Source organism: Bradyrhizobium sp. CCBAU 53415, from assembly GCF_028128735.1.
In the GTDB taxonomy this organism is placed as follows: Bacteria; Pseudomonadota; Alphaproteobacteria; order Rhizobiales; family Xanthobacteraceae; genus Bradyrhizobium.
Genome location: NZ_LBJF01000026.1, coordinates 57,672 through 111,802 on the forward strand (window position 1 = coordinate 57,672; position 54,131 = coordinate 111,802).

Genomic DNA, 54,131 nt, shown 5'->3' on the forward strand with positions numbered 1-54,131 from the left:
CGTCTATGCGGCCGTGCTTGAACGTCTTGAAGGTGTAGTCGGTCATAGTACCTTCTGTGATTGGGGTAACATCGATCCGCACCAACCGACGGTTCAAATACTTTCGGCCATTCTCCTGAAAATGCTGATCCAACGGCACCGTCAAGCGCGACAGCGGTCCCCGAAGCCAATACTGAAATTCAACCGGAAGGACCGGATCGGTCCGCGGCGGCACAAGAGCAACCACGTTGAAGTGCAGTCCATCGTTTGCCGTCACGGACTGGCCAACCTTGTCCCGATTCCATTTGAAGACTGGGAGGTCGGGGCAACCGAAAAAGAGCGGCCGAAGATGCGCAAAGCGCTCCGCGTTTGGCCTTCGGACAATGTGGTGCATGAGGATTGAATGTACTCGCTCCACCTCCTGCTCCATGATCCGCGTCTGTGTCTCACGTGATCCCGGCAACTGGTTGAACATGAAATTCAGGTAGTAAGCTCGTCGCCCTTCATCCATCAGCTCAGTGATGTGGTGCGAATAGGCTTCAACAAGGTCTTCCCGGCGCTGAGATTCCGAGAGTTGGCGATAAGTGGTCATGTGTGATCCTGATCTAGCTGGTTTTTGAGTGAATTCAGAACCAAGCAAATCCATATGGAGAGGCTGAATTCTCCACTTTGCAGTACCGCGCATCGGGGCAACCACTGAGCGCGTCGGCTATGTGCTCTGAAACTAGTGTTTACAGGATCACAAATGGCCGGTCGGACCGGACGAAGAGCCCCTCGCACGGTCTCTTAAAGAGACGCAACACAATGAGAGCGCCCAAACGAATGCTCCCCGGGGCTCAAGCCCCGGGGAGCATTTTTCCTGACTGCTGAAGCAAGTATCGTTGCGTCAATCGACCCAATCGTCGCTCGACTCGGCGAGGCGCTCCGCGACCATGACGCGTTTTACCTTAAAGGCACCTTCATCGTCGCTTACCCGCGAGACCAATACGGTGAGCATGGCACCTAATTTCTGGTCGAAGAGTTGCTCGCGTTCGGAGGTCTTCATCCAAATAGGCAGAATGACTTCCTTGTCGTTGCGGGTCTTCTCACCTTTAGGGGTTTTCTGCGGGGGTTCGTGATGGCCGTTGCTGGCGTCAGCCAGCGCTTCTGCCTCCTTTTTCCTTTTACACCATGCGGAGTAAAGCTTCTCCAGTCCCTCTTTCTCGACGGTAGCGGCGGTCTCGTCTACAGCCACGCCAAGTTCACGAAGATATTCAAGGACTCCAGCCCGCTTCGACGCCAATTTCCTGGTCTTGCCCGATGAAGCCCCCGTAGCCATTGCCACAACTTCTAGATGCCAATTGAAGGTCGTTGGATTTTTACGCCCCTTCTTGGCCTTCTTCACTGCGTGGACGAATTGCGCCTGCAGCGTCTCATTGCTCGAGAGATCCACGATGATCCGTTGAGCTGTCTGCAGCGAGCTGCGGAGCAAAGCACGATGTCCCTTGCTAGATTTCTTGATGCTGAGTCCGCAGCGCTCAAGCTCCTTCAAAACGGCTTCGACTAGTTCGTTTTGTTCTGACTTCTTCATTCGTTGTTCCAAACTGATGGTAGGTCAATTTCTATGGTTACGTAGGATCGCGACAGTTGGCGGTTGACACCCACGTAGGTGAGGACACAAGGCGGCAGCTGAGCACGTCCACTTTCTCTCGGCTGCCAGAAGCACGACGACGATCGGATACGTGCTGTCTGACCGATTGCTCCTCGGCGAGGCCCATACTGGTTCAATGGGTGGCTCTCCAACTGTTGAACTTGGCGATCATTTCCCCGAGGACGCCGAGCCATCCTTACTTGGCAGACCATCAACGAAAGCGCGTAGAAGGTCCGCTCGGATTACGGTTCGACGCCCGATTTTAGCTACTTGTAACTCGCCGCTTTTTATCGCGTGGTACAGGGTTGTTCGCCCGACGCTGAGGAGTTGGCACGCTTCGGCGACGCTGTAAGTCATTTTCATAATAAGCCTCTCTAGTCCGGAGACGTTCCGGAGACCGCGTTGGCGACCGCCAACGCAATTCATCTAGATCGCGATGAAGCACGTCTCAATTTGAAGTACGGCTCAACTGGGCTCATCGCTTCCATGAAAGCTATCGCTGCAACCGCTCTCACGGCGGTTTGCGCTGCCAAATGCAGCGCTAGCCTTTGGCTTCCGAATCTCGTTCAGCGTCGACGCTAAGAATCGAACCGCACGACACCCGTGTTCGGGCATCAAGACGCGGCGACCATTCCCTGAAGAAATGTCGAGCCCCAAAGAGCCCGACTGTGGTCATCGGTGAGACTTCGGCTTTTGACGTTCGAGCCGCACGTCCCTCAATTCCCGTTTTATGGTTGCAATTGATGGAGTGACGTTGTGATTTTTCTGAACCCATTCCTGAATCACAAAATTGCGCGTTTTCGCAGCCATAGCGACGCCCGAAGGAACATCCCCGTTCCAAAGTGCATCGAGCGCCTGCCTAACTAAGGCCCCCTGAGGCGCGTCGTTGTGTGACCTGATAAGTCGCTTATTGATGAGTATTTTTATCTCTTGGCGGTAGACGAATGCGGAGGCGAGTTGCGCGTGAAATCGCGTGCCGTCCGCTCCGACTACTCCATAATTGCCGTCCAAGATAAAGTTGTCGCTGCCACCAACGGGTATGTATTCCTTTGGCGAGAAGCTCGTCCAATCTTCAGAACGCAAACGCGAAACATCTTTGGTGATGGGATCTCGGACATAGACTTGCAACCGCCCAATTTCGATCTCAAGTCTAAGGAAAAGGGTCGCCTTCTGCTGGACATGCCAGCCTTCGACGGTCTCTCTGTCCAGAGGTGCAGCAAGTAGCTTCTCGAGAGCGTCGTCCAGCGCGATTTTCCACTCGCGAGTCCACTTGGGCTCATGCTCCGTGATTAGCTCGCAAACCTCGTTAAATACCGCTCCGAGAGAAACCTCATTCTCGCCCAACGACGTGTCTTGGAAATCTAACCAGCTTCTCATTCGATCCATCACTTCCGTCGCATCTGCAGACCGCGCCATATCGGCCAGGCATTGGAGACGACAGCAGACACACCCAACCGCGCAAGCTTACGCGCTCAACCGGGATTGTCGGTCTCAGCGGCTCGGTCGTAGGCTATGGCTTGGAGATGAAGGAAAGCACCAGGCCTTCAACGACCGAACGTAGAACGTCGCGTTCTGTACCATTCGGTGGCTGAGAACAGGCGTAGCACTGACAAATCGCGTTGAAGAAAACTTGAAGAAGGCACGCTAGTGCACGCCAACAAACGTCGTAAGTCATTGATTTTGTTGGCGCTCCCTAGGGGAATCGAACCCCTGTTTCAGCCTTGAGAGGGCCGCGTCCTAACCGCTAGACGAAGGGAGCGTGAGGGCAAGCAAATAGCCTCGAAATTTGTCCGCCGCAAGGACCCCGACCGGCCTTTTACGGCTCATTGGCAAATTTCAGCTTTCCGGCCGGCCTCAACGTGTGCGCGTCGAAGGTGCGGATCTCGGTGACGCCGCCGACGTCCAGCGTGACCACGAGGCGGTCGCCGGCAACCCCGGTCGAGACGATCCTGGCGCCCTTCGGCAGGGTGGCGGTGACATCGCCCACCGCCTCGGGCGCCCTTCCCTCCGACTTGAAAAGGCGGTAGCCCACCGCGATCAGAACGGCGCAGATCGCCAGCGCCGTGGTCAACCCCGCGATCAGCATCATCCGCCGCACCCGCGCGAACAGCGCGGCCTGCTCGGGGGTCGGTTCGGGAACAGCGGTATCAGACGTCGTCATGGAAAGTCTTGGCCCTAAGAGTGTCGGCTCTGCGCAAAGGTTGGAGGTCGTGGTCGCCGGCGACGAGGGCTCGACCCGGCTCGACCGCGTGCTGGCGGCGCGCCTGCCGGAGCTATCGCGATCGAGGCTGAAAGCCCTGATCCTGGCGGGCGCGGTGCACCTGAAGGCCTCCGCGGTCCGCGACCCCGCTTATCACGTCGCATCCGGTGATACGATCATAATCGACGTGCCGGAGGCGGCTCCGCCGGAGCCCAAGGGGGAGGATATCGCCCTCGATATCGTGTTCGAGGACGACGACATCGTCGTCATCAACAAGCCCAAGGGCCTGGTCGTGCACCCCGCGGCCGGCCACGAGACCGGCACCCTGGTCAACGCGCTGATCGCCCATTGCGGCGCCTCGCTGTCGGGCATCGGCGGGGTGCGCCGGCCCGGCATCGTGCACCGGCTCGACAAGGACACGACGGGGCTGATGGTGGTCGCCAAGAACGACCTCGCCCATGCCTCGCTGACGGCGCAATTCGCCGACCACGGCCGCACCGGCGCGATGCGGCGCGGCTACATGGCTTTTGCCTGGGGCGTGCCCGGCCGGCACCGCGGCACCGTCGATGCGCCGATCGACCGCCACCCGCATGCGCGCGAGAAGATGGCGGTGCGCCAGGGCGGCCGCGCGGCGGTGACGCATTGGGAGATCCTGGAGAGCTTTGCCGGGCGCGACGGGAATCCGGTGGCCGCCCTGCTCGCCTGCGAGCTCGAGACCGGCCGCACCCATCAGATCCGCGTCCACCTCGCCCATATCGGCCACCCGCTGCTGGGCGACGCTGTCTATGGCCCGCATTTCAAGACCAAGGCGAACCAGCTCGGCCCCGAGGCGCAGGCCGCTTTGGCGGCGCTGGGGCGGCAGGCCTTGCATGCCTACCTGCTGGTATTGGAGCACCCGAGGACGGGAGAACTTCTGCACTGGGAGGCACCTCTGCCGAAGGATTTGCTTCTCCTGGAACGCGCGCTCAAAGCGGCGCTATGACGCAGGCCCCTTCAGAAATGCTTTACATTACAAAAAGTTATAGCTGCCACACGGGGACGTGACGTCAGCAATCCTTCCCTTTTCGACCCCCGATGGGGTATATTGCGTCTGCGTTGAAATGACCAACGCGGAACATCGCAGCTACGGCCGGCTTTAACACAGCGGTCGTCTGCCTGGCCCGCCGCTATCGGGGGCCTGAACCTTTTGGAGGGCGCACTATGGCCCGTACCGCTGCTTTGCCGGTCCTCAATGGAGAATCCGGCCTTTCTCGCTACCTCGCCGAGATCCGCAAATTCCCGATGCTGGAACCCCAGCAGGAATACATGCTCGCCAAGCGTTGGCGCGAGCATGACGATCGCGACGCGGCGCACCAACTCGTCACCAGCCACCTCCGCCTCGTGGCCAAGATCGCCATGGGCTATCGCGGCTACGGCCTGCCGATCTCCGAGGTCGTCTCGGAGGGCAATGTCGGCCTGATGCAGGCGGTGAAGCGTTTCGAACCCGAGAAGGGGTTCCGTCTCGCCACCTACGCCATGTGGTGGATCAAGGCGTCGATTCAAGAGTACATCCTGCGTTCCTGGTCGCTCGTGAAGATGGGCACCACCGCGAACCAGAAGAAGCTGTTCTTCAACCTGCGCAAGGCGAAGAGCAAGATCAACGCGCTGGACGAGGGCGATCTGCGCCCCGACCAGGTGAAGTTGATTGCCAAGCGCCTCGGCGTCACCGATCAGGACGTGATCGACATGAACCGCCGCCTCGGCGGCGATGCGTCGCTCAACGCGCCGATCCGCGACGACGGCGAAGCCGGCGAATGGCAGGACTGGCTGGTCGACAATACGCCCAACCAGGAGGCCATGCTGGCCGAGCACGAGGAATATGACGAACGCCGTGAAGCGCTGAACGGCGCGATGGGCGTGCTCAACCCGCGCGAACGCCGCATCTTCGAGGCCCGCCGCCTCGCTGATGAGCCGATGACGCTGGAAGACCTCGCTGCCGAGTTCGGCGTGTCGCGCGAGCGCGTCCGCCAGATCGAGGTCCGCGCCTTTGAGAAGGTGCAGTCCGCGGTCAAGGGCACGATCGCAAGGCAGGAACAGGCCGCGCTGGAAGCCGCGCACTAAGCGGGGCTTCGCCGCGGAGAGAAATTGGCGGATCGATCGAGACGAAAAGCCGGCGGCAACGCCGGCTTTTTTGTTGCATGCTTGAGGCCAGCTCGAGTGATGGACCTCAAAGCGCAACGCCAAGCTTCGGCGTCGTGCCCAAGCTTGACCGGAGCGGTGCCGCTGCTCCCGTCAATGACAACTGAGGCCTACTCCCCCCATTCCCTTGCCAGCGTCGCGAGCGTGCAGCCTTCGCAATAGCGCGCGTCCTTGTAGTCGATCCAGTTGTGCGCATAGACGCGCTCGAGCGGGATGTCGTAGCGCGCGCGCAGCACCTTCACGAGGATCTGCCACGCCGCGACCTGTGCATCGGTCGGGCCCGTCGTCACGTCGGGATAGTTGCCGGCGAACTCGACGCCGATCGAATTGTCGCGCACCACCTGGCGGTAGGTCGGCCTGTTGTCGATGTACTTGTTGTCGTTGCGGTTGGCGCCGTCGCCGTGGGTCGGCACCAGGTTCTCGGCCACCGCCCAATAGACCGTGCCGTCGGTCTCGACCCAGACCGTGACGCCGCGCCGCGTCGGGTTCTTCGCCTGCGCTTGCGCGCCGCCGCGCGCCGAGCCCGCAGGTCCCTCGGTCTGGTGCACGATGATGTTGCGCCAGGGTCTTGCGTTGCGGACGTCGCCCCATGGCGCCAGCCAGACGATCTTCAAGCCGGGGATGTCGGGCGTTCCGGAGGCGCGCGCGAGCTTTGCGAGCTCGGCGTCCTGGGCAGCGGCAGCAGCGGCGGTGGCAATCAGAAAAAGAGCGGCCAGAACGGCCGCGAGCAGGCGAGCAATCATCATGCGGGATCCATCACGGTCCCCGATGTAGCACGGCTTTACGCGAATGTGCGCCGGCTTTGGTCCGCGCCGATCGGTTCGGGCGAGAGCGGCGGAGCCGGATCGTAGACGGCAAAGTCGTTCTTGCCGTTCTTCTTGGCGGCATAGAGCGCGTGGTCGGCATTGGCCATCAGGCGGTCCGGGAATTGGCCGATGCCGCGATCCCACTCCGCGACGCCGATCGAGATCGCGATCGGGATCTCGCTGCCGGTACAGGCCTCGGCATCCCGACGGCAGACCTCGAGCACGCGGCGGGCGATCGCGGCGGCCTCGCGCAAGGACGAGGACGGCAGCACGACGCAGAACTCGTCGCCGCCGGTGCGGGCGAGCATGTCGCCGGGCCGGAGGCGCGTCTGCGCCATCAGGGTGAAGTGCTTCAGGCAGGCATCGCCGGCGGCATGGCCGTGGGTATCGTTGATGGTCTTGAAGCCGTCGAGATCGATCAGCATGAGCGCAAACGGCGCACCGGAGCGCTCCGAGCGGGCACATTCCTCGGTCAGGCGCTGCAGCAGGTGCCGCCGGTTGGCGACGCCGGTGAGATCGTCGAGCAGCGCGAGGTCTGCGACCTCGTTGCGCAAGCGATCGATCGCCATCAGCAGGAAACCGAAATTGAGCGTCATCGACAGGAACAGCAGCACCAGAACCAGGAAGCCATGGACCTGACCCTGGCCCTGCGCCGAGAAATCGTAGCCGAAGAGGTTGCCGGCCGTTCGCACCGCGAACATCCCGATGACGGCGATAATGACGATGGCGGACAGCCGCGCCCCGGGGCTGGCGCGATCTTGGGGCGGCGACAGCAGCAGAGGCAACGCCAGCATCAGCGGCACGGCCTGGCCGAACGTATAGCTCGCCATGCGCAGCAGCATGTGATCGACGACGAACAGGAACACAACGATGCCCCCGAGGCTCAGCATCGTCGTTGCCGCCATCAGACGCCACGACACCGGCCGGTCGTGGAAGCGCTGGATGCCCATGGCGGCGAGGCAGCAGGCCGCGATGATGCCGGCGGCGCCGACCACGGTTGGCACGGCAGAGTCGATGAACATGCGCAGCAGCGCGGTCATCGCGCCGGCCGAGCCGACGAAAGCGGATCCCATCCAGAACCGCGCCGCCACGAACTTCGGATAGGAACGCGCGACATAGGCCCAGATCAGCCCGAGCGCGAGAAAGTTCGCGATGAACACAGTCCAAAGTGTCGGCACGCTTAGCATGACGAGCGCAGGACGCGCAGCAGCCCGCCCTCTCCGTATGGCAAAACTCCGTCCATCACCGCCCCCGTATCCTTGCGGAGGACCATGCGCCCGGCGCGCTTAATGGAGTCTCACCGCAAACGCGCAAACTCGGGGGTTGGTTTTGGATTGATGAATCCCGCGAACGGTTTGCGCATCGTTAAGCAACACTTCGTGCGGGCGGGTTGGCTGCGCGTGGGGCGCCCGCGGAGCGGATTCGCGGCCAGAAATCACCCGAAAATGCATCTGAGCTGTGGATAACGCGATGACGGAGATATGACAGCGCGGGGCAGCCGGCTCCGAATCTGCTGAGTTTGTTGCTGAGGATGTTGCGAGGCTGGCCCTCCGCCGAGCATCCCTCGTGTCGCGTTCCACCATTAACCCCTAAGAGGATACTATGGCTAAGAAAGCGAAGAAGGCGACGAAGAAGAAGGCGAAAAAGGCCAAGAAGGCGAAGAAGAAGTAACGAGGCTTCTGTTTCTTTGCCCGGGTGGAGTCTCGCTCCGCCCGGGCGTCGGGTAACCTCGATCGGGGTTGAAGGTGGCGGGCAACAGGCCCGCTTTTTTATTTGTTGGCTTTTCGAACTCCGCTCTCTCACTCCCTGAAGAGGCACCTACCGCTCGGCGAACGCCAGCTTGGCACCGAGCGCGGCAAACCCTGCCGCAAAACTCCGCCGCAGCCAGGCCATGACGCGCGGACGGGAGATGACGCGCTCGCGCACCGAGGCGGCGCAGAGGCCGTAGAGGACGAACACCGCAAAGGTCATCGCCATGAAGGCGCCGCTCAATTCCAGCATGCGCGCCAGCACGTGAGCCTCGTCCGTTGCGATGAACTGCGGCAGGAAGGCGAGGAAGAAGATCGACAGTTTTGGATTGAGGATGTTGATCAGAAGGCCGGTGACGATGACGCGGCCGCTCGAACGCTGCTTGATCTCGCCGTCAACCGCCAGCGACCCCGTCTCGCGCAGCGCCTGCCAGGACATGTAGAGCAGATAGCCGACGCCGCACCATTTCAGCGCGGCGAAGGCGAGCGCGCTGGTGTGGAGCACGGCGGCAAGGCCGAGCATCGCCGCCACCATGTGCGGCACGATGCCGAGCGTGCAGCCGAAGGCGGCGGCCATGCTGGCCCGCGAGCCGCGGGTCAGCGCCGCGGCCAGGGTGTAGAGCACGCCGGTGCCCGGAGAAGCGACGACGATGAGCGAGGTGAGCAGGAAGGACAGGGTCATGGTCGGACCCTACCACCGCGGCTCGCGGCGAGAAAGCGAGCCCGCGGGGCAGCCATCAGGACCGCTGGGCGATCTCGGCCTCGCGCAGCACGTCGAGCGGCGCCCAGGGTTTGGCCCAGAACTTGGCGCCATCGGGCAAGGGCTGCTTCAAGGGACGGCCGGAGGTGACGACGACATCGAGCTTCGGATTGCGGTGCTTGGCGACGTGCGCGAGCTCGACGCCGCTCATGCGGCCGGCGAGCTGGACGTCGGTCAGCATCAGACAGAGCGTGCCGGCGCTCGTGTCGAGGACGCGCTCGGCCGCCTCGGCGCTTTCGCACTGGATCACCCGGTAGCCGCTCTGTTCCAGCAGAACGCAAAGCATCTCCCGCTGCATGACGTCGTCTTCAACGATGAGCACTGTCGCGCGAAATGGTTCTGCCTGTCCCATCGGCGGCTCCCAATGCATGCCTCTACAACAGATGTTAAAAGCCGAGGCCGGCAACGGTTCGGTCTGATTTCAAAAAAGTAATTCATGGTTCCACGATTGGGGACTCGACGGGGGGAATTCGCCGAAGGACGCCGCGCTGCGCATCATCCTGATCGGCAACGACGCCCGTTTCATGGACCTGTTGCAGCGCTTCGGCCTTTGGGACGTCGTGGGCGCCGTTGCAGCGGCGGCTGGAGAAGATGGCGAAGGGGACGGGGAAAGAGTCAGGGGCGCAACAACACACGTTCACACTCCGCTGTCATTCACCGCGAAAGCGGGGAATCCAGCGCGCCGCGGCTTCTCGATTGAACCACGACTGTCTCGGCGTACTGGATCGCCCGGTCCCGGCTCCGCCAAGGCTACGCCGAGGCCCACACGGACGCTCGGCACGCCGAAGCTTCAGCAAAGGCGGCAAGCCGGGCGATGACAGCGAGGATGACAGCGAGTATGTGGCTCCTCACTGCCCCGCCAGCCGGTCGGCGAAATACCCGATGGTCTTGCGGTAGACCACCGCCCTGTTCCACTCCCGCATCGCCTCGAAATTGGCGGTGCCTTCGCCATAGGGCTGGCCCATCTTGAAGCCGTTGGTGTGCAGGAGGTTCGCGGTCGAGGCGAGCACGTCGGGAACGCTGTGGCGAAGGTCGACATGGCCGTCGCCGTCGAAATCGACGCCGTATTTAACGTAGGACGACGGCAGGAACTGGGTCTGGCCGATCTCGCCGGCATAGGCGCCGATGAGGTCGCGCAGCGGCAGGTCGCCGCGCTGCACGATCTTGAGCGCGGCGAGCAGTTCGCCCTGGAACAGATCGGTGCGGCGGCAATCATGCGCGAGCGTCGCCAGCGTGCGGATCACCGGCAGCTTGCCGGTGTCGCCCTTGCCGAAATCGCTCTCCAGCCCCCAGATCGCGACCAGGATATAGCGGGGCACGCCGAATTGCTGCTCGATGCGCGACAGCAACGCCGCGTGACGCTGCAGCATCGCGCGGCCGCCATTGATGCGGCCGGGGCCGACGCGCGTCGAGACGTACTGCTCGAAGCTCTTCTTGAAGGTGTAGCGCTGGCGCCGGTCGAAGGCGAGCACGGCGCCATCCTGCGTCACGCCGCTGAGCGCGGCATTGGTCACGCTCGCCGAGACGCCGGCGGCCTGCGCTTCCTGCGCCATGCCGGCGATAAAACTATCGAAATCACCGCCGCAGCGCGCGGCCTGCGCCGACCCGCTGGCCAGACAAATGACGAAGGCGGCGGCGAGAAGCAGTCTCGGCATGTGGAAGCAATCCCCCCAAAATCCTGGCGCGAAGCAGCTGGTGATCATGCCCGGGAACGCTGCGAGCGTCAAAGCGCGAGACCTTGAAGCGCGAGACCTTGAGGCGCAAGGCTTGAGGCGCAAGGCTTGATCCGCATCAAACCGTCCCACGCCGTGTTTTCTAGATTGAGGCAAACAGGAGACCTCACATGACCGGAATTACCTTGACCTCCGAGCAGATCCGCAATGCCCCCGCCCCGGTGCGGCAATGGATCGAGCAGGAGGTGATCGCCGCGCTCGGCCTTGCGCCACCGACGCCGGTGGCCGCGCCGCCGCAGGCTGCCCATCTCGTCGCCTGCAGCGTGGAAGACATGGCCGGCGTGCTCGAGCACATCCGCGGCGTGCTTCCTGCGGTGAACGTGCTGTTCGAGCTCGGCCGCCCCGGCATCAGCTTCGGCCGCCCCGCGGTGATGACGTTCCGCCTGATGGACATCCTGCATCACACGCGCCTGCAGGACGTCGGCCAGGTCATGACGTGCCTGGAGATGATCAACCAGGCGCTGACCGAGGTGAAGAAGGACGCGTCGGTGCGGTTCTGCGGCTTCGACAATGAGGGCCATTGCCTGATCGCCCCGCAGACGCAAGAGAGCATCGCAACGCTGTGGCAGACCATGATGGAGCGCCAGCAGGCGGCGCAGGCGAGCGAGGCGGGCCACCCGGCGCCGGCGGCCTGACGGCGGGATGCGGTGGGCTTCCGAGGATTGAGTCCCAAAGGCCGCGACGCTGCCGCATGAGACGAGTGGTCCGCCACCCCTCCTCTTGCGCAGCGCCGTCGCGCGATGTGTCGAGCCAGCACGAAGCGATCAACCATGTCCGACCATCAGCCCGCTCAACCACCTCGCCCCACTCTCCTGCGCATCCCCCTGTTCCGCCTGCTCGCCATCAACCTCACGATCGGCGCCTGCGCCGCCGCGCTGCTGGTCGGCGGCCTGCTCTGGCTCAACCCCGGACATTTGCGCGAGCTGATCTTCGCCGATCGCGCGCCCGGCGTTGCGCTTCTCCTGCTGCTCGCCTCCTTCCTCATCACCTTCGGCTCGGCCGCGATGGGCAGCGCGATCATGGCGCAGGGACGCAAGGAGGACGGCGACAAAGGCGGCGGCCACGGATCGCGGCTCGCCGTGCGGGAAGTGGTGCAGCGCACGCGGACAAGGTGACATGCACGTCGCACGGCGCACGCCTGTAACATCTGTTATCACGTAGGCTGCTCGCAGGCGGGAAGGCGTGCAGGCCAACGCACTTTCCTACAAGGCGAAGCGTTCTCGCTGCATTGCGAGAGCCAACAAAATGAACAAAGTATTTCGACTGTCCAACTAACTACGTTCGAAACGCGTGACGGCGGCGCGCGTGATCGACGCATGTCTGATGCGCACGCTGCGACATCAACGCGCTCACGATTTACCTTGCCATCGTATGGCGAAGGCATTAGCATTCTATTTTAGGTTGTCGCCCTGCCAGCCCCGGCGACGCTGAAGACCAAGAATAAACGGCGGGCTTCGCGGCCCGCCGTTTATCGAGGGTTCCGCATCGGATCTTGCGAAGCGCCGGGCGCTTCCCTCCTGCAAAAGGGTTTCGTCGATCCGACGGCGCGGGGAGTTCCGCGAGGCCGCGGCTCCATGCCGACGACCGCCAAAGTCATTTGACTGCGGCGTCCTGATCGACGACAAGCCGCCATGGCCAAAAAACCCGGAACCAACCCCAAAGGCGAATTCGCCTTCTTCAACGTCGTCTATGAAGACGCTTCACAGCGCTCCAACCGCCGCGTGCCCGCCGAACTGCTCGGCGGCCTCGACGGCGACGAACCCGCCCGCGCCTTCATCATGGAGCAGGACCGCGAGATCGCCGAGAAGAGCGGCCGGCCCGCGCTGGAAATCAAGCGGATCGAACGGGTGGGGGCGAAGAAAAAGTAGGCTTTTCAGCTTCGCAATGACGAGAAGAAAAACGGCGAGCCAAGGCCCGCCGTTTTGTTCTGGATCGCTGACTACGATCAATTATCCAGGAAGCTCCGCAGCTTCCGGCTCCTCGACGGATGCTTCAGCTTGCGCAGCGCCTTCGCTTCGATCTGACGGATACGCTCGCGCGTCACGCTGAACTGCTGGCCGACTTCTTCCAGCGTGTGGTCGGTGTTCATGCCGATGCCGAAGCGCATGCGCAGGACGCGCTCTTCGCGCGGGGTGAGCGAGGCCAGCACGCGGGTGGTGGTCTCGCGCAAATTGGACTGGATCGCGGCATCGATCGGGAGGATCGCGTTCTTGTCCTCGATGAAATCGCCGAGATGCGAATCCTCTTCGTCGCCGACCGGGGTCTCCAGCGACAGCGGCTCCTTGGCGATCTTGAGGACCTTGCGGACCTTCTCCAGGGGCATGCCGAGCTTTTCGGCGAGCTCTTCCGGGGTCGGCTCGCGGCCGATCTCGTTGAGCATCTGGCGCGAGGTGCGCACGATCTTGTTGATCGTCTCGATCATGTGCACGGGGATGCGGATGGTGCGGGCCTGGTCCGCGATCGAGCGGGTGATGGCCTGCCGAATCCACCACGTGGCGTAGGTCGAGAACTTGTAGCCACGGCGGTACTCGAACTTGTCGACCGCCTTCATCAGGCCGATGTTGCCTTCCTGGATCAGGTCGAGGAACTGCAGGCCGCGATTGGTGTACTTCTTGGCGATCGAGATCACGAGACGGAGGTTGGCTTCCACCATCTCCTTCTTGGCCTGACGTGCCTCGCGCTCGCCCTTCTGCACGGAGTGCACGATCTTGCGGAACTCGACGATCTCGAGACCGGTGAGGGCAGCCAACTGATGCACCTCGTGGCGAAGGTCCTTGATGCGGTCCTTCTCATAGTGAACGAAGTTCTTCCAGCCCTTGGCCGACAACTTCGAGACGCGGTTGAGCCAGCGCGGGTCGAGCTCCGAGCCGGTGTAGTTGCGCAGGAAGTCCTCGCGCGCGACGCCGTGGCTGTCGGCAAGGCGCATCAGGCGGCCTTCATGCGAGACGAGGCGCTTGTTGATGTCGTAGAGCTGCTCGACCAGACTGTCGATGCGCGCCTGGTTGAGGCGCAGCGACTTCACCTCGACGATGATCTCGTCCTTCAGCTTCTTGTATTTGCGCTCCTGGTGCGGCGAGAGCGACTCGTTCTGGAGCTGGTTCTGGATGTCCTGCTCCTGAAGCTTGCGCAGCTTCTTGTAGCTGTCGGCGATCTTGTCGAAGATCTCGACCACCTTCGGCTTGAGCTCGGCCTCGATCGCCGCGAGCGACATCTGGTTCTCGAACTCGTCGTCGTCCATGTCGGCTTCGGCCGCAGCCTCGCCCGGATCCTTCTCCTCGCCCGCCTCGGCACCGCCGCCGGCAGGCGCGGCGCGGAACGGGGTCGGCGACGGGGGCGCGGCGGGCGGGGCGACATGCGCGGGCGCAGCGGCGGAGGAGGCGGCGGCCTCGCCGCCCTCGGCCGAAGCTTCACCGGTCTCGCCGCCGGGACCTGCGATCATTGCGGTGTTCATGCCGCCCTTGGCGTCGGGGCCGGCATAGGTCGCTTCGAGATCGATGATGTCGCGGAGGAAGATCTTGCCTTCGTTGAGCTCGTCGCGCCAGATGATGATGGCCTGGAAAGTCAGCGGGCTTTCGCAGAGGCCCGCGATCATCGCCTCGCGGCCGGCCTCGATGCGCTTGGCGATCGCGATTTCGCCTTCGCGGGACAGCAGCTCGACCGTGCCCATCTCGCGCAGATACATGCGCACGGGATCGTCGGTGCGCTCGCCCGGCTCGCTCTTCTTGACCTCGGTGACGGCCTTCTGGGTGACCTCGACGAGCTCGTTATCGGTCTCGTCGTCGCCCTCGTCCTTCTCCTCCTCGCCTTCGGTGTCGTCGGCTTCGGTGACGTTGATGCCCATGTCCGAGAGCATCGACATGATGTCCTCGATCTGTTCGGGCGAGGTCTGGTCGGACGGCAGGACTTCGTTGAGCTGATCGAAGGTCACGAAGCCGCGCTTCTTGGCCTGCTTGATCATCTTCTTCACGGCGGCGTCGGACAGGTCGAGCAAGGGCGAGGGCGCGTCCTGGGAATCCTTCTCCGGCGCATCCGCTGCCTTGTCGTCTTTTTCCTTGTCCTTCGCCTGCAGCGTCTTTGCCTTGGTGGCCATCCATTGCTCCTAAACGCGCTTCATGCGAGACGCTCGCCGCGCCTGCCTGAATTCACATGAACCTGTTGCTCGACGCTCTCGCTTCGGCAGCTCTCGACACGGAAAGGGCGGCGCACATATCTCTCGCCACCCCCAACTTTCTCTCGCCGGAATTGCCTAACGCTTCGTCAGCCTCTTTGTCGCAGCGGATGCAGGTGTAGTGCCAACAGCGATTGCGCGGATTCATTCCTGACGCGTCTGTTCTGCCTGCGGCCGCCTCTGGGCCAAAGTGCTACAAGACCGTTAAGCCTCGATTAACCCTGTTTTTGCCGCCAAACCTTGGATTTGGCGAGTCTTTTAGCGGTTCCGGCCCCGGCCGTCCGCATGATTCTTTCATCACATGCTCTTCTGGAACCGACCCGACAGCTCGCCAAAACCCTCGATCAGGGCTTCGGTGCCGTCGACTTCGCCTATCCGAGCCTTGACGTCACGCAGCCACGCCAAATTGGCCTCGCTGGGGTCCTCCCCCAAGGCCAGCTCGGCGTCCTTCAGCTCTCTAAGTAGTGAATGCCATTGCCGATGCAAGGCAACCAGCTGATGCCAGGTGGCAAGAACGTCGTCCCGTGCGGCGCCTTCGCGGGCACCCCACACCGCCGCGGTGGTGATGGAGCGCTCAACCCTTTGAAATAGCTGGGTAAATCCACCCTTCTCGAGGTCGGAGCGCATCTTCTCCGCCTGCTCCTCCGGGTCCGGAGAATGGTGGTGGTCGTTGGCGAAGGCGGCGATGATGCCCGCCCTGAGCTTGTGAGCCTCGGGATGGGCCAGCTCCAGGGCGGCGACCTCCTCGAGATGCTCATGCAGCAGCCAGGGGTGGTTGATCAGGCATTGCAGGATCAAGGCCTCCCGGCGGGAGATGGCGCTGCGCTGGCCCTTCATGATCGGGCTTGCCGCCAGCTGGGGGCTCGCCGCCTGGTAGGGACCGGAGGGGAGCGGGGTCGGACCGGGTGCGCCGCGGCGGCCGCCGCCGAACCCCTGGCCGCCAAACCCTTGGCCGCCCCCTTGGCCGCCGAATCGATTCGCACCTGCCCTCGGCTGGAATGGCCGGCCGCCGCCGGGGCGGAAACTGCCCCGGCCGCCAAAGCCGCGCCCACCTTCAGGCGCGAAGGTGCGCTGCAGCCGTTCGACGAATTCGTCCCGATAATAGCGCCGCACCACCTCATCGCGGATGCCGTTCGTGAGCTCCTTGATGCGCGCTTCAAGCGCGGCGCGGCGCTCTGGGGTGGCGAAATTGCCGCCTTCGAGCTCGCGCGACCAGATCATGTCGGCGAGCGGCCGCGCCGCCGCGATCACCTCCTCAATCGCGCCGCGCCCGCCGGAGCGCACGAGATCATCCGGGTCCTGCCCTTCCGGCAGCAGCGCGAAGCGCAGGCTCTTGCCCGGCGCGAGAAACGGCAGCGCGAGGTCGGCCGCACGATAAGCCGCCTTCTGTCCGGCGCGGTCGCCGTCGAAGCAGAGGATCGGCTCGTCCGCCATCTTCCAGAGCAGCGCGAGCTGGCTTTCGGTGAGTGCGGTGCCGAGCGGCGCGACGCTGCCTGCAAAGCCCGCGGTGACCATGGCGATGACGTCGACATAGCCTTCGACCACGATCAGCGTGCTGCCGTCATGGGTCGCCTTGCGCGCGGTCTGGTGGTTGTAGAGATTGTCGCCCTTGTGAAAGAGCGGCGTCTCCGGCGAGTTCAGGTATTTTGCCGGAACGTCCTTATCGAGCGCGCGCCCGCCGAAGGCGATGACGCGGCCGCGCAAATCGGTGATCGGAAACATCACGCGATCTCGGAAGCGGTCGTACGGCACGGGGATATCGTCGCCGCCAATCAACAGCCCGGTCTCGACCATGTCGTCGACGGAGACGCCGAGCTTGCCGAGATGCTCCTTCAACGTGAAGCGGTCGGGCGGGGCATAGCCGAGGCGGAACTGCAATTGCGTCGCCGGCGAGATGGCGCGGTCGGCGAGATAGCCGCGCGCCTTGGCGCCGACGCGCGAGGCCAATGTCTCCGCGAAATACTTTGCGGCGAGATCCATGACGTCGTGCAGTGAGCGGCGCCGCTGCTCCTGGCGCGCCGCATCCGGCGTCACCGCCGGCAGCGGCAGGCCCGCCATGCTGGCGAGCCGCTCGACGGCCTCAGCGAACGGCAGGCCGTCGGTCTCCATCACGAAGGTGATGATGTCGCCGTGCTTGCCGGAGGAGAAGTCGTGATAAAAACCCTTCTGGTCGTTGACGTAGAAGGACGGCGTCTTCTCCTGCTGGAACGGCGACAGCCCCTTCCACTCCCTCCCCGCCTTCTTCAGCTTGACGCGCTTGCCCACGACTTCGGAGACCGAAAGCCGGGCACGAAGCTCGTCGAGGAACTGGGGCGTGAAGCGCATGGGGGTGTGTCTAGCGCGAAACCGGGTGAGTCGGGCGAAGGATCAGGGATATAGGTGCGGGCCGGCCAAAGGCCAGGTTTGTCGGGCTTATCCGGGTTATTCGACCTATTCACAGGCCGAACCCGCGCCTCGAACACTTTCGCAAGCCTTGACGACTAGAATACGTTTGTATATACATGAATAGCGCAATTGTGCGCAACTAAAGAGGACCAACAGATGAAGCCGACTCAGAACAGGGAATTGAGAAAATGGCCGATGAGGCATCTGACCTTGAGTTCCTTTCACCTAAAGCGTTCGAATGGGACGATCGGAAATGCGCGCTGAATCTTGCCAAGCACGCTATCGATTTCGATGACGCCACAGACGTTTTTTATGGACCGATCATTCTTCGCCGATCGGATCGCAACAATGAGGAGCGCTGGACCGCTTTAGGTTATTCGGAGGATCGATTGGTTGTCGTGGTATTTGCGATGCGGGCGAATGTTATCCGAATAATCTCAGCACGTCGCGCAAGGAAAAATGAAGAAAGAGAATATCGTAACGCGAAAGTGGGGCGATCGCCGCAAGGGTAAGACTGACTGGGCACGCGTCGATGCTCTGACCGACGAAGACATCGCCAAGGCGGTTGCGGACGATCCTGATGCCGCCCCCATCGATATTGATTGGTCGGACGCGATTCTAGTGATCCCCCCTAAGAAGAAAGCCATCTCCATCCGCGTCGACGAGGACGTGCTCGACTTCTTCAAGCGCGAAGGCGATGGCTATCAGCGGCGCATCAATGCGGTGCTGCGCTCCTACATGCAGCAGAAGGCCAAGCCGAAGAAGCGGGCCTGAGCCGGAGCGAAAGCTGGCGAAAGAAGGTCTTGAACCGCGCCCGGTTCCACGCTTCCATACCCCCATGTTCAGGACCTTTCGAGGCGGCCACAGCGGGGGCTGGCGCGTGACCTCGATTTCGCCCGTGGCGGGCGAGCCCCTGCCCTTCGTGCCGGCGCTGTCGGTCACCGACAGCGAAGCCGTCTCATTGCCGCTGGTGCCCTCGCGCAATGCGTGGCGGCTGGTGGGTGTCGCGAGCAGCTTGCGCTACACAGAGCGGCCCGAGAAGCAGCAGCTTGTGGCCGCGCAGGCTGGTCTCGGCCGGCTGGAGGCAACGAGCGCTGCGCTGATTCCGATCCGCAAGTCGCAGGCCTGGTGGGAGCTGACCCAGGAAGAGCGCCGCAGGATCTTCGAGGACAAGTCGCATCACATTGCGAGCAGCCTGCGCTTCCTGCCTGCGATCGCGCGCCAGCTCTATCACTGCCGCGACCTCGGCGGCCCTTTCGACTTCCTGACCTGGTTCGAATTCGCCCCCGCGCATGCCGCGCTGTTCGAGGAGCTGGTGGCGATGCTCAGGGGCACCGAGGAGTGGACCTATGTCGAGCGCGAGGTCGACGTGCGCCTGGTGAAGGAAGTGCTGTCGGCTTAGAGCCTTTCCCGTTCCGATGGAATCGGAACGGGGCTCTAGACTCTTGTTTTGACGCGTTTTCTTGACGCGAACCGGTGTCCACTTCGCTCGAAAACGCTCTAGTGCTCCAGGAAACGGCCGGACTCGATGCGCGGCAGGCCCGTAACCGGCCAATTGTAGACGTAGGTCCACGCCTTCTCCGTGGCGCCGCCAGGCAGCGTCACGTCGACCAGCTGGCGCAGATATTCGGTCGGCTCCGGAAAGCCTTCGCCGCAGGCCTCGTACATGTCGAGCTCGCGCAGCAACTCGTCCGGCACGTGCAGGCGAAAGAGCTCGCCATGGACGAGGTCCGTCGACGCGTCGGAGAGCAGCAATCCCGGATAGTGCTTCACCAGAACGAGCCGACCGCGGCAGGTCGCTTCCCACAAGAATTCCGCATGGCCCGCGAGCAGCCGCGCCATCGGATGGTCGAAGCCACGCATCAAGGTGCCGTAGACGAAGAGGCGATCGGGGGTCATGGTGCTCTGACGTTGCGGCGTCGGTGCGATGCCGCTACTCCGTTTACACACGTTATCGTTTCATAGGCAATCAGGATGGACCTGCACACAGCCGAGGCGACCGATCAACTGCTCGGCGAGGGCGACATTCCGCCCGTGCATGAGGTGAATGCAGCAGGGACATCGCCCTTCCTGCTCACCGCGGATCATTACGGGCGGGTGCTCCCCCGCGCGCTCGGCGATCTCGGCGTCGCTGAAAGCGAGCTTGTCAGGCACATCGCCTGGGACATCGGCATCGCCGGCGTCGCCGAGCGGCTCGCCACGATGCTCGACGCGCATCTGGTCGCGCAGCGCTATTCGCGCCTCGTGATCGACTGCAACCGCCCGCCTGCGGCGGCAAGCTCGATCCCCGTGATCTCAGAGGCGACCGCCATCCCCGGCAACGAGAATCTGTCGGCCGCGGCCAAGGAGATGCGCCGGCGCGAGATCTTCGATCCCTATCACGGCCGGATCGGCGCCGCGATCGATGCGCGCGTGCAGGCGGACGAGCCGACGGTGCTGGTGGCGCTGCACAGCTTCACGCCCGTCTATCACGGCGATCCGCGACCCTGGCACATTGGCACGCTCTATCACCGCGACACGGTACTGCCGCGGCTGATGCTGCGGCACCTGCGCAAGGAGAGCGACCTCGTCGTCGGCGACAACCAGCCTTACGCGGTGAGCGACACCACCGACTACACCATCCCCGTCCACGGCGAGGCGCGCGGGCTGATCAACACCGGCATCGAAATCCGCCAGGACCTGATCACCGACGAGACCGGCCAGCAACAATGGGCCGAGCGGCTGGCGCGGATCCTTCGCGAGATCGAAGCTGAGCTGCGCAAGGATGGAAATGCTTGATGCTCACTTCGCCCGTGTCAGCGCCAGCCAGATGCCGCCGCCGATCATGAAGCCGCCGGAGATGCGCGACATCATCCGCGTGCGGCGGGCCGAGAAGAACTTTCGGGCGCGCCCGGCGGCGACGGCATAGAGCGCATCCGTCATCACCGCGGTGACCATGAAGGTGGCGCCCAAGAGCGCGACTTGCGGAAAGTGCGGCCGGCTCATGTCCATGAACTGCGGGATGAAGGCGCCGAAGAACACCAGCACCTTCGGGTTCGACAGCAGCACCAGGAAGCCCTGCAGGAAGAAGCCGCCGCGCGGCGGCGGTGGCGCCGCCTCGAGATCGACGCCCGCGACCGGCGCCCAGATCAGCTTGATCCCGAGCCAGACCAGATAAGCGGCGCCGGCAAAGCGCACCCAGTCGAACCAGTAGCCCATGGTCGCCATCAGCGAGGTGAGGCCGACCGCGACGATGCCGATCACGATGGCAAGGCCGGCCTGCGCGCCGGCAACGTTGGTGAGCGCCGCGCGCGTGCCGTGGCGCAGCCCATTGGCGATGACGAGAGTGACGATCGGCCCCGGCAGCAGCGCCAGCGCAATGCAGGCGGCGACGAAGGCGAGATAGGCTTGCATGGACATCATGGGGAGGACTCGCTGCGGTTTGCGCGCATTAATGCATGGCGGAGACGGGAACGGAAGACGGTGCCGCATGCGCTGTCTAGGCAAAGCTGGACTTGACATGCAACCATTTGGTTGCCTATTATCGCTGCCATGGATGAGGTCTTCAAAGCGCTCGCCGATGCGTCACGACGCTCGCTATTGGACAGGCTTCACGCCAGGAATGGCCAGACGCTGAACGAGCTCTGCGAGGGACTTGCGATGACACGGCAGGCCGTGACCAAGCACCTTGTCATTCTCGAAGACGCCAACCTGGTCACCACCATCAGGCACGGGCGCGAGAAGCTGCACTACCTCAACCCGGTGCCGATTCACCAGATCGGCGAACGCTGGATCCGGAAATTCGAGCGCGGCAAGCTCGCCGCACTCGGCGAGTTGAAACGCCAGTTGGAGAAGCGCGATGAGTAAGCCGCAATTCGTCTACGTGAGCTATATCGAGACCACTCCGGAAAAGCTGTGGGAGGCGCTGACGTCGAGCGAGTTCACCAGGCAGTACTGGTTCGGCGCCGAAGTGAAATCGGACTGGAAGGTCGGCTCCCCCTTCGCGCTCACGCTCGACGGCGAGGTCACCGATTCCGGCGAGATCTTGGAGGCCGATCCGCCGCGACGGCTGTCCTACAGCTTCAAGCACCAAAAGTACGAGGAGCTTCGCGGCGAGCCGATCTCGCGCGTCGTATTCACGCTCGAGCCTTTCGGCTCGCTCGTGCGATTGACCGTGCTGCATGACGGCTTCGTCGAGGGCGGCAAATATCACGGCGCCGTCTCCAATGGCTGGCCGGCGATCCTGTCCGGACTCAAGAGTCTCCTGGAGACAGGCAAAGTCCTCGCCATCCCCCGCACGGCCCTCAACAAGGGATTCGACGCAAAATGAACCTCGATCAGTTCAAGCCGCTCACGGTTTACACCATCTACATCGCCTCGACGGCGGACAAGGTATGGGAGGCGCTGACCTCGGCCGCGTTCAGCAAGCAGTATTTCTTCGGCAACGCCGTGGAGGTCGAGCCTCGCCTTGGCGGCGCGTTCATCGTGCGCACGCCTGATGGCGCGCTGCACATCAGCGGCGAGGTTCTCGCCTACGATCCGCCGCGGAAGCTCTCGGTTACGTTCAACGTGAACTGGCCCGAACTGGTCGAAAAGCTCGGCCCGACTCTCGTCACCTACGAGATCGAACAGGTCGGCGATGCGGTCCGGCTCACCATGAGCGAAGGCCACGACCGCCCGCTCAGTGACGACATCCTTGCAGGCGGGCGCTCCGGCTGGCCGGCGATCCTATCCAGCCTCAAGAGCCTGCTTGAGACGGGCAAGCCGCTGGTCGTCAAGCTCGGCCCGCCGCAGCGGATGCTCGACGCGCTGCAGGCGATCGGGATCAAGACGCCGTAGCCGCGACACGGTCGTGCCGGCGAAGGCCGGGACGACGTCAGATTTGCGGAACCGGCGCCACCAGGCGCCGATAAAGGTGCCAGGTCGCATGTCCAAGCACCGGCAGCGTCACGATCAGCCCGAGAAAGTAGGGCAGCGCCGAGACGATCAGCAGCATCACGATCACGGCGGCCCACGAGATCATCGGCACCGGGCTCGCGACAACGGCGCGCACGCTCGTCACCATGGCCGTGACGAAGTCGACCTCTCGGTCGAGCAGCAGCGGGAACGAGACCACGGTCAGCGAGAACAGGATCAGCGACAGCACGGCGCCGACAGCATTGCCGATGCCGAGGAACAGCAGGCCCTCGTTGGTGGTCAGCACCACCGTCATGAATTCCTGCAGGCTCGAGAACGAGGCATTGAGGCCGAGCAGCAGCGCGATCAGGAGCCGCACCTGGTACATCCAGACCACGAACACGAACAGCGTGACGAAGGCCATCCAGCCGATCTCGCTGCGCGAACGGATTGCTGACCAGATCGCACCGAATGAGACCGGCTCGCCGCGCTCGCGGCGGCGGCTGACCTCGTAGAGGGCGATCGCCACGAACGGCCCGATCAGCGCAAAACCGGCGGCAAGGGGATAGACGAGATAGACCATGCCGAAGGCGGTGAGACAGAGCATGATGGCGATGCCGCCGGCGGCGTAGAGCGCGCCGAAGCAGAGACCGTAAAGAGGCAGCGCCTGGAAATCACGCAGGCCTTCGACCAGCGCCTCGGCGATGTCGGTCGCCGCCACGGGACGCACCACCGGATCGACCTTGCCCGAGATGGACATCAGCTTCCTCCCTCACGCGATCTTCGCCGCGCGTTGTCGGGGCCGATGTTAGCTCGCTCTTTCAATCCTTGCACCAGGAGTTGAGCGGTCAGGAGATACCGCTATTGCTCAGCCTGGAGCATCGTGCTGGTCAGGCACGCGACACCAAAAGGAGCGCAACGCCGAGATTGGCCGCGAACAGGGCCGCGTCGATGACGAAGATCCGGAGCATCGGGCCCTTCAACACCGGCCAGTAGGCCACCCCGACGCGGCCTCCGCGCATCAGGACCGGGACGTTGTAGACGAACTGGCTGAAATGGCAGGCGGCGAAGAACAGGAACAGCGCGAGCTGCGCTTCGGTCGGCTGGAAGAAGGACGGACGGGCGGCCAGAAGATAGAGCGACAGCAGCCCGATCGGCAAATTCATTCCGCCCAGGAACGCCACGCTGGCCGCAAGGGTCGGCGCGATCGGGTTGCTGCGCTCTTCCCGCGGCAGCAGGATCTTCAGCGTGTTGGCCTGCGCGATGCTGAACTGGATGAAAGCACCGACGAACCAGAGCGTGTTGAGAAGCAGGATGAAATCCGAAAGACGCATGGCTATTTTCCGTAAAAGGCTTCGCTGCGCACGACGCGTCCCGTTTCGTCAAAATCCATGAACTCGCTGGCGCGCGTATCGCCCAGCTGCCACCACACCGTCAGTCGCGCGATGGTGTCGTCCCAGCTCCAGCTCAGGATCCTCAGGTCGGCGCTTTCGATGTGACCATAGGCCCTCCGCCAGTAGGCGCGGATGTTCTCTGTGCCGGCGACGGTCGGAGAACCCGTCAGTGTGAGAGCGAGAGGGCTGCGCATCTGCGCGTTGTCGGCGAAATGCGCGACGACCGCGTCGATATCGACCCTGCACCAATTCGCGCACCACGCCGCGACAAAGCGTTCGGCGGTCGCCCGATTCATTGCCTGTCCGCTCATGACACGGATCCTCCCTGGCTCGTGGCCGGGAAGGTGACAAAGCTCGCCCCTCATGTCAACCATGTTGACTTTACATTTCCGTCAGTTGTTGTCGGCGATCGCCTCCATCACGCCCATCCAGCCGGCCGCACCCGACGCGCCCGCGCGATCGAACGCTTCGCGCAGCACCTTGCGCTCGTGGTCGGAGGCCCGCTGCTCGATGCGCCGCCCCGCTTCCGTCAGGCGCAGCAGTTTCGAGCGGTGCTGCTCGGGCGAGCGCTTCGAGGTCAGAAGCTTGCGCTCCAAGAGCAGATTGAGCGGCCGGTTGACGGCCTGCTTGGAGATGCCGAGGATCTCGATCAGCGCGCCGATCGCGATGTCGGGCCGGCGCGCCACCACGTAGAGGATACGATGATGCGGACGCGACAGGCCCTGCCTGGCGAGATAGTCGTCGGCCTCCAGCGTCATCCCGCGCCAGCCGTAATACATGAGCTCCAGCGCCGCATCCAGATCGTGCAGCTTGTCGAGTGAAGCGCGGTGGAGTCCCGCGGCTCGAGACGCCTTTGCCATTGCAGGAAGCTAGCCCTTGTAAGATGTCAGCCTTTGGCCCGCAGCTCGCGCCGCAGCACCTTGCCCGTCGCCGTCATCGGCAGCGTCTCGGCGAACTGCACGAAGCGCGGGTATTCGTGGGCTGCGAGCTGCACCTTGACGAACTCCTGGATCTCGCGCGCCAGCGCATCGCTGCCGGCAAAGCCCGGACGCAGCACGATCCAGGCCTTGATCGATTCGGTGCGGATCGGATCCGGAATGCCGACGACGGCAGCCATCGCCACCGACGGATGCTTCATCAGCGTGTGCTCGATCTCGGAGGGACCGACGCGATAGCCGGCGGTGGTGATGACGTCGTCCTCGCGGCTGACATACCAGAAATAGCCGTCCTCGTCCTGCACGCCGAGATCGCCGGTCAGCAGGAACTCGCCGGCATATTTCTTCGCCGTCGCCTCCGGATTGCGCCAGTATTCGAGCATGGTGACGGGACAAGGCTGGCGCACGCCGATGATGCCGCGCTGTCCCCGCGGCAATTCCTCGCCCTTGTCGTCGACGATGCGGACGTCGAAGCCCGGCGTCGCCCTGCCCATCGAACCCGGGCGGATCGGAAAGAGATTCGAGTTGCTGCCGATCACGAGGTTGCACTCGGTCTGGCCGAATACTTCGTGGGCATCGATGCCGAAGGTCTCGCGCACCCAGCCGAGCAGTTCGCCACCGAGCGATTCGCCGCCCGTAAATATGCTGCGCAGCTTGACGCCGGGATGCTTCACGCCGGCCTGCCGCATCAGCTTCAGCGCCGTCGGCGGCAGGAAGACGTTGCGCACGCCGAGATCGGCCATCATCTGCATCGCCGCCTGCGGCTCGAACTTTCGCGCGCGGTGACCGACCAGCGGAATGCCGTGATACCAGAATGCGAACAGGCCGTTGATGAGCCCGCCGATCCAGGCCCAGTCCGCCGGCGTCCACATGAGATCGCCGGGGCGCGGCAGGAAGTTGTGACACATCTCGACATTGGGGAGATGACCGAGCACGACGCGGTGCGCATGCAGCGCCCCCTTCGGGTTGCCCGTGGTGCCCGAGGTGTAGATGATCAGCGCGGGATCATCGCACGAGGTGTCGACCCGCGCGAATTCGGGTGATGCGGCCTTCACCACGCGCCAGAACGACGTCGTCCCCGCGGGCGCCCGCTCGCCGACGACATAGACATTCTCAAGGTCCGGCAACCGGTCGCGGATCTTCGCAAGCTTCTCACAGCCCGCCTCATCGGTGATGATGGCCCTTGCTTGCGAATTCGACAGGCGAAACTCCAGCGCGTCCTCGCCGAACAGCGCGAACAGCGGGATCGAGATCAGGCCGGAGCGGAACGCTGCCATATGCGCGATCGGCAATTCCAGCGATTGCGACAGGAATACCGCGACGCGGTCACCCCGCACGAGCCCGTCCGCCTTCAGCACATTGGCAAAGCGGCGCGACATCTCGGCGACCTCGTCGAAGGAGGTGCGGCTGGTGGCGCCGTTGTCGTCGACATAGATCAGCGCGAGCCGCCCCGTTCCGTCGGCATGGCGATCGCAGCACGCCTCCGCCATGTTGAAGCGCGCCGGGATGTCCCAACGGAAATTGCGGTAGAGCTCGTCGTAGGTTGCGGCTTCGGTGAGCATGCGCTTGGTCGTCTTCCCGGTGTCTTGTTGTTACTGCGCAGTCTAGAGCCGCAAATGCGCGGGACAAGCCCCACGACGTCATTCTGGGGCGCCCGCAGGGCGAGTCCGGAATGACGGCGGAGGCTCACCGCACCGTCACGAAGAATTTCCTGACATCGCGCACGAACAGCTCCGGCTGCTCGAAGGCAGCGAAATGCCCGCCCTTCTCCATCTCGCTCCAGTGGGTGATGACCGGGAAGTTCGGCTCCATCCAGCGCCGCACCGGGGTGATGATCTCCTTGGGGAACACGGCGACGCCCGTGGGCACCTTCACCATCGGCGTGGTGCGGCGCTTGCCAAAGCTCTCCCAATAGAGCCGCGCCGAGGAGGTCGCCGTCTGCGTCGCCCAATAGAGCATGACGTTGTCGAGCAGCTCGTCTCTGCTGAAGATGTTTTCGGGATGCCCATTGCAATCGGTCCAGGCCCAGAATTTTTCCAGGATCCAGGCCGCCTGCCCGCTCGGGGAATCCGTGAGGCCATAGCCGAGCGTCTGCGGGCGCGTCGATTGCTGCTTGGAATAGCCGGAGTCGAGATCGACATAGTGCTTGAGGCCGGCCAGCGCGCGCGTCTCGTCCGCCGCTGGCTCGCCCTCGATGCGCGGCGGCGAGTTGAAGGACAACGTGATGTGGATGCCGGCGCAGTGCTCGGCATCCTGCGCGCCGAGAGAGCTCGTCACCGCCGAGCCCCAGTCGCCGCCTTGCGCGCCGTAGCGCGCATAGCCGAGCCGCTGCATCAGCTTCGCCCAGGTCGCGGCGATGCGGTCGACGCCCCAGCCGGTCGCCTTGGGTTTGGCCGAGAAGCCGAACCCCGGCAGCGAGGGACAGACGACATGAAACGCATCCGCGGGATTGCCGCCATGCGCAGCGGGGTCGGTCAGCGGCGCGATCACCTTCTGGAATTCGACGATCGAGCCGGGCCAGCCATGGGTGATGATCAGCGGCAGCGCGGACGGCTCCTTCGAGCGGGCGTGGATGAAGTGGATGTCGAGCCCGTCGATCTCGGTGGTGAACTGCGCGAAACGGTTGAGCTTCGCCTCGCGCACCCGCCAGTCGTAGTCATTCGCCCAGTAGGCGCAGATCTCGCGGATCCATTTCAGCGGCGCGCCCTGGCTCCAGTCGTCGACCAGCTCCGCCTCCGGCCAGCGCGTGCGGGCGAGACGCGATTTGAGGTCGGTGAGGATGTCGTCGCTGATGGCGATGCGAAACGGTTTGATGGCGGTCATCGTGCCTCCCCTTGTTCTTTCTTGTCATTCCGGGGCGCGCAAAGCGCGAACCCGGAATCCATTGATCAACAGAGTTGGCGACACGATGGATTCTCTGATGCGCAATTGCGCATCATAGCTCGTGCTCCGCACGCCCCGGAATGACGGCCTAGCCCGACAGCGCGGCCTTCACCAAGCCGGACGCCTTGCCAAAGTCCATCTGGCCCGCGTATTTCGCGCGCAGCATGGCGATCACCTTGCCCATGTCCTTCATGCCGGCGGCACCGGTCTCGGCGATCGCATCCGCGATCGCCTTCTTCACGTCCTCATCCGACATCTGCTTCGGCAGATACGCCGAGATCACCGCGATCTCCTCGCGCTCCTGGGCTGCGAGCTCGGCGCGGCCGCCCTTGTCGTAGAGCTCGACCGCCTCCTGGCGCTGCTTGATCATCTTCTGCAGCACGGCGAGGATGTCGGGGTCCGACAACGGCGGCTTGCCGCTGCCGCGAGCGTCGATGTCGGCGTTCTTGATGGTCGAGTTGACCATGCGCAGCGTGGACAGCTTGCGCTCGTCCTTGGCCTTCATGGCCTCCTTGACCGCATTGTTGATGTCGTCGCGCAGCATGGTCGTGATCCCCTCGAATATACAGCGCCTGATCTAGGCCGTTCGCGCCCCTGAGACAACCTCGGTTCCGAGCCATTCGGTGAGCGCCCGCACGGTCGCTTCCGGCTGCTCGGCTTGCGGCAGGTGCCCGCAACGATCGAGGATCTCGAGCCTTGCGCCGGCAATGCCTTCGGCCATCTCCTTCGAGAATGCATTCGGGATGGTGTTGTCGGCGTCGCCCGTCAGCACCAGCGTCGGGCATTTGATGGCTGAAAGCGTCGGGCGCGAATCCAACCGCGCGATGATCGCGGTCTGCTGCCGCAGATAGCCGTCGATACCGACATCCTCGTCCTGCGCATGCACCAGCTTGAGAATATCGGCATCATCGCGCCGGGACGGATGCACGAGCTCCGGAAAGCTTTCCTCGCGGATCGCGCGCAGCTCGCCGCGCCTCGCCCGCTCCATCAAGCTCAGGCGACGCGCGGTCGCCTCGGGCGTGTCGGGCCGCGCCTGCGTGTTGATCAGCGCGAGCTTGGCCACCCGCTCGCCCGCCTGGCGCATGATCTCGAGCGCGATGTAGCCGCCCATGGAATGGCCGGCGAGGGCGAAGCGCGGCGGCGCCTCGGCGAGGATCCGGCGGGCGATCGCCGCGATGCTGTCGTCGCGGATGTGGTTGGCGATCATCACGGGGCCAGAGCGCCATAGCGCCGGGATGACAGGGGCGTAGATCCGGGCCGAGGAGGCCAGCCCCGGAACCAGCAGAATCGGGGTGGTCTGGTCCATTATTGCCTCGCAAGCCCAGGAAATTGCCGGAAATTGTGCGGCCGAGCTTAAGTACCCCAGACGGGCTGTCAAATATGCAAAAACGCATGTGAATCGGCCCTTCTCCGCTTTGACGGCGGCGTCTGCGGGGACTATGAAACGCGCTCATGACACAACATGACAACGATCCCGCATGGCCGGACCACAAACCGACCGCGCTCCTCGTGCTTGCCGACGGCACGGTGCTCGAGGGCTTTGGTCTCGGCGCCGAAGGCCACGCCGTCGGTGAAGTCTGCTTCAACACCGCGATGACCGGTTACGAGGAGATCCTCACCGATCCCTCCTATGCCGGACAGCTCATCACCTTCACCTTCCCGCATATCGGCAATGTCGGCACCAACGAGGACGACATCGAAACGGTCAACATGGCCGCGACGCCAGGCGCGCGCGGCGTGATCCTGCGCACCGCGATCACCGATCCCTCGAACTATCGTGCCACCAAGCATCTCGACGCCTGGCTGAAGGCGCGCGGCATCATCGGCCTCTCCGGCATCGACACCCGCGCGCTGACCGCGCTGATCCGCTCCAAGGGCATGCCCAACGCGGTGATCGCACATTCCAGGACCGGCGAGTTCGATCTGCATGGCCTGAAGGAAGAAGCGCGCGAATGGCCGGGCCTCGAGGGCATGGACCTGGTGCCGATGGTCACCTCCGGCCAGCGCTTCACCTGGGACGAGACGCCGTGGCTGTGGGACCAGGGCTTCGGCCGGCAGGACAAGCCGGAGTTCAACGTCGTCGCCATCGACTACGGCATCAAGCGCAACATACTGCGCCTGCTCGCCGGCGTCGGCTGCAAGGTGACGGTGGTGCCGGCGACGACTTCGTCCGAAGATATCCTGGCAATGAAGCCGGACGGCGTGTTCCTGTCCAACGGTCCGGGCGATCCGGCCGCGACCGGCAAATATGCCGTGCCTGTGATCCGGGACGTGATCAAGTCGGGCACGCCGACCTTCGGGATCTGCCTCGGCCACCAGATGCTGGGCCTCGCCGTCGGCGCCAGAACTAAGAAGATGCATCAGGGCCATCACGGCGCCAATCATCCGGTGAAGGACGAGACCACCGGCAAGGTCGAGATCACCTCGATGAACCACGGCTTTGCCGTCGACGAGACGACGCTGCCGAAGGGCGCGACACAGACCCACATCTCGCTGTTCGACGGCTCCAATTGCGGCATCCAGCTCGACGGCAAGCCGGTGTTCTCGGTGCAATACCACCCCGAGGCCTCACCCGGGCCGCGGGACTCGCACTACCTGTTCAAGCGGTTCGCCGATTTGATGCGGCAGAAGAAGAGCGCATAAGCTCCCTCCGGCGGACGAGTCCGCCGGGGCCGGTCCTCACGGACGCATGAACATGAAGTCCGTGTCGGGATCGCAGTTCTCGGCGATGAAGCGCAGCTCCGCCTGGATGTCGGCGACTGACCTCGTCTCCAGATATTTCGAGATCACCAGATTGAGCAATGCCCGGCAGACGGCCTCGTGCCCGAGCCCGACTGTTTCTGCCTCGTCGACGGCCGCCGAGAAATGTCGCTGCGCAACCTCGGATGCGTACATGGCGTTCCCTCTCCTTCGCTTTGATTTGCGTGCCCGCCAATGGCCGCCTACGCCTTGATCTCGGTCAAGCCGGCGTATGGAGTGTCGTTTGGAACAAGAGGGCTTGAGCCCTCTTGATTCCGGTCGGTTGCCAGTGGGAGCCCCCATGTCCGTCGTCCGCGACAATGCCGAGCCGCTCGCCATCGTGTTCGAGGACGATGGCCTCGTGCCGAACAACATCCTCCCGTTCCTGGTCTACCAGGGCGCGGTAAGGCTCGATCCGAAGCATCCGGAAGCGACCATCGAAGACCTGTTCGAAGGGAACGGCTGGGGCGGCACTTGGCGCAACGGCGTCTACGATTATCTGCATTACCACGCGACGGTGCATGAGGTACTCGGCGTCGCGCGCGGCAGCGCCCGCGTCCGTTTCGGCGGCGACCGCGGCCGGGAGCTGGACCTCAAGGCCGGCGACGTCGCGATCCTGCCCGCCGGCACAGGGCATCAATGCATCAAGGCGTGCGGTGATTTCTGCGTGATCGGGGCCTATCCGCCCGGCGCAAAAATGGAGATCACGCGGGCGACGCCGGAGAACCATGCGGAAGCGCTGAAGACGATTCCGCAAGTTGCGCTGCCGCCGGCCGATCCCGTGACGGGCAAGAATGGAGCGATGATGAGGCTGTGGCAGTTGCCATAAAGGCGGTGCCGTAGGGTGGGCTCTTCTGTTTCCGCGGGCAGAGACAGTGGTGGGTTACACCCTGCAGATGCGCTTCGCGCTTCTGCAAGACTAACCCACCCTACGCAGTTCGCTACGCCTCGTTGCCGCCTTCCTGCCGTGTTGCCTCGAACAGGAACCAGGTGCGGCGCTCGGTCTCGTCGATGAAGTTTTCGAGGATGCTGGCGCTGGCGACGTCTCCGGCCTCGTCGCAGACGTCGTGCGCCTTGCGCATCGCAGCCGCGACATGCTTGTTGTCCTGCATCAGCTCGCGCAGCATCTCGCGCGGCGGGACGTAGTCCTCGTTGTTGTCCTTGATGGTCTGGAGCTTTGCGACCTGGCCGATCGACTTCAGCGTGGTCCCGCCGATCTTGCGGACGCGCTCGGCGAGCTGGTCGGTGGTGGCGAAGATCTGGTCGGACTGCTCGTCGAGCAGCAGATGATAATCCCGGAAGTGGCGCCCGCTGATGTGCCAGTGGAAGTTCTTGGTCTTGAGATAGAGCGCGAACGCGTCGGCCAGAAGCACGTTGAGCGCCTCCGAGACCTTCTTGACGCCATCCGACGACAGATCAGTGGGGGTATCGAGATCGGGCGAGACCTTGCTGGTTTTGCTCACGGGAAACCTTCCTGTTAGGACGCGGACATTGACGGCGCGCCGTCGCACCCCTAACGCAAGGCGGGCAGCGCCGGTTCCTCCATCGGAACCGTTTGGCCGGGACCTTCGAATACCATGGACGATTGGATCGATTATTACGACTCGACGCATACGATCTATGTCAGCAAGCTGCATCGCGACTTGCACTTCCAGATCATTGCGCGCGACATCATCGGCTACATCCCCTCGCCCGATGCGACGGTGCTGGACTATGCCTGCGGGGAAGCGCTGTCGGCGAGCCAGGTGGCAGCCGCCTGCGGCCAGCTGATCCTGGCCGAGCCCGCGCCGGGCGTGCGTGGCCGGCTGATCGCGCGGTTTGCCCCGAACACGAAGATCCGCGTCCGCTCGCTCGACGACGTCCGCAAGATGCAGGACCAATCGATCGATCTCGTCGTGATGAACTCGGTCGCGCAATACATGACGCCGGACGAGCTCGATGCCGCCCTCCTCAACATCCGCCGCATCCTGAAACCCTCCGGCAAGCTGGTGCTTGGTGACATCCTGCAGCCCAATGTCGGGATGGTCAGGGACGTGATGGCGCTGCTCGGCTTCGGCCTGCGCCACGGCTTCTTGAAGGATGCGCTGATCGGGCTGATCAGCACCGCGCTGTCGGATTACCGTCAGCTGCGCACGCGCATCGGGCTGCAGCGTTACAGCGAGGACGAGATCACCGCCAGGCTCAAGGCGGCGGACTTCGCGGTCCAGCGCGCCCACGGCAATATCGGCCATAATCGCTGGCGCATGACCTTCATCGCGGCCGCCTCTCGTCCGTTAAGCATAGCGGTCAGCCGAGCTGGCCTGTCGCCCCCCGATCGGTCATGATCGTCGCGGCCCGGTGGCGGAAGCGTCTACGCGGGAGCGGTGCATCGCTCTTTATCCTGGTTCAAATCCAGGCCGGGTCTCCACGCTTCGCCCCTGTGGGGCTACGCGTGGCGCAGCCACGCAAGACCCGTAGGGGCGAAGCGTGTCCGGCGTAGCTGGAGCGGCAGCGGAAGCGAAGACGGACTGCCCGCCCCGAGTTCAATCCACCTTTTTTACCACGTCACATCCGCCCATCAGCTGCAGCCGCCCGGCATCCCTGGCCGCGGATTTGAGCACCGCGTCGAGCAGGCCCGGGAACCGCGCGTCCAGATCCTCGCGGCGCAGCCGCATGAAGCGGTTGGTTCCCGCCAGGCGCGTCTGCATCAACCCGCATTCGCGCAGCTTGGCGAAGTGGTAGGCGAGGTTCGACTTGCCGCCGAGCCCGCTGAAGTCGCCGCAACAGAGTTCGCTGCTGACACGTTCTTGCAGGGCGAGCTGGTAGACAATGGCGAGCCGGATCGGATCGCTCAGGCAGTCGAGAACCATCGGCAGCTCGATCTGCTCGCGGGTGGGGTGGAGAGGTGTGCGGCTCATGTCCAGAGCATAGTGGCAGGGCCGCAGAGTTCAATAGTTCTTGAACTAATTGACCCCCGAAGCACAGCGTCCAATAGTTCAATAAACATTGAACATGGAGTTTGCGATGAGCGTGTTCTGGCTGGCCCTCGCGGCCTTTGCGATCGGCACGGAAGGCTTTGTCATTGCGGGACTTTTGCCGGCAATCGCCATCGACCTCTCGATTTCGGTCTCGGCTGCGGGCCAATTGGTCACCGCCTACGCCCTCACCTATGCGGTGGGCTCGCCGATCCTCGCCGTAACGCTCAACAATATCGACCGCCGCACCGTGCTGGCCCTGGCGCTGACCACCTTCATCGCCGGCAACCTCGCGGCAATGGTCGCATCCAACTATGCGCTGCTGCTGGCCTCGCGGATGCTGATGGCGCTGGGCTCGGGGTTGTGCATGCCAACGGCAATGGCGGTGTCCGTGGCGGTCGCTGCACCCGAGCGCCGCGGCCGCGCCGTGGCGCTTGTCACCTCCGGCATGACTGTTGCGACCGTGATCGGCGTTCCCCTCGGCAATCTCGTCGGCAGCGTGTTCGGCTGGCGCGCGACCTTTGCCATGGTCGCCCTGATCGGTGCCGTCGCGCTCGCCGGCCTCCTGCTCGGCCTGCCCAAAGGCCTGCCGCGGAATACAGCCTCGCTTGGCGAACGGCTGGCGGTGGCACGCCACGGCCACGTGCTGGTCGCGCTTCTGATCACGATGTTGTGGGCGCTGGGCGGCTTCACGGTATTCACCTATTTCGCAGTCCCGCTGCGCGGGCTCGGCTTCGACGCCTCGCAGATCAGCCTTGCCCTGCTGGTGTTCGGCGGCGCGGCCGCGATCGGGAACATGCTTGGCGGCGTCCTGGCCGACCGGCTCGGCACGCTTGCCACCGCCGCCCTCGGGCTCACCGGCATGGCGGCCGCCCTGATCCTGCATTCGCTGGCGCTGAAGCTGATGCCCGGACAGGCGCATTACGCGGTGCTGGGCGCGATCTTCCTCTGGGGCATCTCGGGCTGGGCATTCTATCCGGCCCAGCTCGCCAGCATTATCAGGATCGAGCCGCAGGCTTCGATAATCGCGCTCTCGCTCAACGCCTCGTCGATGTATCTCGGCTTCGCCATCGGTGGCGCGCTCGGCGGCGCGGTGCTGGCCACCCTCACGCCGACCGACCTCGGCTGGATCGGCGGCACGAGCGTTGCGGCCTCGCTCCTGGTGCACCTCGCCCGCGGTTGGCAGGCCCGGCCAAAACCGGTTAAAATTGCCGGTTGATGGGCGTTTTTCGGGGTTTCGCCGCCCCGAAAACTGGTCTAAGACCCACCCGCGCGCGAGGGAGACCACCGCGCGCGCGCATGATCCGCCAAAGTGTAGGCGGTTTGGCGTCAAGATCATGCGCTACTTTTTAGGAGTAGAAGCGCGATCGGACGCAAAACCGGTGGCCACTTTTGCTGATCGCGCTTCGGCCACAGGGGACGCGCAGCGAGCGCGCCCTTTTTTTGTGCCCAAATTCCACTTCGGCGAGAGTTGATGCCCAAACGTACAGACATCACCACCATCCTGATCATCGGCGCCGGTCCCATCGTGATCGGCCAGGCCTGCGAGTTCGACTATTCGGGCACCCAGGCGGTGAAGACGCTGAAGGAAGAGGGCTATCGCATCGTCCTCGTCAATTCCAACCCGGCCACCATCATGACCGATCCGGAATTGGCCGATGCGACCTATATCGAGCCGATCACGCCCGAGATCGTCGCCAAGATCATCGAGAAGGAACGTCACGCCATTCCCGGCGGCTTCGCGCTGCTGCCGACCATGGGCGGCCAGACCGCGCTGAACTGCGCGCTGTCGCTGCGCCGCCAGGGCACGCTGGACAAGTTCGACGTCGAGATGATCGGCGCAACCGCCGACGCGATCGACAAGGCCGAAGACCGCCAGCTGTTCCGCAACGCCATGGAGAAGATCGGGCTGCAGACGCCGAAGTCGCGGCTTGCCAACGCCTCGGAGCTGAAGAAGTCGTTCCGTGACAAATACCACGCCGAGCGCGAGAAGCTGTCGGGCGCGGCGCTCGATGAGCTCGACCGGCAATGGACTCTCGGCGAAGGCGACCGCCGCAAGCGCTATCAGGAATATGCACTGGGACAGGCGATGATGGCGCTGTCCGAGATCGGCCTGCCCGCGATCATCCGCCCTTCCTTCACCATGGGCGGCACCGGCGGCGGCATCGCCTACAACAAGGAAGAGTTCCTCGACATCATCGAACGCGGCCTCGATGCGTCTCCCACCAACGAAGTGCTGATCGAAGAATCCGTGCTCGGCTGGAAGGAGTACGAGATGGAGGTGGTGCGCGACAAGAAGGACAATTGCATCATCGTCTGCTCGATCGAGAACCTCGATCCGATGGGCGTGCACACCGGCGATTCCATCACGGTGGCGCCGGCGCTGACGCTGACCGACAAGGAATACCAGATCATGCGCGACGCCTCGCTGGCGGTGCTGCGCGAGATCGGCGTGGAGACCGGCGGCTCCAACGTGCAGTTCGGCGTCAATCCCGAAGACGGCCGCATGGTCGTCATCGAGATGAATCCGCGCGTGTCGCGCTCCTCCGCGCTGGCTTCCAAGGCCACCGGCTTTCCGATCGCCAAGGTCGCCGCGAAGCTCGCGGTCGGCTACACGCTCGACGAGATCGCCAACGACATCACCGGCGGCGCCACGCCGGCCTCATTCGAGCCGACCATCGACTACGTCGTCACCAAGGTGCCGCGTTTTGCCTTCGAGAAATTCCCGGGCGCCTCGACCACGCTGACCACGTCGATGAAGTCGGTCGGCGAAGTCATGGCGATCGGCCGCACCTTCCAGGAAAGCCTGCAAAAGGCGCTGCGCGGGCTCGAGACCGGATTGACCGGCCTCGACGAGATCGAGATCGAGGGCCTCGGCCGCGACGACGACAAGAACGCGATCCGCGCCGCGCTCGGCACGCCGACACCGAACCGGCTGCTCCAGGTCGCCCAGGCCATGCGGCTCGGCTGGTCGAACGAGGACATCTTCAAGTCCTGCAAGATCGATCCGTGGTTCCTCGGCGAGATGCGCGGCATCGTCGACATGGAGGAGAAGGTCAGGAAGAACGGCCTGCCCGGCAACGCCTTCGGCATGCGCACGCTCAAGGCCATGGGCTTCTCGGATGCGCGCCTCGCGGTGCTCGCGGACACGACGGAAGCGGAGGTGACGGCGAAGCGCCACGCGCTCGGCGTTCACCCCGTCTACAAGCGCATCGACACCTGCGCGGCCGAGTTCGCCTCGCCGACCGCTTACATGTATTCGACCTACGAGGCGCCGTTCGCGGGCGCGCCGGCGGACGAGAGCGCAGCGTCCGACAAGAAGAAGGTCATCATTCTCGGCGGCGGCCCGAACCGCATCGGCCAGGGCATCGAGTTCGACTATTGCTGCTGTCATGCCTGCTTCGCGTTGCATGACGCCGGCTACGAATCCATCATGGTCAACTGCAATCCGGAGACGGTGTCGACCGATTACGACACCGCCGACCGGCTCTATTTCGAGCCGCTTACCGCCGAGGACGTGCTGGAGATCATCGCAAAGGAGCGCAGCAAGGGCACGCTGCACGGTGTGATCGTGCAGTTCGGCGGCCAGACGCCGCTGAAGCTGGCGCATGCGCTGGAAGCCGCCGAAGTGCCGATCCTCGGCACTTCGCCGGATGCCATCGATCTCGCGGAAGACCGCGACCGCTTCAAGCGCGTGCTCGACAAGCTTCGCCTCAAGCAGCCGAAGAACGGCATCGCCTATTCGGTCGAACAGGCCCGCCTCGTCGCCGCCGATCTCGGCCTGCCGCTCGTGGTGCGCCCGTCCTACGTGCTCGGCGGTCGCGCGATGCAGATCATCCGCGAGGAGACTCAGCTCAACGACTATCTGCTCGGCACGCTGCCGGAGCTGGTGCCGGCCGACGTCAAGGCGCGCTATCCGAACGACAAGACCGGCCAGATCAATACCGTGCTCGGCAAGAACCCGCTGCTGTTCGACCGCTATCTGTCGGACGCGACCGAAGTCGACGTCGACTGCCTCTGCGACGGCAGGGACACCTTCATCGTCGGCATCATGGAGCACATCGAGGAAGCCGGCATCCATTCCGGCGACAGCGCCTGCTCGCTTCCGCCGCACTCGCTCGAGCCTGAGATGATCGAGGAGCTGGAGCGGCAGACCCGCGAGCTCGCCCTCGGCCTCGACGTCATTGGCCTGATGAACGTGCAATACGCCATCAAGGACGGCGACATCTACGTGCTCGAGGTCAATCCGCGCGCTTCGCGCACCGTGCCGTTCGTCGCCAAGGTGATCGGCACGCCGGTCGCGAAGATCGCCGCGCGGATCATGGCCGGCGAGACGCTCGCCGACTTCAAGCTGAAGAAGGCGACTCTCAAGCACGTCGGTGTCAAGGAATCGGTGTTCCCGTTCGCGCGCTTCCCCGGCGTCGACACCGTGCTCGGCCCCGAGATGCGCTCGACCGGCGAGGTCATGGGCATCGACCGCTCGTTCGCGGTTGCCTTCGCCAAGAGCCAGCTCGGCGGCGGCACGCGGGTGCCGCGCAAGGGCACCGTGTTCGTCTCGGTGCGCGAAAGCGACAAGACGCGCATCGCCGAGGCCGTTCGCGAACTGCATTCGCTCGGCTTCAAGGTGCTGGCGACGTCGGGTACCCAGCGCTTCCTGACCGACCAGGGCATCCCGACCGAGAAGGTGAACAAGGTGCTGGAGGGGCGGCCGCACATCGTCGACGCCATCACCAATGGCGACGTCCAGCTCGTCCTCAACACCACCGAAGGCCCGCAGGCGCTGGCCGACAGCCGTTCGCTGCGGCGCGCGGCCCTCTTGCATAAAGTGCCATATTACACCACTCTTTCCGGGGCCGTGGCGGCCGCGCAGGGCATCCGCGCCTATCTGGGCGGGGACCTTGAGGTTCGTACCCTGCAGAGCTACTTTTCGGAAACCTGATCCCTGGCGGCGGCGAGGCTTCCGCTAAGTGATTGGCAATGAAGCCACAATGGCCGGAGGAACTGTCCGGCCAGGTGGTGGTTTTGTTCCGGCGCCAAGCCCATATCTGTCAATCTCCGGCAGCCCTGCGTTGGGCTCCGGAAACACCGGCGAATCAAGGTTGCGGCGCCCATCCGCGTTTGCGGCGCACGATCGAAGGACGAGAGAGACGATGGAAAAGGTTCCGATGACCCAGGCCGGCTTTGTCGCGCTCGGGGAAGAGTTGAAGCAGCGCCAGTCCGTGGATCGTCCGCGGATCATCGAGCATATCGCGGAGGCGCGCTCGCACGGAGACCTGTCGGAGAACGCGGAATATCATGCCGCGAAGGAAGAGCAGTCCCACAATGAAGGCCGCATCGCCGAGCTCGAGGACAAGCTCGCGCGCGCCGACATCATCGACATTTCCAAGCTCTCCGGCGACACCATCAAGTTCGGCGCCACCGTGACGCTGGTCGACGAGGACACCGAGAAGAAGACGGTGTGGCAGATCGTCGGCGAGGTCGAGGCCGACGCCAAGAAAGGCCGCATCTCCATCACCTCGCCGCTCGCGCGCGCGCTGATCGGCAAGAAGAAGGGGTCGACCGTCGAGGTCAATGCACCCGGCGGCGCCAAGGCGTATGAGATCACCAAGGTGGAGTGGCGGTAAGGATTTGCCGCTCCGCTGAGACGTTTCGAAAAGGCAGCGCGACGCGCGGCCTTTTTGTTTCTGCGGGTTGCTGGACTTGTGATGAACACCGCTCACACACCCGTCATTGCGAGCGAAGCGAAACAATCCAGAATCTTTCCGCAGAGACAGTCTCCCAATGACGATGTGGATGCAGCGAGCACCACTCCATCACCGCCCCCCCCCGCGCAATGGCGTAGCCATTGTCGCTGGAGGTGCTCGCCTCTTCGAGCCTCGAAGGGCGACGGCCCACTGTTGCCGCACGCCGCTGCACCCGGGCCGCTCATCCTTCGAGGCTCCCGATGGTGAGCTCCGCGCCGCCCCATCACTCGCACCTCAGAGCCTGACCAAAAACCAGTCAGACTCTCAGGATGACGGGACCGATACGCAGAGTGTCAGGGCGAGCTCTAGAGCATGATCCGGAAAAGTGCGCAGCGGTTTTCCGAAAAGATCATGCTTAAACAACAACCTAAAGCGCGATGACGATTCATCCTAATCGCATCGCGCTTTAGCGTCGTCCCTTCACATCGAGCGGCACGGCCGCGTCGTACTTCGAATTGTGCAGCACCAGCGAGGTCCGCACGTTGCGGACATGGGGTGCGGCGGTAAGGTGCGTGACGAAATCCTGGAACGTCGCCATGTCAGGGGCGACGCATTTGAGGATGAAGTCGACCTCGCCCGACAGCATCCAGCATTCCCGCACCAGGGGCTCGGCGCGGACGAATTCCTCGAATGCCCGCAAATCCGCCTCGGCCTGGCTGGACAGGTGCACGGCCGCGAACACGGTGACGTCGAAACCGAGTTTGCGGGCGTCGAGCAGGCCCCGATAGCCGTGGATGTAGCCCTCCTCCTCCAGCGCCCGGACGCGGCGCAGGCAGGGGGGCGGCGAGATGCCGACGCGCTTGGCGAGCTCGACATTCGTGATTCGACCGTCGGCCTGAATCTCGGCGAGAATTTTCAGGTCGATCTCGTCCAGGTTCCGCGACACGTGATTGGAACTCCTGCCCTTTGAGGCGGTGTTGGGTGGGTTTGTCGGAATCCTCATAGCTCAGTCCGCACGGATAGCGCAATTTTATTGCGCGTGCAGCGCAATCGACTTTTGTTCCCTGTTGGAAAAATCCGCCGAGAGGGAATGCAATTCTTGCATAGCTCACCAGAAGGCTTAGATTAGCTCTGATATTTCAGCGCCTCCGCGAGGCCTCCCGGCACATTCCGCGCCCGCGCTGCAAATCCCCCGTGAAAGGCGTCCATCGAAATGTCCGCTCCTGTACATGCAAAGGTCGTCATTATCGGCTCCGGACCCGCCGGCTACACGGCGGCGATCTATGCCGCGCGCGCGATGCTGGAGCCGATCCTGATCCAGGGCATCCAGCCCGGCGGCCAGCTCACCATCACCACCGACGTCGAGAACTATCCGGGTTTTGCCGACGTGATCCAGGGCCCCTGGCTGATGGAGCAGATGGAGAAGCAGGCGGTCCATGTCGGCACCAGGATCGTCACCGACCTGGTCACACGACTGGAGACTGCGCAGCGGCCCTTTCGCCTCACCTGCGACAGCGGCGACGTCTATCTCGCCGACACCGTGATCCTCGCCACCGGCGCGCAGGCGCGTTGGCTCGGGCTGCCGTCCGAAGCGAAGTTCCAGGGTGGCGGCGTGTCGGCCTGCGCCACCTGCGACGGCTTCTTCTACAGGGGCAAGGAAGTGATCGTGGTCGGCGGCGGCAACACCGCGGTCGAGGAAGCCCTGTACCTCACCAATCATGCCTCGCAGGTCACCATCGTGCATCGTCGCGATCACTTCCGCGCCGAGCGCATCCTGCAGGAGCGCCTGTTCAAGCACCCGAAGATCAAGGTGATCTGGGACTCGGCCGTCGACGAGATCCGCGGCACCGAGAATCCGAACAAGGTCACCCATGTCCGGCTCAAGAATGTCAAGACCGGCGCGCTGACGGACGTGAAGGCCGACGGCGTCTTCATCGCCATCGGCCACGCGCCGGCCACCGAGCTGGTCAAGGACCAGGTCAAGCTGAAACCGTCGGGCTATGTCGAGGTCGCCCCGAACTCGACCGCCACCTCGGTACCCGGCCTGTTCGCCGCCGGCGACGTCGCCGACGAGACCTATCGCCAGGCCGTGACGGCCGCCGGCCTCGGCTGCATGGCCGCACTCGAAGCCGAACGTTTCTTGGCCCTTCGCGCCAGCGAGCGCGCGGCAGCGGAATAGAATCATGCCTCGAACACGCGACGGATTTACGGATATGGACTGGGACAAGCTGAAGGTGTTTCACGCAGCGGCGGAAGCGGGCAGCTTCACGCATGCCGGCGAGCAGCTCGGCCTGTCGCAATCGGCGGTGTCGCGCCAGGTCTCGGCGCTGGAGCAGGAGCTTTCGGTCTCGCTGTTCCACCGCCACGCCCGCGGCCTGATCCTCACCGAGCAGGGCGACCTGCTCTTCCGCACCGCGCATGATGTGTTCATGCAATTGCAGGCGGCGCGCGCCAAGCTGACCGACAGCCGCGAGCGGCCGAGCGGCGACCTCAAGATCACCACCACGCCCGGCGTCGGGATCAACTGGCTGATCCCGCGGCTCGGCGAGTTCACTGCGCTCTATCCCGAGATCCGCATCTCGCTGATCGTCACCGACGAGGAGCTCGATCTGTCGATGCGCGAGGCCGACGTCGCGATCCGCACCCGCAAGCCGACGCAGCCGGATCTTATCCAGCGCAAGCTGTTCGCGATGGGCTTCCACGCCTATTGCTCGCCGGAATACATCAAGCGCTTCGGCACGCCGCGCACGCTGGAGGAGCTCGACTCCCACCGCATCATCACGCTCAGCGACGGCAACTTCGCGCCGCATTTGCAGAACCGCAATTGGCTGGTCGAAGCCGGGCGCAACGGCTCCGGTCCGCGCGAAGCCTATTTCAGAGTGAACAACATCCTCGGCCTTGTGCGTGCCTGTCAGCAGGGGCTCGGCATCGCCGCCCTGCCCGACTATCTCGTCGAGGAGCAGAGCAAGCTCGTGCAGCTGTTCGGCGAGTCGGATTCGATCCAGCTCGACACCTACTTCGTCTATCCCGAGGAGTTGAAGACGGTCGCGCGCGTGCAGGTGTTCCGCGACTTCGTGGTGAGCAAGGCGCAGCGCTGGCCGTCCTGATTTCCGCATGACTGACATGCGGCCTCGGCTGTTGCTGCAAGGCACTCAGCAAGCCCATAATGTTCGCACGCTGAGCCTTCGCGTTGCGCATTTGTCCCCCTCCTCCAGTGGCGCGGGAGTTCAGTAATCCCTCTTGGAAGGTGATTGTGTCGGCCTCACGTGGCCAATACCTAAGCCGGGCCCTCGGGTCCGGCTTTTTTTCGTCGAAATGGACTTTCGCCCTCCGCGTGTGTTGACAGTTCCAGGCATACCCCGCATCATTTGCAAATGATCACGAAGTCGTGCGCAGTCATCTCGAAAAAAGGCCCCCATCCGGGGACCTCGGATTTTTGCGCGCACTAGGCTGACTTCGTCATCGCAGCAAATCCCGAAAACCCCGCCGCCTGGACGGGGTTTTTTCATGTGCCTCCGTCTCAGGTTTTTTCCCGAGAAGGAGATGGAACATGACCGGTCTTGAGGATCACTTGCACGGGCTGTGGCTGCCGCTGGTGACGCCGTTTCAGGGCGGCGCTCTCGACGAGAGGTCGCTGCGGCGGCTGACGCGACACTACAGCGCTGGCGCCGTCGACGGCTTCATCCTGGGGGCGACCTCGGGCGAAGGCATGACGCTGCGCGAGGCCGAACTCGAACGTCTCGTCGCCGTGGTGCGCGAGGAGATGACGGCGAGCAGCCTTACCGTGCCGATCTGCCTCGGGCTCTCGGGCGCGGACACCTCGCGGCTGAAGGAGCGCCTCGACGAGACCGCGGACTGGCCGATCGACGGCTACCTGATCGCGAGCCCCTATTACGTGCGGCCGTCGCAGCGCGGCCTGCTGGCGCATTTCGAGGCGCTCGCCGATCATGCCGCCTGGCCGCTGGCGCTGTACAACATTCCCTATCGGACCTCGGTCAACATCACCAACCAGACGCTGCTGCGGCTTGCCGAGCACAGGAACATCGTCGGCCTGAAGGATTGCGGCGCCAGCCGCGAGCAGTCGATCGCGCTGCTGCGCGACCGTCCCAGGGCATTTCGCGTGCTCACCGGCGAGGACGCGAAATATTTCGAGGCGCTCAGCGATGGCGCCGACGGGGGCATCGTGCTGTCAGCCCATGTCGAGACCGCGACGTTCGCAGCCGTCCATGCCGAGTTGAAGCGCGGCGACCGTGACGCGGCGCAGGCGCGCTGGAACGAGGTCGCCGGGCTGACGCGGCTGCTGTTTGCCGAGCCGAGCCCCGCGCCGGCGAAGTACTGGCTGTGGCGCAGCGGCCTGATCGACAGCCCCGAAATGCGCCTGCCGATGGTCGAGGTGAGCAGCGAGCTCGCGGCGGCGATCGATCGCGAGATCGAGCGACGGACGAGGGTCGCGGCGTAACCGCCCTCCTCAGCTTGACCTCACGCCGTCATTCCGGGTTCGCGCTACGCGCCCCGGAATGGCGGCGGCGGTGTGCGGCCTTGGTTAACCGCGCCCCAACGGCCTTCGCTGTTGCGGCATGGCGCATCCACGGCTCGTTTACGCAATGGCGCCTATCCTTCAGGATCTACAGAGGGGAAATGACCATGGGACATCGCATCCGGCCGACGGCCGCGCGGCAATTCGCACCGGCCGATCTCTTGCAGGGCATTCTGGTGGTGTCGTCGTTCGGGTTCTGGGCGGTGATGCTCGGCCTGATGCCGGTGCTGCTGTTTCGCGTTTGGCTGGTCGGCTGACCGGCGGCGCCGGAATGGTTAATCCGCGGTAGCACCTGTGTTCAAAATGCACTGGCAGCTGCGATCCGGATCTTAAAACATCCCTGATAGCACTGACGCCCACAAGCGAAGAAATCGCGGAGGCGTTCGTGAATAGTCAGAATGAAATGGCGTCGCATTACGACGCCGGACAGCAGGGCTTTACCACCGAGGATATTCTCTGGGCCGCCGGCATCTGGTCGGTGATCCTGACCCTGTCGCCGGTCATCGTGTTCTACATGCTGCTGGTGGCGTAGCCGGGTCTGGCGCCAGCGCGTCGTCCCGGAATGACGCGTGAAGGCGGAAACGCAAAAACGCGCGGCTCGTCCGCGCGTTTTTCGCCCTCTCGAAAATGACCAATGAAAATCAAGCCGCCTGCTTGTGCATTGCGCCGGACGCCGACGCCGTGCCGCGAATAGCCTTCACCGAGCGCTCGATCGCCGCCCACAGCCTTGCGATTTCCTGAGCCGCACGGCTCTCGGCCTGATACTCGCGCGCACCTTCGCCGTGGCTCAGCGCCATCAGCAGGTCCGAACGGTTGGTGATCTGGCCGCCCCACACCGGAGCACGGAATTTCGCCAGCGCTTCGCGGGCGATGGTCACGATCGGGCTCTCGGCTTCGTCGCGACGCGCCGGCGCACCGTTGAGCACGACCGCGTAGGGCTTGCGCGCGGCGCGGCACATCTGGATGGTTTCCTGCACCGCGTTGACGTCGAACACGCCGGGACGCGCCGGAATGATCACCATCGTCGCGTTGCGGATCGCGTCGTCGACGACGGCCGACAGGTTCGGCGGCGTGTCGATCAACACCCATTCATAGCCGTCGCGCTTGGCAGCGGAGACGATGCCGCTGACGGAGTTCACGGCGGCCTTGATCGGCGGCTCGTTGGTGCCACGCAGCTTGTGCCACAGCGTGAGCGAGCCCTGCGGATCCGCATCCACGAGCATGACCTGCTTGCTCGCCTTGATCTGCGCGGCGAGATGTGCGGCCAGGGTACTCTTGCCCGAGCCGCCCTTACGCGATGCAAAAACAATAACGTTCATACCTTCCGCCTCCAGATTGACCCCAGGCCGCGAAAATGAATCAGCGCGCTGATTCGGGAAAGAAAAATTTATCGAGGGTTGCGTTATGGCCACGAAATAACAAGGCGTGTTGGCTTTTGAGTCACACTGCGCCGTGTGACGTCACACACACAGGCTCCATGAAGCGGCGCGGCAGGGGCAATCGTGCATTCCTTGAGCAATGGAAGCGGGAAAATGCGGCTCGCAACCTGCCCGCGCAAAACCTGCCCCGACTCCTTTCCGTCCTGCGCAGGCCGTAATTGCCGCAAGCCTGCGCACCATGCATGCGAACAAAACGAGTCCGGAGGCTGTCGTGGAGCTGATGTCGCAACACGGAGCGAGGCGGAATGCGGGGAGCCTGGCACGATCGCGCCCGCCTTCCCGGCACGACGTCAGGGTTTCAAACCGGGAACGCGGCGCCCGCGCGCTCAGCCTTCGCTGGATTTCTTTCTGGCCACTTTCGGCGCCGGCTTGGTGGTCTTCTTCGCAGCCTTCGGCGCGATATTGGTCGGCTTGCCGGCGCGGGCCTCGCCCGGCTCGGGGCCGGAGCGGAAGAACACCCGGCATTGCGGCGAGAGCTGCGCCTTCTTCTTGATCATGCAGGCGGTGATGGCATCGACGTTCGGAACGAACTCGCTGCACAGCCGCATCGCATCCGGCGAGCAGGCCTGCTGCTCCTCCTGGGTGTAGGCGAAACCGGCGCGCGGCAGGGCCAGGACGGCGAGGGCGAGCGAAAGGCCTGCAACGGCCAATGACGTCTTCAGGCGAAATGCCGGCATCGATTCCCCCACATGTCGAGTCAGAGGGATAGTGGGTGAACGGCTGTTCGTTGGCAACCGAGGGGGGAAGCGAAAGCCGCGACGTGTGCGGTCTCGGCAACAGGGACGCGAGCAGCGCCGTCTTCCTCCGCTGTCATCCTCCGCCCCAGTGCGCACGTGCGCACAAGGCGGGGGATGACAGTTGTGGGTGGGGAAACGCCAAACACAAAAATGCGAAAACAACCCCATGCACAGTAGCCAAGCCGCTGCAAACACTCAGCATCCCAAATCTTAGGATTTCACGAAACCGGGTTTGACCCGTCGGGCAAAACAGTGGCATGATGGCATCATCAAGAAGATGCGCGTGGGGTGCTCGGCCTGTCTCCTGCGCCGGTCAAAAGCGTTGGAGTGGAGGCGATCGCATGGATGGGAATGAGGCGGAACTTCCGCTCTCGGGGGTGACGGTGGTCTCGCTCGAGCAGGCGATCGCGGCGCCGCTGGCCAGCCGGCATCTGGCGGACTGGGGCGCGCGGGTCATCAAGATCGAGCGGCCCGGAGCTGGCGATTTCTGCCGGGACTACGATCATGTGATGAACGGCATGTCGAGCCAGTTCGTCTGGACCAACCGTTCCAAGGAAAGCCTTGCCATCGACATCAAGAGCCCTGAGGGCCGCAAGGTGCTAGATGCCCTGCTGCCGCGGGCGGATGTGTTCATCCAGAATCTCGCGCCCGGCGCGGCGGAGCGGCTCGGCCTCGATGCCGCATCGCTCGTGCGACGATTTCCGCGCCTCATCGCCTGCGACGTGTCGGGTTATGGCACCGGCGGGCCCTACAGCGACAAGAAGGCCTATGATCTGCTGGTGCAGTGCGAGGCCGGCGTGCTCGCGATCAACGGCACCGAGGCGGAGCCTGCGAAAGTGGGCCTTTCCGTGGTCGATATCGCCACCGGCATGTACATCCTCAACGGCGTCTTGATGGCGCTGTATCGCCGCGAGCGGACCGGCAAGGGCACGGCCTTCCAGGCCTCGCTGTTCGATTCCATCACGGACTGGATGAGTTATCCCGCGTTCTACACCGAGAGCACGGGCCGGCCGCTGCCGCGCACCGGCGCGAAGCATGCGACGATCGCGCCCTACGGGCCGTTTCGCGTCGGCGACGGCAACACCATCTTCTTCGGTATCCAGAACGACCGGGAATGGCGGTCGCTGTGCCGCATCGTACTCGGCGATGCCGGCTTTGCCGATGACCTGCGCTTCCGCACCAATCCGCTGCGCATGCAGAACCGCGACGATCTGCAGGCGCATATCGAGCAGCGCTTTGCATCGATGACCAGCGAGGAGGTGCTGCGGCTGCTGGACGAAGCCGCGATCGCCAATGCGCATCTGAACTCGGTCGAGGCCTTCCTGAAGCACGAGCAGCTTCATGCACGCGGGCGCGTGCAGAGCGTGGGATCGCCGAGCGGGCCGGTGATGAGCTTCCTGCCCGCGCTCACCATTCCCGGCATGACGGCGCGGATGGATCCGGTGCCCGATGTCGGCGAGCACAACGAGGCCATCCTCGCTGAACTCGGCCTCGCCAAGGAGACATGACGATGGCCTCGCAGCGCCCGAGCCGGGCCTATCTGGCTGTTCCCGCGCATCGCGCCCGCCTCGTCGCCAAGGCGGCGGCGTCAAGCGCGGATGCCGTGTTCATGGATCTCGAGGACGCGGTGCCGCCTGCCGAGAAGGGCGTCGCGCTGGAGGAAGCGGTCCGGTCGCTGTCATCGCTGGACTGGGGCAGCAAGCGCGTCGCGGTCAGGCTCAATGCCGTCGACAGCCCCTCCGTCGGAGAGGAGATCCGCACGCTGGCGGCGCTTCCGCGGCTGGATGCGGTGATCGTGCCGAAGGCGGAGCGCGCCAGCGACATCGCCGCCATCGCCGGCCAGTTGCGCGCGGCGGCGCCGGATCGCGCTGCGCCTGTTACACTCGAACTGCTGATCGAGACCGCGCTCGGCCTCGTCAATGTCGACACGCTCGCCGCCGCGCATGACAGCGTGGCCGCGCTGCATCTCGGCGTCGGCGACCTCGCAGCCTCGCTCGGCGCCCGCACCTCCGACATCGGCATCTCGCCGGACGGCTACCGCCACGTCGGCTCGGCGCAAAGCGGCTACGCCACCGCGCCGCTCGACCTGTTCGCCTATCCGATGATGCGCCTGCTGGTCGCCGCGCGCGCGTTCGGCCTGCGCGCCATCGACGGCCCCTGCGGTGCGTTCCGCGATGCCAGGCTGACTGAGGCCAGCGCGCAAAAGGCCGCGGCGATGGGCTTCGACGGCAAGCAGGTCATCCATCCCGACCAGATCGACCCGACGCTGCGCGCGTTCACGCCGTCGGCCGAGGAGCTGGCCCAGGCGCGGCGCGTCGTCGAGGCGATGGAGCAAGCCGAGGCGAAAGGACAGGGCGCGGTGACGCTGGACGGCAAGATGATCGACTATGCCAATGTGCGGATGGCGCGCCGGATCATCGAGCTGGGGTCTTAAGCGCGCATGGCCACGTTGCTGATCGTCGCGCCGGTATTCGCGCTGATCGCGGCCGGCTATGCGTCGGTGCTGTTTCGCTTCGTCTCGGAGAGCGCGCATAAGGGCATCAGCGAATTCGCCTTCAGCATCGCGATCCCTGCCCTGCTCTTTCGCACCATCGTCGTCTCGGAATTCCCCGACGTCAGCCCCTACCGGATGTGGGGCGCCTATTACGGCGCGCTTGCGATCACCTGGATCGCGGCGCTCGTGATCTCGGCGCTGCTGCGCCGCCAGCGCGGCGGCGGCGAGGACGGCGTCGTGTTCGCGATCGGCTCGGTCTACGGCAACATCGTGATGCTCGGCATTCCGCTCGTGCTCTCGGCGCTCGGCAACGAGGCGGCGGGGCCGATGGCGCTGATCCTGTCGGTGAACACGCCGCTGCTCTGGCTCTGCGGCACGCTGCAGATGGAGTTCGTCAGCCGCAAGCACACCGGCTCGATGCTGACGATCATCTGGCCCGTGCTCGCGGATCTCGCGCGCAACCCCTTGATGCTCGCGATCGGCTTCGGCGTGGTCTGGCGCTTCACCGGCCTCGGCCTCACTCCTGTCGTCGACCGCACCATCGAGCTGCTCGCGCAGGCGGGATCGCCGACGGCGCTGATCGCACTCGGCATCAACCTGTTCCGCTTCGAGGTGAAGGGCGAGAAGCCGAGCATCCTGGTGATGTGCGCGCTGAAGCTCGCGGCCATGCCGGCGGCCGCCTTCGTGCTGGCCAGACTTCTCGACCTGCCGCCGGTCGCCGCCGGCGTCGTCGTGCTGTTCGCGGCGATGCCGACCGGCGCGAATGCGTACATCTTCGCGGTGCAGTATCAGCGGCTGGTGAACCCGGTGTCGGGCGCGGTGGCGCTGGGCACGCTGCTGGCGGCGGTGACGCTGCCGGTGGTGGTGTGGCTGGTGGCGGGGTGAGGCGTCCGGGGTTTTACGTCGACGCCGAACGGCCTCGCCAAGGCCGACAGCCGATCAGCGCAGGCCCAGAAACGAGAGCACCGCACCAATCACGACGATCAGCCCGATGACATAGATAATTCCGTTCATAGCTCAGCTCCCTCAGCGTTATCTGTCCTGCCGCATCTACAAACACCTGGGGTCATGAAAAGGTTCGCCGGTACATCTCGCCGTTTTCTGCCAAAACCGGGGAACGAAAACGAACGATCCCGCTACGGCGCGCTGGCGCCCGCACCATCTCGCGAGCATTTTGCCTTTGCACGCAAAGGTGGCTAGACTGACCGGATACGTGTTGCAGGGAGGGTAACATGGCACAACGCGAAGAGATGCTCGCATTGATCAGGACCGCTTACGCCGCGCGCGGCAAGGGCGACGTCGAGGGCTTGGTGACGGCTTTTCATCCCGAGGGCCACTTCACGTTGATGGGCGACAAGAGCGCGCTCGAACTGACGGGGCGCATGGAGGGGCACCCGTCCCTGCGCGGAGCTTTCACTCAGTTCACGGCTACCTTCGGCTTCGAAAGCCGCGAGATCCTGGCTGAGCTGGTCGACGGGGATCGCGTCGCAGTCCATTCCCGGGTTCTCGTTCGATACAATCCAAGCGGAAAGACTTTCAGCACCGAGATCCTGGACCTGTTCAGATTTCAGGATGGCAAGATCGCTGAGTTGATCGAGTTTGCGGATACCGCGCAGATCAAGGCGGTGATCTCCTGACGAATTGCGATGCCAAGTGCGATGACAGTGTAATTGGCCCGGACCTGCGCGCCAGATAACGCGCCGTGGAGATTGGTGCACTGTCACCGTAATGGCTCATTGTGCTGTTCGCGGCAATGCCGACCGGCGCGAATGCGTACATCTTCGCGGTGCAGATCAGCGGCTGGTGAACCCAGTGTCGGGCGCAGTGGCGCTCGGGACGTTGCCGCGTCGTGGTGTGGGTGGTGGCGATGTAAAGGACCGCGAGTGAAGTTCTCACGGATTTGGGACGCACAAAGCCTTTTCCATCGTGGCAGATGTACCCCACAGTGCTTTTAGCGAGTTCATTATTATCCGGCACGAAAATGATCGAGAAATTATCAGTCACCTTCGAAAGGCAAGTCGAACGCATCCATCAGTTGCTGGAGCGTAGTCCCTCAAAGGTAGTTTGGAACGACAAGATACCTGACCCCGACAACCCGGATCAACCGCGGCAGATTGACATCAGCATCGATCGAGATGGTGAGAGAGTACATGTGGAGTGCCGCATACACAGCAGCCCCCAGGACGTGAAATGGATCGAAGAGCTGATCGGCCGTCGAGCCAGCCTTCGCATTGACGTCATGATTGCGGTTTCGTCGTCTGGTTTTACGGATGGCGCCCAAAAAAAGGCCGCCGCCTTCGACATCAAACTTAGAACATTGTCGAAATTGACTGATAACGAGGTTCTTCTTTGGGTCGATCCCGCAAAGGCGTGGCTAGTCTTCTACGAGTTCGCAGACTGTCAACTATTGATCGAGATGGACTGTGCTGCCCTGCCGGAGCCTATAGCCCTAACCAAGGAAGATGGCACCGCCGTCGAGTGGCGCCCCCTGTTCGAAACAATCATGAAGATGCTCGACGATTCTCCCGAGCTTGATCATGAAGAAAGAGCCTTCGGATTAGACATCCAATCGGCACCCATTCTCGTCGGCGGCCAAAAGCCGAGCGGGATGACGTTCAGAGCTCGGACACGTAGGCTGAAGAAGTCCGTGCGGCTAACTTCGATCCTTCAATATGCTGATCCTCACTCTAAAGATGGGACCTCGGTCTACGTCCAGAAGCACGCAGACGATACCGTAGAGATAATCCGATCTGCAGATCAAGCCGCACTGGTATCTGATTCCACTAGCGCTGCGGTGCCGCCGAACTCTCTCTTTCACAGTGTACTGTTGGACTTTATCGAACCGACGAGCGTGAACTGGGTAAAAGTGGTGAACCCCCAGCTTGCGATGCAATTTGATGTCCAGATCGGGCTGATAATCACCTTTTGCCGTTAGGGCTGCACCGCGAACAAAAGGACATTGAACCTCAGTGGTAGTGAGCCCAAGCCAAAGTCGGGAAGTGAGGATAGGTGAACCCCATCGTCAGTCGGATACCCACCTGATGCCACGGTATGTACCATCTGGAGCTATGGCCCATGTCAGGTCCCACGCTGCGCCGAACGAAATCGATGCTGATTTGAACGGAAAGCGATTCCGTCGGGACCTGAATTGTCAGGACCTCTGAGTCCCAACGTCCTCTCAAAGAGCCGATAGCAGTTCTAAGACTGTCGACGGGACCTGACGTGGCTCTTATCCACTTTGTTTCGCTCTCCTGCTGGAGCATCAGCGGAATGTCAGCGATACCTTGAAAGGAAGCGTCCTCCGCTCGCTGACCTTGGCTCTTTAGATGGAAATAATTCGGTGCGTGCCAAGTCAGATGCGGATTGACCACCTGTTCTGCTGCAGAGGGATCCGAAACAATCTCGAATGAAGTCCTTACCCGGTTGTAAACATTCCAAATCCCAATGACCGCTTCAAACTTTGGCGCAATAAAAGTGTTGTCGCAAAGGCCGAACGATATATCGCCGCTCTTTTGAAACGAGAGCCAGCCTATTCTGACACGCCTAGTCGGTGTGTCACAGCATAGCGACTTGAGCACCATCGCCTCCAAGGACTGATCCATCACGGCGCACTTGCTCGTGCGGAGCACACTAGACCAGACGCACTTCGGCAGAGATGTGGAGGGTTACAGCGCCTCTGGACTTTGACGATTTCAGATCGGCTATTGAAGCCGCTGGTACAGTTGGGTGGGCTCGAACCACCGACCTCCTGTTCCACAGACAGGCGCTCTAACCAACTGAGCTACAACTGCATCCTGGCGAGCCGCGCCTTGGGACGCCCTCAAAAAAGGGCCGGTGCCGAGGGGGCTGGACGGGGCGGAAACTAGGTGCAACGGCCCGGTTTGGCAAGGCCGCAATGGGGCGAAAAACCTGCGGAAATCACGTTCGGTGCGAGGAAATCCCCTGCTCCGCTTGCGGGCACCGCATCTGATGCCCGCGCTTAGGGCGCTTACGCTTCCACAGCGTCATGGCCGGGCTTGTCCCGGCCATCCACGCCTTTGCGCGAGCAACCCAAGAACGTGGATGCCCGGGACAAGCCCGGGCATGACGACGTTTCCGGATTTCCATGTGCGCCAGCGGGAGAGCCGAAGAAAAAACCCGGGCCTTTCGGCCCGGGTTTCGTTGGCTCAAACCAGCCTCACCGCTCAGGCGGCGGACGAATAATATTTCGAGGCGGAGGCCTTGATCGGCTCGGCGGTCTCATTGGCGACGCGCTGGGTGAGCTCGACCAGCTCCTTGGCCTGGGACTGGAAGGTCTCGAGCTGCTTGCGGGCGTGGCCGGTCCACAGCTCCATCGCTTCCGACGGCGACTTGGCGCCGAACAGCTGCTGGGCGAAGTCGAGCTGGGCGCTGGAATTGGCCTTCATGAACTCGACCAGCTTGGCGGTGTATTCGCTCGCGCCCTTGGACGCGCAGGTGAACACAGCCTCGACGGTGCCGTTGTGGGTTTCGGCGGCGTCCTTGAACTTTGCGTAGTTTTCGCGGGCCTGCGACACGCCCTTTTCGGCGAACGCACGCATCTGCTCGGGAACCTCGAACGGGATGATCGAGGCAGAAAACGGATCAGTCGCACCTGTCATGGTTGTCCCTCACGCTAATGAAAAAATCGAGTGAGCCTTCTGGCGCGCCCGCCGGCCCCAATTCTGGGCCTTCGCATTCAGCGGGTACGACGACTGGAAACGCAAAACGAATGAGTGGCTCGCCCGGCGCCCAGCACCATGACTGCCTATCATGTCAACATTGTGCATCGCAACGCGCCACAAGGGTGCGCCGCGAAATTTAATCTAGGTAAGGGTGAGGTTCCGGATCGGAGGAACCGGGGGTTGAGGTAGCCGGGTGCGGGGCGCCGCGGCGACTTTCTTACCCTCCCCTGGAGGGGGAGGGTCGATCGCGCGCAGCGCGAGCGGGGTGGGGTGATCTCTCCACGCGGGCACTGCTTGTGCGGCACGGCTTCGTACCGCCCTGCCCGGCGAATCCCTTGGATGCAGCGGCGCTGCGGCTTGCGGGGTCTACAAGATTAAGGTTATCGCGCTTAGGGTGGCCCTTCCGGGCTTGCGGCCGTGGACCTGCCCGCGCCTCTCGGGCGATAACTCTTTCTTAAGGCTGTCATTCCCGGCAGCCGCCACACCTGATGCGTGAGCGACAGCCGGCCCTATGAAGCATTCGGATTTCCAGTTGCGAGGTGTGGGCGATCCGCGGCTGGCCGTGCATGCGACCTCGCCGCTGGCGACCTGGCTGTGGTCGATCGACGGCTCGCGCGTGCTGTGGGCCAATCCGGTCGGCGCAAACCTGTTCGGCGCGGCGAATGGCGCAGCACTCGCGGACAAGGTGTTCGGCCCGGCGGACAGCCATCGCCGCCAGGTCGCCCGGCTGGCCCGCCAGCTGCCGGCGAACGGCACGGTGCGGCTCGAACGGCTGCGCGGCTTCGGCGCCCGGTTCGGCACGCTGATGACCTGCGCCTGCGCGCGGCTCGATTTTGCCGATGGCGGCCATGCCATGCTCGTCACCGCGATGGATCCAACCTCGCGCCCGATGCCGCTGGTCGAGCGGCTGTCTCGCCTGGTCGCGGGCGCCAAGGTGCCGATGGCGGCGTTCGCGCCGGACGGACTGTTCGTCGGGGCGAGCGAGGCCGCCCGCGCCCTGCTCGGTTTCCGCGATCTCGGCGAGGCCGGCCTCGACCGGGCGCGGAGCGATGCGCTGGCAACCGGCCGCGCCGCGACGCCGATCGGCATCGGCCAGATGGTGCTGCAACGGGTCGGCGCGGGTGCCGATATCGGCCTGGTCGCGCTGATCGAGCCTGGAGCTCAGACGGCGACTGCGCGCGATGCCGCGCC

59 protein-coding genes, 2 tRNA genes and 1 pseudogene (2 of these 62 cut by a window edge) are annotated in these 54,131 nt (G+C 63.7%); 30 read left to right on the forward strand and 32 right to left on the reverse strand.

Going from position 1 to position 54,131, the window contains the following annotated elements:
- The 6 genes from XH87_RS24210 to XH87_RS24235 all read right to left on the reverse strand — a co-directional run.
- Nucleotides 1-571, reverse strand: partial view of a hypothetical protein gene (locus XH87_RS24210; RefSeq protein ID WP_271589199.1) — the 5' portion only. It extends 26 nt beyond the left edge of the window; the window shows 571 of its 597 coding nt (coding positions 1-571); it begins with the start codon at nt 569-571; its stop codon lies off the left edge, out of view.
- Between the two features lie 294 nt (nt 572-865).
- On the reverse strand, nt 866-1,549 hold the full coding sequence (locus tag XH87_RS24215; RefSeq protein WP_271589200.1) for a hypothetical protein: 684 nt from the start codon (nt 1,547-1,549) through the stop codon (nt 866-868).
- A gap of 228 nt (nt 1,550-1,777) precedes the next feature.
- Nucleotides 1,778-2,035, reverse strand: a complete 258-nt coding sequence (locus XH87_RS24220; protein ID WP_333909194.1) for a helix-turn-helix domain-containing protein — start codon at nt 2,033-2,035, stop codon at nt 1,778-1,780.
- Between the two features lie 246 nt (nt 2,036-2,281).
- Nucleotides 2,282-2,986 carry a hypothetical protein gene (locus tag XH87_RS24225; protein WP_271589201.1) on the reverse strand — a complete coding sequence of 235 codons (705 nt, stop codon included), beginning with the start codon at nt 2,984-2,986 and terminating at the stop codon, nt 2,282-2,284.
- A gap of 307 nt (nt 2,987-3,293) precedes the next feature.
- A tRNA-Glu gene (locus XH87_RS24230) sits at nt 3,294-3,368 on the reverse strand.
- A 57-nt stretch (nt 3,369-3,425) separates the two neighbouring features.
- Complete coding sequence (locus tag XH87_RS24235; protein ID WP_158671548.1) at nt 3,426-3,770, reverse strand: hypothetical protein; 345 nt, start codon at nt 3,768-3,770, stop codon at nt 3,426-3,428.
- Between XH87_RS24235 and XH87_RS24240 the strand changes: the two genes are divergently transcribed.
- Together XH87_RS24240 and rpoH are read left to right on the forward strand one after the other, a co-directional pair.
- Entirely contained in the window at nt 3,769-4,791 is a 1,023-nt protein-coding gene (locus XH87_RS24240; RefSeq protein WP_271589202.1) for an RluA family pseudouridine synthase, read from the forward strand. The genes XH87_RS24235 and XH87_RS24240 overlap by 2 nt on opposite strands.
- A gap of 218 nt (nt 4,792-5,009) precedes the next feature.
- The gene (gene rpoH / locus XH87_RS24245; protein ID WP_035714587.1) at nt 5,010-5,909 is read left to right on the forward strand and encodes an RNA polymerase sigma factor RpoH; all 900 of its coding nucleotides are present in this window, start codon (nt 5,010-5,012) and stop codon (nt 5,907-5,909) included.
- 188 nt (nt 5,910-6,097) lie between these two features.
- On the opposite strand, the gene XH87_RS24250 is transcribed toward rpoH, so the two are convergent.
- The 4 genes from XH87_RS24250 to XH87_RS24265 form a co-directional block, all read right to left on the reverse strand.
- On the reverse strand, nt 6,098-6,733 hold the full coding sequence (locus XH87_RS24250; protein WP_271589203.1) for a peptidoglycan recognition protein family protein: 636 nt from the start codon (nt 6,731-6,733) through the stop codon (nt 6,098-6,100).
- 35 nt (nt 6,734-6,768) lie between these two features.
- The gene (locus XH87_RS24255; RefSeq protein ID WP_271589204.1) at nt 6,769-7,980 is read right to left on the reverse strand and encodes a GGDEF domain-containing protein; all 1,212 of its coding nucleotides are present in this window, start codon (nt 7,978-7,980) and stop codon (nt 6,769-6,771) included.
- A 631-nt stretch (nt 7,981-8,611) separates the two neighbouring features.
- Entirely contained in the window at nt 8,612-9,223 is a 612-nt protein-coding gene (locus XH87_RS24260; RefSeq protein WP_271589205.1) for a LysE family translocator, read from the reverse strand.
- A 55-nt stretch (nt 9,224-9,278) separates the two neighbouring features.
- On the reverse strand, nt 9,279-9,653 hold the full coding sequence (locus XH87_RS24265) for a response regulator (protein WP_271589206.1): 375 nt from the start codon (nt 9,651-9,653) through the stop codon (nt 9,279-9,281).
- A gap of 118 nt (nt 9,654-9,771) precedes the next feature.
- Between XH87_RS24265 and XH87_RS24270 the strand changes: the two are divergent.
- Nucleotides 9,772-9,904: pseudogene (locus tag XH87_RS24270) on the forward strand (acetoin dehydrogenase); the annotation flags it as partial.
- Nucleotides 9,905-10,149: 245 nt separating this feature from the next.
- Here the strand turns inward: XH87_RS24270 and XH87_RS24275 are convergent.
- Complete coding sequence (locus tag XH87_RS24275; protein WP_271589207.1) at nt 10,150-10,956, reverse strand: lytic murein transglycosylase; 807 nt, start codon at nt 10,954-10,956, stop codon at nt 10,150-10,152.
- Nucleotides 10,957-11,144: 188 nt separating this feature from the next.
- On the opposite strand from XH87_RS24275, the gene XH87_RS24280 reads away from it, so the two are divergent.
- From XH87_RS24280 to XH87_RS24290, 3 genes are all read left to right on the forward strand, one after another.
- The gene (locus XH87_RS24280; protein ID WP_271589208.1) at nt 11,145-11,669 is read left to right on the forward strand and encodes a hypothetical protein; all 525 of its coding nucleotides are present in this window, start codon (nt 11,145-11,147) and stop codon (nt 11,667-11,669) included.
- 135 nt (nt 11,670-11,804) lie between these two features.
- On the forward strand, nt 11,805-12,149 hold the full coding sequence (locus XH87_RS24285; protein WP_271589209.1) for a hypothetical protein: 345 nt from the start codon (nt 11,805-11,807) through the stop codon (nt 12,147-12,149).
- 516 nt (nt 12,150-12,665) lie between these two features.
- Entirely contained in the window at nt 12,666-12,902 is a 237-nt protein-coding gene (locus XH87_RS24290; protein WP_271589210.1) for a hypothetical protein, read from the forward strand.
- 77 nt (nt 12,903-12,979) lie between these two features.
- Here the strand turns inward: XH87_RS24290 and rpoD are convergent, their stop codons facing one another.
- Both rpoD and dnaG read right to left on the reverse strand, forming a co-directional pair.
- Nucleotides 12,980-15,124, reverse strand: a complete 2,145-nt coding sequence (gene rpoD / locus XH87_RS24295; RefSeq protein ID WP_035714558.1) for an RNA polymerase sigma factor RpoD — start codon at nt 15,122-15,124, stop codon at nt 12,980-12,982.
- A 375-nt stretch (nt 15,125-15,499) separates the two neighbouring features.
- Nucleotides 15,500-17,527 (reverse strand): DNA primase, encoded by a 2,028-nt coding sequence (dnaG, locus tag XH87_RS24300; RefSeq protein WP_271589211.1) that lies wholly within the window; start codon nt 17,525-17,527, stop codon nt 15,500-15,502.
- A gap of 248 nt (nt 17,528-17,775) precedes the next feature.
- Between dnaG and XH87_RS24305 the strand changes: the two genes are divergently transcribed.
- From XH87_RS24305 to XH87_RS24315, 3 genes are all read left to right on the forward strand, one after another.
- A complete protein-coding gene (locus XH87_RS24305; protein WP_271589212.1) occupies nt 17,776-18,099 on the forward strand; it encodes a BrnT family toxin in 324 nt (107 codons plus the stop codon).
- Nucleotides 18,047-18,361, forward strand: coding sequence for a BrnA antitoxin family protein (locus tag XH87_RS24310; RefSeq protein WP_271589213.1), 315 nt, complete (start codon nt 18,047-18,049; stop codon nt 18,359-18,361). The genes XH87_RS24305 and XH87_RS24310 overlap by 53 nt, the downstream gene beginning before the upstream one ends.
- A 64-nt stretch (nt 18,362-18,425) precedes the next feature.
- Entirely contained in the window at nt 18,426-18,989 is a 564-nt protein-coding gene (locus XH87_RS24315; RefSeq protein WP_271589214.1) for a chlorite dismutase family protein, read from the forward strand.
- Between the two features lie 98 nt (nt 18,990-19,087).
- Here XH87_RS24315 and XH87_RS24320 read toward each other — a convergent pair whose 3' ends face one another.
- Nucleotides 19,088-19,486: a gamma-glutamylcyclotransferase family protein gene (locus XH87_RS24320; RefSeq protein ID WP_271589215.1), complete on the reverse strand. Its 399-nt coding sequence runs from the start codon at nt 19,484-19,486 to the stop codon at nt 19,088-19,090.
- A gap of 75 nt (nt 19,487-19,561) precedes the next feature.
- Here XH87_RS24320 and XH87_RS24325 point away from each other — a divergent pair, with 75 nt between their 5' ends.
- Nucleotides 19,562-20,365 carry an N-formylglutamate amidohydrolase gene (locus XH87_RS24325; protein WP_158671476.1) on the forward strand — a complete coding sequence of 268 codons (804 nt, stop codon included), beginning with the start codon at nt 19,562-19,564 and terminating at the stop codon, nt 20,363-20,365.
- A gap of 3 nt (nt 20,366-20,368) precedes the next feature.
- On the opposite strand, the gene XH87_RS24330 is transcribed toward XH87_RS24325, so the two are convergent.
- Nucleotides 20,369-20,989, reverse strand: a complete 621-nt coding sequence (locus XH87_RS24330; RefSeq protein ID WP_271589216.1) for a LysE family translocator — start codon at nt 20,987-20,989, stop codon at nt 20,369-20,371.
- 129 nt (nt 20,990-21,118) lie between these two features.
- Here XH87_RS24330 and XH87_RS24335 point away from each other — a divergent pair, with 129 nt between their 5' ends.
- The 3 genes from XH87_RS24335 to XH87_RS24345 are packed head-to-tail and all read left to right on the forward strand — an operon-like array spanning nt 21,119 to nt 22,405.
- Nucleotides 21,119-21,433: an ArsR/SmtB family transcription factor gene (locus XH87_RS24335; protein WP_035714529.1), complete on the forward strand. Its 315-nt coding sequence runs from the start codon at nt 21,119-21,121 to the stop codon at nt 21,431-21,433.
- Nucleotides 21,426-21,896, forward strand: coding sequence for an SRPBCC family protein (locus XH87_RS24340; protein WP_271589217.1), 471 nt, complete (start codon nt 21,426-21,428; stop codon nt 21,894-21,896). The genes XH87_RS24335 and XH87_RS24340 overlap by 8 nt, the downstream gene beginning before the upstream one ends.
- Nucleotides 21,893-22,405 (forward strand): SRPBCC family protein, encoded by a 513-nt coding sequence (locus XH87_RS24345; RefSeq protein ID WP_271589218.1) that lies wholly within the window; start codon nt 21,893-21,895, stop codon nt 22,403-22,405. Before XH87_RS24340 ends, XH87_RS24345 begins: the two co-directional genes overlap by 4 nt.
- A gap of 37 nt (nt 22,406-22,442) precedes the next feature.
- On the opposite strand, the gene XH87_RS24350 is transcribed toward XH87_RS24345, so the two are convergent.
- The 8 genes from XH87_RS24350 to XH87_RS24385 all read right to left on the reverse strand — a co-directional run bounded on the left by XH87_RS24350 (nt 22,443) and on the right by XH87_RS24385 (nt 28,980).
- Nucleotides 22,443-23,222 (reverse strand): DUF2189 domain-containing protein, encoded by a 780-nt coding sequence (locus tag XH87_RS24350; RefSeq protein WP_158671478.1) that lies wholly within the window; start codon nt 23,220-23,222, stop codon nt 22,443-22,445.
- A 130-nt stretch (nt 23,223-23,352) separates the two neighbouring features.
- Nucleotides 23,353-23,796 carry a hypothetical protein gene (locus tag XH87_RS24355; RefSeq protein WP_035714516.1) on the reverse strand — a complete coding sequence of 148 codons (444 nt, stop codon included), beginning with the start codon at nt 23,794-23,796 and terminating at the stop codon, nt 23,353-23,355.
- Between the two features lie 2 nt (nt 23,797-23,798).
- Nucleotides 23,799-24,167: a nuclear transport factor 2 family protein gene (locus tag XH87_RS24360; protein WP_271589219.1), complete on the reverse strand. Its 369-nt coding sequence runs from the start codon at nt 24,165-24,167 to the stop codon at nt 23,799-23,801.
- Nucleotides 24,168-24,248: 81 nt separating this feature from the next.
- A complete protein-coding gene (locus tag XH87_RS24365; protein ID WP_271589220.1) occupies nt 24,249-24,716 on the reverse strand; it encodes a MarR family transcriptional regulator in 468 nt (155 codons plus the stop codon).
- A gap of 26 nt (nt 24,717-24,742) precedes the next feature.
- The gene (locus XH87_RS24370) at nt 24,743-26,353 is read right to left on the reverse strand and encodes an acyl-CoA synthetase (RefSeq protein ID WP_271589221.1); all 1,611 of its coding nucleotides are present in this window, start codon (nt 26,351-26,353) and stop codon (nt 24,743-24,745) included.
- A gap of 124 nt (nt 26,354-26,477) precedes the next feature.
- Entirely contained in the window at nt 26,478-27,614 is a 1,137-nt protein-coding gene (locus XH87_RS24375; protein ID WP_271589222.1) for an epoxide hydrolase family protein, read from the reverse strand.
- A gap of 148 nt (nt 27,615-27,762) precedes the next feature.
- Entirely contained in the window at nt 27,763-28,218 is a 456-nt protein-coding gene (locus tag XH87_RS24380) for a GatB/YqeY domain-containing protein (protein ID WP_271589223.1), read from the reverse strand.
- Between the two features lie 33 nt (nt 28,219-28,251).
- The gene (locus tag XH87_RS24385) at nt 28,252-28,980 is read right to left on the reverse strand and encodes an alpha/beta fold hydrolase (protein WP_271589224.1); all 729 of its coding nucleotides are present in this window, start codon (nt 28,978-28,980) and stop codon (nt 28,252-28,254) included.
- A gap of 146 nt (nt 28,981-29,126) precedes the next feature.
- Here XH87_RS24385 and carA point away from each other — a divergent pair, with 146 nt between their 5' ends.
- Nucleotides 29,127-30,317, forward strand: coding sequence for a glutamine-hydrolyzing carbamoyl-phosphate synthase small subunit (gene carA / locus XH87_RS24390; protein ID WP_035714496.1), 1,191 nt, complete (start codon nt 29,127-29,129; stop codon nt 30,315-30,317).
- A 36-nt stretch (nt 30,318-30,353) separates the two neighbouring features.
- Here carA and XH87_RS24395 read toward each other — a convergent pair whose 3' ends face one another.
- The gene (locus tag XH87_RS24395; protein WP_271589225.1) at nt 30,354-30,569 is read right to left on the reverse strand and encodes a hypothetical protein; all 216 of its coding nucleotides are present in this window, start codon (nt 30,567-30,569) and stop codon (nt 30,354-30,356) included.
- Nucleotides 30,570-30,714: 145 nt separating this feature from the next.
- Here XH87_RS24395 and XH87_RS24400 point away from each other — a divergent pair, with 145 nt between their 5' ends.
- Nucleotides 30,715-31,242, forward strand: coding sequence for a hypothetical protein (locus XH87_RS24400; RefSeq protein WP_271589226.1), 528 nt, complete (start codon nt 30,715-30,717; stop codon nt 31,240-31,242).
- Between the two features lie 112 nt (nt 31,243-31,354).
- On the opposite strand, the gene XH87_RS24405 is transcribed toward XH87_RS24400, so the two are convergent.
- Nucleotides 31,355-31,876 (reverse strand): Dps family protein, encoded by a 522-nt coding sequence (locus XH87_RS24405; protein ID WP_035710304.1) that lies wholly within the window; start codon nt 31,874-31,876, stop codon nt 31,355-31,357.
- A 114-nt stretch (nt 31,877-31,990) separates the two neighbouring features.
- Here XH87_RS24405 and XH87_RS24410 point away from each other — a divergent pair, with 114 nt between their 5' ends.
- The gene (locus tag XH87_RS24410; protein WP_271589227.1) at nt 31,991-32,737 is read left to right on the forward strand and encodes a class I SAM-dependent methyltransferase; all 747 of its coding nucleotides are present in this window, start codon (nt 31,991-31,993) and stop codon (nt 32,735-32,737) included.
- Nucleotides 32,738-32,935: 198 nt separating this feature from the next.
- Here XH87_RS24410 and XH87_RS24415 read toward each other — a convergent pair whose 3' ends face one another.
- On the reverse strand, nt 32,936-33,310 hold the full coding sequence (locus XH87_RS24415) for an ArsR/SmtB family transcription factor (RefSeq protein WP_271589228.1): 375 nt from the start codon (nt 33,308-33,310) through the stop codon (nt 32,936-32,938).
- Nucleotides 33,311-33,416: 106 nt separating this feature from the next.
- Here XH87_RS24415 and XH87_RS24420 point away from each other — a divergent pair, with 106 nt between their 5' ends.
- The 3 genes from XH87_RS24420 (at nt 33,417) to greA (ending at nt 38,991) form a co-directional block, all read left to right on the forward strand.
- Complete coding sequence (locus XH87_RS24420; RefSeq protein ID WP_271589229.1) at nt 33,417-34,586, forward strand: MFS transporter; 1,170 nt, start codon at nt 33,417-33,419, stop codon at nt 34,584-34,586.
- 255 nt (nt 34,587-34,841) lie between these two features.
- Nucleotides 34,842-38,306 (forward strand): carbamoyl-phosphate synthase large subunit, encoded by a 3,465-nt coding sequence (gene carB / locus XH87_RS24425; RefSeq protein WP_271589230.1) that lies wholly within the window; start codon nt 34,842-34,844, stop codon nt 38,304-38,306.
- A gap of 211 nt (nt 38,307-38,517) precedes the next feature.
- Nucleotides 38,518-38,991: a transcription elongation factor GreA gene (greA, locus tag XH87_RS24430; protein WP_035710309.1), complete on the forward strand. Its 474-nt coding sequence runs from the start codon at nt 38,518-38,520 to the stop codon at nt 38,989-38,991.
- Nucleotides 38,992-39,517: 526 nt separating this feature from the next.
- Here the strand turns inward: greA and XH87_RS24435 are convergent.
- The gene (locus tag XH87_RS24435; RefSeq protein WP_271589231.1) at nt 39,518-39,997 is read right to left on the reverse strand and encodes an Lrp/AsnC family transcriptional regulator; all 480 of its coding nucleotides are present in this window, start codon (nt 39,995-39,997) and stop codon (nt 39,518-39,520) included.
- 267 nt (nt 39,998-40,264) lie between these two features.
- On the opposite strand from XH87_RS24435, the gene trxB reads away from it, so the two are divergent.
- From trxB to XH87_RS24460, 5 genes are all read left to right on the forward strand, one after another.
- Nucleotides 40,265-41,230, forward strand: a complete 966-nt coding sequence (gene trxB, locus XH87_RS24440; RefSeq protein ID WP_271589232.1) for a thioredoxin-disulfide reductase — start codon at nt 40,265-40,267, stop codon at nt 41,228-41,230.
- 4 nt (nt 41,231-41,234) lie between these two features.
- Complete coding sequence (locus XH87_RS24445; protein ID WP_026201990.1) at nt 41,235-42,158, forward strand: LysR family transcriptional regulator; 924 nt, start codon at nt 41,235-41,237, stop codon at nt 42,156-42,158.
- Between the two features lie 443 nt (nt 42,159-42,601).
- Nucleotides 42,602-43,510 carry a 4-hydroxy-tetrahydrodipicolinate synthase family protein gene (locus tag XH87_RS24450; RefSeq protein ID WP_271589233.1) on the forward strand — a complete coding sequence of 303 codons (909 nt, stop codon included), beginning with the start codon at nt 42,602-42,604 and terminating at the stop codon, nt 43,508-43,510.
- A 185-nt stretch (nt 43,511-43,695) separates the two neighbouring features.
- A complete protein-coding gene (locus XH87_RS24455; RefSeq protein WP_167406957.1) occupies nt 43,696-43,845 on the forward strand; it encodes a hypothetical protein in 150 nt (49 codons plus the stop codon).
- Between the two features lie 128 nt (nt 43,846-43,973).
- Nucleotides 43,974-44,120 (forward strand): hypothetical protein, encoded by a 147-nt coding sequence (locus XH87_RS24460; protein ID WP_199762865.1) that lies wholly within the window; start codon nt 43,974-43,976, stop codon nt 44,118-44,120.
- 109 nt (nt 44,121-44,229) lie between these two features.
- On the opposite strand, the gene XH87_RS24465 is transcribed toward XH87_RS24460, so the two are convergent.
- Nucleotides 44,230-44,907, reverse strand: a complete 678-nt coding sequence (locus XH87_RS24465) for a ParA family protein (protein ID WP_027575286.1) — start codon at nt 44,905-44,907, stop codon at nt 44,230-44,232.
- 446 nt (nt 44,908-45,353) lie between these two features.
- The gene (locus XH87_RS24470) at nt 45,354-45,704 is read right to left on the reverse strand and encodes a hypothetical protein (protein WP_271589234.1); all 351 of its coding nucleotides are present in this window, start codon (nt 45,702-45,704) and stop codon (nt 45,354-45,356) included.
- 401 nt (nt 45,705-46,105) lie between these two features.
- Between XH87_RS24470 and XH87_RS24475 the strand changes: the two genes are divergently transcribed.
- The 5 genes from XH87_RS24475 to XH87_RS24495 all read left to right on the forward strand — a co-directional run bounded on the left by XH87_RS24475 (nt 46,106) and on the right by XH87_RS24495 (nt 51,193).
- Nucleotides 46,106-47,272 (forward strand): CaiB/BaiF CoA transferase family protein, encoded by a 1,167-nt coding sequence (locus XH87_RS24475; protein ID WP_271589235.1) that lies wholly within the window; start codon nt 46,106-46,108, stop codon nt 47,270-47,272.
- A 2-nt stretch (nt 47,273-47,274) separates the two neighbouring features.
- On the forward strand, nt 47,275-48,198 hold the full coding sequence (locus XH87_RS24480; RefSeq protein ID WP_271589236.1) for an HpcH/HpaI aldolase/citrate lyase family protein: 924 nt from the start codon (nt 47,275-47,277) through the stop codon (nt 48,196-48,198).
- Nucleotides 48,199-48,204: 6 nt separating this feature from the next.
- On the forward strand, nt 48,205-49,143 hold the full coding sequence (locus XH87_RS24485; protein WP_271589237.1) for an AEC family transporter: 939 nt from the start codon (nt 48,205-48,207) through the stop codon (nt 49,141-49,143).
- A gap of 347 nt (nt 49,144-49,490) precedes the next feature.
- The gene (locus XH87_RS24490) at nt 49,491-49,895 is read left to right on the forward strand and encodes a nuclear transport factor 2 family protein (protein WP_271589238.1); all 405 of its coding nucleotides are present in this window, start codon (nt 49,491-49,493) and stop codon (nt 49,893-49,895) included.
- A 296-nt stretch (nt 49,896-50,191) separates the two neighbouring features.
- Nucleotides 50,192-51,193 (forward strand): restriction endonuclease, encoded by a 1,002-nt coding sequence (locus tag XH87_RS24495; protein ID WP_271589239.1) that lies wholly within the window; start codon nt 50,192-50,194, stop codon nt 51,191-51,193.
- A 31-nt stretch (nt 51,194-51,224) separates the two neighbouring features.
- On the opposite strand, the gene XH87_RS24500 is transcribed toward XH87_RS24495, so the two are convergent.
- From XH87_RS24500 to XH87_RS24510, 3 genes are all read right to left on the reverse strand, one after another.
- Complete coding sequence (locus XH87_RS24500; RefSeq protein ID WP_271589240.1) at nt 51,225-51,863, reverse strand: hypothetical protein; 639 nt, start codon at nt 51,861-51,863, stop codon at nt 51,225-51,227.
- Nucleotides 51,864-51,972: 109 nt separating this feature from the next.
- Nucleotides 51,973-52,049 (reverse strand) — tRNA-His (locus XH87_RS24505).
- A gap of 393 nt (nt 52,050-52,442) precedes the next feature.
- Nucleotides 52,443-52,877: a phasin gene (locus tag XH87_RS24510; RefSeq protein WP_271589241.1), complete on the reverse strand. Its 435-nt coding sequence runs from the start codon at nt 52,875-52,877 to the stop codon at nt 52,443-52,445.
- A 574-nt stretch (nt 52,878-53,451) separates the two neighbouring features.
- Between XH87_RS24510 and XH87_RS24515 the strand changes: the two genes are divergently transcribed.
- Nucleotides 53,452-54,131: the beginning of a PAS domain-containing sensor histidine kinase gene (locus XH87_RS24515; RefSeq protein WP_271589242.1), read on the forward strand. 2,692 nt of this gene lie beyond the right edge of the window; the window shows 680 of its 3,372 coding nt (coding positions 1-680); its start codon is at nt 53,452-53,454; the stop codon falls past the right edge of the window.

Bases quoted from the DNA above. Each gene is read 5' to 3' on its own strand.
- XH87_RS24485 (WP_271589237.1), top strand. From the start codon at position 48,205: ATGGCCACGTTGCTGATCGTCGCGCCGGTATTCGCGCTGATCGCGGCC.
- XH87_RS24325 (WP_158671476.1), top strand. From the start codon at position 19,562: ATGGACCTGCACACAGCCGAGGCGACCGATCAACTGCTCGGCGAGGGC.
- rpoD (WP_035714558.1), bottom strand. From the start codon at position 15,124: ATGGCCACCAAGGCAAAGACGCTGCAGGCGAAGGACAAGGAAAAAGAC.
- XH87_RS24350 (WP_158671478.1), bottom strand. From the start codon at position 23,222: ATGTCCATCTCGGGCAAGGTCGATCCGGTGGTGCGTCCCGTGGCGGCG.
- XH87_RS24510 (WP_271589241.1), bottom strand. From the start codon at position 52,877: ATGACAGGTGCGACTGATCCGTTTTCTGCCTCGATCATCCCGTTCGAG.
- XH87_RS24365 (WP_271589220.1), bottom strand. From the start codon at position 24,716: ATGGCAAAGGCGTCTCGAGCCGCGGGACTCCACCGCGCTTCACTCGAC.
- XH87_RS24400 (WP_271589226.1), top strand. From the start codon at position 30,715: ATGTCCGTCGTCCGCGACAATGCCGAGCCGCTCGCCATCGTGTTCGAG.
- XH87_RS24280 (WP_271589208.1), top strand. From the start codon at position 11,145: ATGACCGGAATTACCTTGACCTCCGAGCAGATCCGCAATGCCCCCGCC.
- XH87_RS24445 (WP_026201990.1), top strand. From the start codon at position 41,235: ATGCCTCGAACACGCGACGGATTTACGGATATGGACTGGGACAAGCTG.
- XH87_RS24470 (WP_271589234.1), bottom strand. From the start codon at position 45,704: ATGCCGGCATTTCGCCTGAAGACGTCATTGGCCGTTGCAGGCCTTTCG.
- XH87_RS24340 (WP_271589217.1), top strand. From the start codon at position 21,426: ATGAGTAAGCCGCAATTCGTCTACGTGAGCTATATCGAGACCACTCCG.
- XH87_RS24490 (WP_271589238.1), top strand. From the start codon at position 49,491: ATGGCACAACGCGAAGAGATGCTCGCATTGATCAGGACCGCTTACGCC.
- XH87_RS24355 (WP_035714516.1), bottom strand. From the start codon at position 23,796: ATGCGTCTTTCGGATTTCATCCTGCTTCTCAACACGCTCTGGTTCGTC.
- XH87_RS24415 (WP_271589228.1), bottom strand. From the start codon at position 33,310: ATGAGCCGCACACCTCTCCACCCCACCCGCGAGCAGATCGAGCTGCCG.
- XH87_RS24465 (WP_027575286.1), bottom strand. From the start codon at position 44,907: ATGAACGTTATTGTTTTTGCATCGCGTAAGGGCGGCTCGGGCAAGAGT.
- XH87_RS24360 (WP_271589219.1), bottom strand. From the start codon at position 24,167: ATGAGCGGACAGGCAATGAATCGGGCGACCGCCGAACGCTTTGTCGCG.
- trxB (WP_271589232.1), top strand. From the start codon at position 40,265: ATGTCCGCTCCTGTACATGCAAAGGTCGTCATTATCGGCTCCGGACCC.
- dnaG (WP_271589211.1), bottom strand. From the start codon at position 17,527: ATGCGCTTCACGCCCCAGTTCCTCGACGAGCTTCGTGCCCGGCTTTCG.
- XH87_RS24345 (WP_271589218.1), top strand. From the start codon at position 21,893: ATGAACCTCGATCAGTTCAAGCCGCTCACGGTTTACACCATCTACATC.
- XH87_RS24480 (WP_271589236.1), top strand. From the start codon at position 47,275: ATGGCCTCGCAGCGCCCGAGCCGGGCCTATCTGGCTGTTCCCGCGCAT.
- XH87_RS24375 (WP_271589222.1), bottom strand. From the start codon at position 27,614: ATGACCGCCATCAAACCGTTTCGCATCGCCATCAGCGACGACATCCTC.
- XH87_RS24285 (WP_271589209.1), top strand. From the start codon at position 11,805: ATGTCCGACCATCAGCCCGCTCAACCACCTCGCCCCACTCTCCTGCGC.
- XH87_RS24495 (WP_271589239.1), top strand. From the start codon at position 50,192: ATGTACCCCACAGTGCTTTTAGCGAGTTCATTATTATCCGGCACGAAA.
- XH87_RS24455 (WP_167406957.1), top strand. From the start codon at position 43,696: ATGGGACATCGCATCCGGCCGACGGCCGCGCGGCAATTCGCACCGGCC.
- XH87_RS24310 (WP_271589213.1), top strand. From the start codon at position 18,047: ATGAAGAAAGAGAATATCGTAACGCGAAAGTGGGGCGATCGCCGCAAG.
- XH87_RS24260 (WP_271589205.1), bottom strand. From the start codon at position 9,223: ATGACCCTGTCCTTCCTGCTCACCTCGCTCATCGTCGTCGCTTCTCCG.
- carA (WP_035714496.1), top strand. From the start codon at position 29,127: ATGACACAACATGACAACGATCCCGCATGGCCGGACCACAAACCGACC.
- XH87_RS24410 (WP_271589227.1), top strand. From the start codon at position 31,991: ATGGACGATTGGATCGATTATTACGACTCGACGCATACGATCTATGTC.
- XH87_RS24320 (WP_271589215.1), bottom strand. From the start codon at position 19,486: ATGACCCCCGATCGCCTCTTCGTCTACGGCACCTTGATGCGTGGCTTC.
- XH87_RS24420 (WP_271589229.1), top strand. From the start codon at position 33,417: ATGAGCGTGTTCTGGCTGGCCCTCGCGGCCTTTGCGATCGGCACGGAA.
- rpoH (WP_035714587.1), top strand. From the start codon at position 5,010: ATGGCCCGTACCGCTGCTTTGCCGGTCCTCAATGGAGAATCCGGCCTT.
- XH87_RS24240 (WP_271589202.1), top strand. From the start codon at position 3,769: ATGGAAAGTCTTGGCCCTAAGAGTGTCGGCTCTGCGCAAAGGTTGGAG.
- XH87_RS24330 (WP_271589216.1), bottom strand. From the start codon at position 20,989: ATGATGTCCATGCAAGCCTATCTCGCCTTCGTCGCCGCCTGCATTGCG.
- XH87_RS24265 (WP_271589206.1), bottom strand. From the start codon at position 9,653: ATGGGACAGGCAGAACCATTTCGCGCGACAGTGCTCATCGTTGAAGAC.
- XH87_RS24395 (WP_271589225.1), bottom strand. From the start codon at position 30,569: ATGTACGCATCCGAGGTTGCGCAGCGACATTTCTCGGCGGCCGTCGAC.
- XH87_RS24215 (WP_271589200.1), bottom strand. From the start codon at position 1,549: ATGAAGAAGTCAGAACAAAACGAACTAGTCGAAGCCGTTTTGAAGGAG.
- XH87_RS24370 (WP_271589221.1), bottom strand. From the start codon at position 26,353: ATGCTCACCGAAGCCGCAACCTACGACGAGCTCTACCGCAATTTCCGT.
- XH87_RS24220 (WP_333909194.1), bottom strand. From the start codon at position 2,035: ATGAATTGCGTTGGCGGTCGCCAACGCGGTCTCCGGAACGTCTCCGGA.
- XH87_RS24380 (WP_271589223.1), bottom strand. From the start codon at position 28,218: ATGCTGCGCGACGACATCAACAATGCGGTCAAGGAGGCCATGAAGGCC.
- XH87_RS24235 (WP_158671548.1), bottom strand. From the start codon at position 3,770: ATGACGACGTCTGATACCGCTGTTCCCGAACCGACCCCCGAGCAGGCC.
- XH87_RS24475 (WP_271589235.1), top strand. From the start codon at position 46,106: ATGGATGGGAATGAGGCGGAACTTCCGCTCTCGGGGGTGACGGTGGTC.
- XH87_RS24255 (WP_271589204.1), bottom strand. From the start codon at position 7,980: ATGCTAAGCGTGCCGACACTTTGGACTGTGTTCATCGCGAACTTTCTC.
- XH87_RS24450 (WP_271589233.1), top strand. From the start codon at position 42,602: ATGACCGGTCTTGAGGATCACTTGCACGGGCTGTGGCTGCCGCTGGTG.
- XH87_RS24225 (WP_271589201.1), bottom strand. From the start codon at position 2,986: ATGAGAAGCTGGTTAGATTTCCAAGACACGTCGTTGGGCGAGAATGAG.
- XH87_RS24305 (WP_271589212.1), top strand. From the start codon at position 17,776: ATGGCCGATGAGGCATCTGACCTTGAGTTCCTTTCACCTAAAGCGTTC.
- carB (WP_271589230.1), top strand. From the start codon at position 34,842: ATGCCCAAACGTACAGACATCACCACCATCCTGATCATCGGCGCCGGT.
- XH87_RS24315 (WP_271589214.1), top strand. From the start codon at position 18,426: ATGTTCAGGACCTTTCGAGGCGGCCACAGCGGGGGCTGGCGCGTGACC.
- XH87_RS24250 (WP_271589203.1), bottom strand. From the start codon at position 6,733: ATGATGATTGCTCGCCTGCTCGCGGCCGTTCTGGCCGCTCTTTTTCTG.
- XH87_RS24290 (WP_271589210.1), top strand. From the start codon at position 12,666: ATGGCCAAAAAACCCGGAACCAACCCCAAAGGCGAATTCGCCTTCTTC.
- greA (WP_035710309.1), top strand. From the start codon at position 38,518: ATGGAAAAGGTTCCGATGACCCAGGCCGGCTTTGTCGCGCTCGGGGAA.
- XH87_RS24335 (WP_035714529.1), top strand. From the start codon at position 21,119: ATGGATGAGGTCTTCAAAGCGCTCGCCGATGCGTCACGACGCTCGCTA.
- XH87_RS24385 (WP_271589224.1), bottom strand. From the start codon at position 28,980: ATGGACCAGACCACCCCGATTCTGCTGGTTCCGGGGCTGGCCTCCTCG.
- XH87_RS24275 (WP_271589207.1), bottom strand. From the start codon at position 10,956: ATGCCGAGACTGCTTCTCGCCGCCGCCTTCGTCATTTGTCTGGCCAGC.